A 57,671-nucleotide genomic window follows, 5' to 3' on the forward strand; every position below is an offset into this window, starting at 1 on the left:
TCACCCACTCTTTATCATCTTCGTGTATATAAATCGGTACATCAAATGTCTCTGCCCATTCTACTTGTGTTGAATAATAATGAGGATGAGACAAGGCAATTGCATCTAGTCCACCAAGCTCTTTTATTTTCGCAATTGTCGTTTCATCTAAATAAGTAATACAGTCCCATAGTAAACGATATGATTCTGTTTTCACTACATATGCCGTTTGACCAATCGCAAATCCTGGTTTTGTTGTAATACTAAAAAGCCCATTTTCCTCTTCGATTATTTCATTTTTATATGTATCACTTGTTTGTAAGCTTTCTAGCGTCGTCCAAGACTGCCCTTTCGGATTCACATATTGTCTCTCTTCATCACAAATATGACAACTCACTGGTTCTTCTACACCCGCTGCATACTGCACGCCACACGTTGTACAAACGAAATTTTTCATCATAATTTCCCCTATCCCTCTATTTTTATTAAGCTGATTTTTGTTGATAATGATCTGCTTTTTTATTTTCAATTAATAAACTGATAAAAGTAAGTAAATAAACACCTGTAACGGATAATGGAATGACAGTAAATCCTTTTTCTGCAAAAAGAATCCCGCAAACTGACGTTACGAATACAGTCCCTACGGATAATAAACCATAACTTTTGCTTTCATAAATCCATACGTACGGGATAAAATGAACACCTATTAACATCGCTACTACAAAAGGTAACCATTCTGGAAATTGAAAATAGGCAAGTAATACAAGCGGAATATTCAATACATTTATCCCACCAATTAATCCTGCCAAAATCCCTAACGGGTTTCCTTTCGCAAACATATCAATTTTCAATATAGCAGCTATCATTAATCCAAAAGGAAACACACATCCCATACCGATTAAATATACCCACACCACTTGTTTTTCAGAAAGAACAAAGCCCATTATACTCATAACTATCCAAAATAAAACACCAGCTAATATAATCGGTAATCCTCGCTTCGTTTTGATTGCTAAATCCTTTTTCGCTTCTGAAACATTCATTTCACCATCTCCCCAAACATATTTGTACTATAAAGTCACCTCAACCTCGTCCATCCAATAACGCCAAGCTACTAAATAATCTTCTAAATCTTTCGGGTGATGTCTTAAACACGTATCTATACGCAAATATAATCCTATAACTATTTCTTCATATAAATCACGTTCTTTTTTATGAAATACACATTGTTTCATCGCATAATCAATCGTTTCTTTCGTTACATCTTCCGGGGTTGAACAGAATGCATAAATTAAATCGTATATAGGATCTCCTAACACTGGTAGGGGATCAATTACACCATGTAGCATATTTCCTTGAAATATAAAATTATGAAATCCAAGATCACCATGTAATAAAAATGGCTGATTTATTCCAGCATCCCTATTCGCTAACTTAAGAACTTTTCTATACTCTTCATCACTCATGTACGGTCTTACATTTTTATGAGCTTCCACCACATTTGTCGTTAAAAATTCATTCCAAGATTGAACTGGACTTTCTTTCCGTCCCCAGACATCTACATCTGAAACTATTTCATACTTATTAATAACTTCTTTTACAAGTGTACGAAGCGTACTTCGTTTATGCCCTTGTTCGCAAGAAGTACTACCTTCAAGAAAAGAATACACAATATACGCATGGAAAGGTTCCTTATACAAAAGCTTTGAAAACAAAGTATTCCCCTCATAAAAAGAAAGAAAATGAGCTTCTTCCCGTATTACTTCCGCTTCATTCAGCTTTACAACATATTTTCCGTCCAACAAATATACTGTACTTGTCGTTCCTCCGTTCAACACTTTTATGCTATTTGGATAATGTGAAATCACGTTCTCCTTAACTAGTTGTGCAGCAATTATTGAAATGTCCATTCCCTCACCCTTCAATTCCCAAGATTCCCTCAATTCAAAAGACAACTTTACTATCATTTGACACACGAATAGGAAACCCCTTCCAAAATCATAATATAACAAAAATTCATTCATTTTTACATTTCAAAAATAAGGAAATACTAACAACAACGTTACATACATATAGGAGGACAATATGAAACCTGAATTTTTAAAAGCTGTACATGATGCCATCGGAAATGTCGAACACATTCATATAGAGGAAAGCGGTGCTGACAGCTTGCTTATCCATCATGATGATGCACAGCAGTTACAACAAGTCGCTAAAACGCTAGAAAATAACAATTTTCGCTCTGCTTTAAGAACAACTGGAGATGCTTCGTATATTGAAGTATTGAACAGATAATGAAAGTCCGGATGTATGCCGGGCTTTCTTTTTTATCCCGCATTAACGGGCAGTAAGACCCTCACCTCAAAATTCAACGGAAGCAAAGAAGTTAGGTGGGGGATCAACTGCCCGTAAAAGCCCGATTGGTTCAACTAATAATCAGTGGGGATGCCCCACCCACTGATTAAAGTTTCACTTTATATTGAAACTTCAAATTCTTTCACATACACCGCTGTTCCAGCAATATCAATTTGTAAATTCGCATTCCCTTCAACTTTCGTTACATACACCGTTACACGACCATCTTTATGTATTTCCTGTCCTTGTTCAACAATTAACTCCATTTCATGGTCAAAATCTTTTTCCAAATACATCGCATAATACGCCCCCATTACACCTGAAGCTGTTCCTGTCACTGGATCTTCTATCGTTCCAGCATAAGCCGATGAGAAATGACGCCCATGCATTTGTGCTAATTCATCATAAGTTTCTAGACAAATTGGGTGAATAGAAGCGTTAGGTATTTCTTTTAATACTGATGGAAACATCTCATTGTTAGGCTTCATTCTCTCACACGCATCTAGATTTTTAATCGGTACAATTACAGTCCAGTTCCCCGTACTTCCATATACAATCGGTAAACTTACATCTAAATCATTTACTTCTAAACCGATACTATGAGCTAATTCTTCTTTTGAACCTGTAAATTCTTTAAACTGAGGTGCTGCCTGCCTCATTTTAATAAAGGTTCCTTCCTTTTCATTTACATCTATTTGTATCGGTAAAATCCCTGCCTTCGTTTCAATCGTAATATTTGTTTTCTCTTCTAATAAACCTCTTTCACGTAAGGCGTATATAGTTCCAACTGTCCCATGACCACATAAATCCATTTCATAACCAGGTGTAAAATAACGCATTCTTATATCTGCTACTTCTGAGGAAAGAACAAAAGTTGTTTCGTTATATCCAACTTTTTCAGCAATACGCTGCATTTCCTCTTCTGTTAATCCATCTGCCTCTAATACAATACCTGCTGGATTACCCATATTCGGTTTATTCGTAAATGCGTCATAATGAAATACGTTTATAGTCTTCATTTTCTTTTCTCCTAACCTTCTTTAAAAATTTTATAATAAAGCTCTATCTCCGTTTTCAACGAACAATTATTTCTCCAAAATATGCTCTGCATCTTTTCATTTGAAGTATGTGTGCTTCCGATGTAATAAGTAGCCCCTATTTCCTTTAACATATGTAAAGATTGAAGATGCAGCCGGGAAGCAATTCCTTTCCCACGATAATAAGGCATTACCCCAAAATAAAATAATCGTCCTTCACTTTCTGTTCTAGTTTCTATATGCGGTATGGACATACCAATCGGCTGCTCATTTTTATCATAAAAAACAATACATGACTTTTCCCAACCCTTACCTAACTCTGTTTGTACAGAATAAAAATGTTCATCGATAGTTAAAATTGAAGTTTGATTCCCTGAACCCGACATACATTGTTCCCAAATATATTTAAAATCTTTTTCCGATAACGTTCCTTCTGCTATTGATCGATATGTATATTGTCTTTCAAGCTCTTCTACATTGTTCAATTCTCTACATACTTCTATCTTTGCGGCATACAAAGAAAAACCGGCATCAAGTAACACTTTTGCGCTTGAGTTATGACTACTAAACCTTTTGTTTAATACAATACTCGCTCTTTTTAACTCCCAATTAAAACAAACCTCTTCAAATCTACTTATCTTTTCTTTATATGTTTGTACGTTATACAAAACGTCTTCTTCTATTTCTTCAATTGTCACTGCATGTGGTAAGCCATTTAATACTTTTTTAGAAGGGCCAAACAGATTCTGAATGATTGCAAGATCGTATATCACCACTTTAATTCACCTACACCTGGCTCAATAAACTGCCCTGAAACATCCTCATTTGAATCTATTATCCAATCATATATATTTTTTGCTCCTTCAGCCGGAATCATATTCGCATCAAAAGCACCAATTTCAGTCTTTAATTTTCCAGGATGAATGGCAGTTACACTTATTCCTTTATTCTCAAACTCTTGTTGTAAGCAGAGTGTTAGCATATTTTGTGCAGCTTTAGCAATTCGATATGAATATGAGAAATGGCCTTGCGGAAACTCTTTATTCGCCATTTTATGCAATGAACCTAACCGAGAGGACACATTTATGATTCTCGGATGATCCGATTTAGCTAAAGCCACATATGTACCTTTTACAGCTCGAATTACACCTAAGCAATGAATATTAAATAAGTCCGTTAACTCTTCTGAATTTGTATGTAAAACCTCAGTCTCCTTTCCAGTAATTCCTGCGTTATTTATAACTAGATCAATATACTCTGTATATTCCTCAAGCTGGTTTTTCATTTGCTCCGTACTCTCATCAATCGATAAGTCTGCCAATATAGGAAAACATCTGCAACTAAACATTTTCTTCAATTGTGTTAACGCAACCTCAGTTCTAACTAACGGATAAACGATATGTCCATTTTCATGAAACACTTTTACTAACTGTAACCCTAATCCGCGATTTCCACCTGTAATTAGAACTCTCATATATTCATCTCCTTATTTTTAAAATAAATAAGAAAATCCATCCACTTACCATTCTCTAATGAAAACGCCTCTCTCTTGCATTCAAAAGAAAAACCGGCTCTTTCCGCAAGACGAACGGATGGTTCATTACCAACATGTATATGTAATTCGATTCTATGAAAATGAAGACGATTAAAAAATAACGATACTGCAGCTTTCACACTTTCCATGCCATATCCGTTTTTCCAGTATTGATTATGTATGGAATATCCCATCATCGCCCATTGATAGTCCATACGTAAAATTTTAATCAGCTCTAGCTTACCAATATTAGCTCCGTCTTCTTTACGAAAAATACCTAATACGTACATCTCATCTCGATGTGCTGCTTCATCAAAGCCTCTAATCCATTCCGTGAACCATTCTTTCGTTGATGATGCCATAACTTGATAACCATCGTCATATTTATACTGCGATGGTAACCTCTTATGAAATCCATCTAACCAACTTTCATAATCATCATTTTGGAACGGACGGATCATCAATCTCTCTGTCTCTACCTGTAATAGCGGTAGCTTCATTTACATCTCTTCCCTTAATTAATATTTGAATATTCTTTATTATCTTACACAAAATACAAAATCTAGTAAATTATTATGTTTTTGATAAACAATGACCTGTTAAACTACAATATTGATTTTTGAGAAATACAAAAGGAAACCCTGTTCTGAAGGGTTTCCTTTTGTCATCATACTCTCAATCTTATCTGTAATTTAAACCTTTGTATTCTGTCTTTAATATTCCATACACATCAACATCTTCATATGTATTTAATAAAAGTCTATTTTTTCTCAATGTGCCTTCTTTACGTAAGCCCGACTTCTCTAATACTTTAATTGATGATCGGTTTCTAGAAATGGCAGATGCCCAAATTCTATTTAAACCTAATTCGATAAAACCAAATTGAATTATTCTGTTTACAGCCTCAGTTGCAAAACCCTTTCCCCAATAATTCTTACCAATCCAATAACCAAGTTCACCTCTATTGTTACCCTTGTCAATTCTTAGTGTAATTGTACCTACAATTTCTCTTGATTCTTTAGAGACAATTCCTAAAGGGTATTCAATTCCTTTCCTTATAAGTTCTGGTTGCATATCAACCCAATCTTGCGCGAACTCTAATTTATATGGGTGTGGAAGCCCAAGAATATTAGCTAATTCCTTATCATTAGCTAACTCTTTAATTCTAAACACGTCATCATTAGTAAAAGGTTCTATACATAAATGCTCAGTTTCTAATTTTATAGCCATAGTTTCTCCCCCTAGTACTGAAATTAGTTAGCTCCCTTTATTTTCAATATTACACTAAAAAAACATAAAAGGTTTTAAATATTTACAATATCAACCAACAGAATCATAAACAAAAAATCCAGTTATGCTTTATACATAACTGGATTCCTCATTACCTAATCGTTTTTTATTTTACAAGTACATTTTCTCTTAATTCTCTCTTCAACACTTTCCCTAAAGCGTTTTTCGGTAATTCTTCTACGAATACCACTTCTGGAATTTTGTAACTTGCTAACTTCTCCTTACAATACTGAATAATACTTTCTTCTGTTACTGTTGTTTCGCCATCCTTCACAATGTAAGCTCTTGGAACCTCTCCCCAAAATTCATCTGGAACTCCAACTACTGCCACTTCTAAAACACCATGTATTTCATGAATAACATCTTCTACTTGGTCTGGATATACATTGTCACCACCGCGTATAATAACGTCTTTATATCTTCCCATAATATGCAAGAATCCGTCATCATCTATCATGCCAGCATCGCCCATGTTAAACCAATTATCTTTTACTACCTTCTTTGTCGCCTTTTCATTATTCCAATACCCTTTAAACATGTATGGACTTCTTACATGAATCTCTCCAACTTCATTTGCTTTAAGTTCATGTCCTGTTTCTGGATGAACAATTTTCACCTCTACATTTTTCAAGGCTTTTCCAACAGAAGACATCTTTTCTTTTCCCATCATTGGATGCCATGATGTTACAACCCAACCTTCTGTACTACCATAGCCTTGCACCATATAGATTCCTTTTTCCATATATTTTTGGATGAGTGTTTCTGGCACTTTTGTTCCACCGCTTTGTGCTACTTTAAAAGTAGAGATGTTACGTTCTTTTTTATTTAGTTCATCAAGCATATAGCTATAAACAGCTGGGAATGCAAGCATCGTAGTAATTTTCTCTTCTTCAATCTTATCCCAAATAAGAGTAGGATTCGAATCAGCTAAGAAGATCATCGTAACACCATGATAAATACAATTTAAAATAGAAAGCACGCCACTCATATGAAATAATGGATGCACGGATAAAAAGCGTTCACCTGCTGGAATTTCTCTTTGTCCTGCAATCTCATCAAAATAATGATGTAAGTTTTTATGACCAATTACACATGCTTTTGCCTGTCCAGTCGTTCCTGAAGTAAATAAATAAATGGCATCGTCTTCTTCATGAACTTCTACGTTCGGTTCTGTCATTGGCTGTTTTTGCAACTCTAATTCAAATGAACCAAAGCCTTCTTTTGTCGTTTGAATTACATAAGGAATTTCTTTAACAGCATCAACATTTAATAACACTTCACTAAATTCTTCATCAATAACTAACACTTTTAATTTCGCTTCTTTTACAATCGTTTCTAATTCATATACAGTAAGCTGATGATTTAGCGGAATACATACCGCTCCAATTTTTAAACTTGCCATCATAACGCTTGGAAATGGGTGATTATTTTTGCATAGTATTCCTATACGATCTCCTCTTTGCACACCATTATGTAATAAATAATGTGCAAGCTGATTTACTCGTTCATTATATTGCTGAAACGAATATCTTTTCCCTCCGCCTACAAGCGCTTCCAAATTTGGTGATTGCATTGCTCTTTTTTGTAATAATTTTTGCATCGTTCTCAAGTAAAACTCCCCTTTATATATGTTAGGTTTTTTATTTTACCAGATTAACTATTAATTTACTAAAGATTACACTTAGTGAATATAACAAGAATATAAAATAGCCATTTACTTCACAAGTAAATGGCTATTTCCTCTTATATATTAGAATACTTCTTGTTCATTACATATTGCACATACTCAGGTGCACTTTTATCAATCTCTTCATCACTTAATTTATATTCGGCACCATATAAATAAAATGAAGGTATAAATTTCATGTCTGTATATAAGCATGTAGCTTGGAATGGTTTCGTCAACTCATCCATCGTAATTCCGCTATTTTCATAATCTTTTTCTAATCCACCTATAGAAACTGCTACACCAAACTCTTTTCCCTTCACTTTATCCCCTTTTGATCCGTATGCAAATCCATATGTTAATACATCATCAAACCATTTTTTTAATAATGGCGGTGTGCTGTACCAGTAAAGCGGAAATTGGAATATATATCTGTCATGTTCTACTAATAACTTTTGCTCTTCTTCAATATTAAACTCCCAGTTTGGTGCCACTTTATATAATTCATGCACCGTAATTTCATCTGAATGTTTCTCAAGTTCTTCTATCCATCTTTTATTAATTTTTGATTTTTCAATATGAGGGTGTGCTACAATTACAAGTGTTCTCATCATTTTCCATCCCCTTTATAAATGAATCAATCCTTTACATATTAGTATGAATGCATTACATATAATTGAAAAGTACGTACTTTCAGGTGCTATAGGAACCTTGAGGTACCTTTGGAGGTGTTATATGCATCAAAATGATAACTGTCCAATTGCAACGACGCTCGATGTAATCGGTGGAAAATGGAAAGTTCATATTTTATGTGTTTTGATGGATGGAAAAATGCGAACAAATGAAATCCGACGAGAAATCCCAAACATTACGCAAAAAGTTCTGACTCAACAACTTCGGCAACTTGAAGCTGATGGGATTATCCATCGTACTGTATATCAAGAAGTACCACCAAAGGTTGAGTACACAATAAGCGAATACGGGAAATCTTTAATGCAAATTATGAATGAACTATTTGAATGGGGAAAAGATCATCAGCTCAAAAGATTACATGACTAAAAAGGCACTATATACTTTGTTTAATCCTCAATGTTTATATTTTGTGTTTTTATAAATTTTATTTTTATCGTTTTTGGGCTAACTTGTTTTCTTAGATTGATGGACGTGACCCCACATCCATCAATCTAAAAAGATATAATTAGAAAAATGAGATTTCTATACAATTTCGCATATAAACACTACTTCTACCTCATTAAACACTTGCCCGACTTTTTCTAATCTCAATTGTACGTAAACTATAAAGGAGCACACCTAAACCGAGAATTTTTTCGTTATTAGACGCATTAGAACCTAAGGTAATAGTAGGTACATTTAAACCCATAAACCTTTCACTCCATTCTATAGGCATATATCCCTGCTTACCAATTACTAATGTACGTCCATCTATTGTACGGAGAGTACTTTGAATAAAATCAAACTCAACTTCTACATCTGACAATTTTGTGGCTTTATCTGTCATCAAAGTACCTCGTATCATAGTAAATCCTTGTATCATTTTTTCTTTAAACATACCAATCTGATTATAATTTGAATCATAGACTACCCAATCATATCCGTCCACTTCAGTATGAAAATAAGCTAGAATTTCCCCGCTACTCGTTTCTAATCCGTAAACATCTTTATTATGTAAAAAGGGTATTACTGAAAAAAGAATATTTGATGAAACCATCTTTGTTCCTGCTATATACTTACCATCAGGATGATATAGACCAAATTGCTTGTTTCGTTTTGGTAATTCTAATACAACCAAAGTATCAACATCCCAAAATGTTGCATTACTTTTTATCATATTCTTTTGTATCAACTTTCCTTTTCTTAACTGCCAAAATCCAATCCCAAAAAAGATAGAAGCAGCGATAACAAAAAAGATAAACTGCCCCCAATTAATATGTCCCCAATCTTCATATACAGCGCATAAAGCAAGAATAAAAATACCCGTCCCAATTAACAGTTTCAACTTTCCTTTTCGTTTATAGTAATCAAATAATTCCATTTCTATATCTTCACCCCTTATTTGTGGTTCCTAACTATTAATATATCAAAAACATATAATTCCCTCTATTCAAAAATATAAGTTCTTCCACTGTCCACTGCATTGGAAACAAAGTGATAGTCGGCCTTTTGAGCTCAAACTCCTGAGAAAGAATAAAAGCGAAATCAATATTTTTTTATTTTAGAGATAATACCATATCACCATCAAGCTAATAAAAAGATACTCCTTAAAAATAAAAAACGCTATTCTCTCTGTAAAATCATAGAAAAGAATAGCGTTTCTTATTTTGAAATAGAAGTCAGCATTTAAACTAAACATGCTAATATTGATTTTGTGCGATTGTCAGTTACTTCATAATAAATTTCTAATCCTTTCCGAGTACCTGTAACCATTTTAGCAGCCTTTAGTTTAGATAAATGTTGACTAATTGTACTTTGAGGCATTTCCAAATCCCCATACATTGTTGTTACATTAGTAGGACCTTTTGCAAGCATTATTTTTACTAATGATAAACGAACAGGATGCGCCAATACCTTTAGTACTTCAGAGATTTCTTCAAACATTTCTTTTTGTTCTTTCATCTTATTGCTCCCCTTTTATATACATATTTATGTTATCCATATATATAATTCGAAGGTATATACAATTTTATGTCCGTCATTTTAAAAAAATATAAAAAAACTTTTTCTCGAAACTAAAGGAGTATCTTCACATAATGTCTCACTATTAGAACTCTTATAGATACAGATGTATGTACTCTACACTCAGCTCACTAAAATTAATAAAAAAGAGAGCAGATAACCTGCTCTCTTAAGATGCCTCCTTATGTTCCGTGGAATGTTTTACACTTCCTATTCTCTTTAGCTTATTCCAACCTACCGCTACTCCTCGAATCGATGAGAATATAGATTTAACGACAACATAAGTCATAAATTGACGATAAATAAAGCGTTGTAAAATTAACCATACTAATGGTTTCGGATTCTCTTCCTCTAATTTAAATGCAAATAGAGATGCGAGAAGATCCATTAAAAAGAATACAAAATAAAATCCTAAAACTTTTAGCGGATCACTACTAAATAACCCCATAATCATTAATATATCTGCAAAAGGAGCAATGAATTGCAAAACATATTGGAATAACCACATGTTAGGCAATGCAATAAATCCTAACGTTTTATGCTTTGAATTACATAACGCTTTTCGATGTTTCCAAAGACATTGGAGTGTACCATATGACCAACGATATCGCTGTTTAATGAGACTTTTCACATCTTCAGGTGACTCCGTAAAAGCATACGCTTTTTCTTCATATACAATTCTATGTCCTTGACGTAAAAATGTAATAGTAAGATCTGTATCTTCTGCTAATGTATCTTCGCTTAAATATCCCGATTCAACTACATTCTTCTTACGCCACGCCCCAATAGCCCCTGGAACTACTGTAATACAATTTAATTCATCAAAAGCTCTACGTTCTAAATTAAATCCTGTTATATATTCAACATGTTGCCAAGTAGTTAACAAGTTTCGTCTATTCCCCACTTTAACATTACCTGAAACTGCTGCTACATTTTGATCTTCAAAGTGTCTAACCATGAGAGAAATGGCGTCTTGCGCAATAATAGTATCCGCATCTAAAGTGACAATAATCTCTCCTCGCGATTGTTGAAACCCTAAGTTCATTGCCGATGATTTCCCGCCGTTTTCTTTCTGAATGAAACGAACTTTAGAGTGTTTATAAAATGTTTCTTGCATTACTTTTGACGTACCATCTGTCGATCCGTCATCCACAACAATAACTTCAAATTCTCCATACTTACTATCCAAAATTGAGCGAATCGTCTTAGCTATCACCTTTTCTTCATTATATGCTGCTATGACAACACTAACAAAAGGTTGATAGGACGAATGAATAGTGTGAGGTAGCGTTTTTCTTTTCTGCTTCCATGCAAAATAAATTAAGAATAAGAATCGAAAAATCCCTAATCCAATAGCGATATAAAAAATAGTTGTTAATATATGTTTAAAGTATCCCGCCCCTGAAAAGACAGCTTTATTGTAAAGTAAATATTGCTTCCCCTCAGAAGAAACAGGAGGCATAATTTCATCACGTTCTTTATTCATTAAATCTGAAATTGTTACAAAACTATATCCATGCTTTTTTAAGTCTTTAATAATGATCGGCAACGCCTCTACCGTATGGGTACGATTCCCTCCCGCATCATGGAGAAGAATAATATTTCCCTCTCCCTTATAAACGGGATTAAGAGCACGCTTTACTAATTCATTTGTTGATGGTGTTGCCCAGTCCTCAGGATCCACTTTTTCTGCTACCATTGTATAGTTCATATTTTGTGCCCGTAAAATAGGCAATATTTCATTTGAGGAATCCGGGTTAGCATCCGCTTCGTATGGTGGCCTAAACAAAACTGTAGAATGCCCAGTTATTTCCTGGATCAGACGTTGCGTCGTATTAAGTTCTACTTTTGTTCGTAGTAAAGACGTATCAGCTACGTTAGGATGCTTGAAAGTATGATTGCCAATTTCATGCCCTTCATCGTATATTCTTTTCACAATACTAGTATTTAGTTGTGCGTTTTCACCAAGTACAAAAAAAGCAGCTTTGATCTTATTCTCTTTTAATATATCTAAGATTTCCGGCGTATATTTCGGGTCTGGTCCATCATCAAATGTTAGTACTACTTGTTTCCCTTTCGGTTTTCCATATCGTTGCACTTCGTATGCAGATGGTAAGGATTGATATACTTCATCTGTAAGATAACCATCTTTACCTACTTTAAAATCTCTCAATCCATTTTGCTTTTCATTCTCAATCTGTAAAATTTCACCTTGTCCAGAATAATTCACTTCATCTAAACTAGTGATTTTATGTAATACATCAGGATTTTTTTGTGCCTCAATCGGATTTTTTAAAACTTTCCATATTGTAGGATCTTCTGCTCCTAATCTCCATAACGCAAACCCCTTTGCTTTGTTGTCCATTGCGATTTTCACTTGATTATAGAGAGTAACGCCGTCTAAGAACCAAGCAGTATGTTCTTTATCTCCTGTTTTATATCTAAAATAAGGACTTCCACTCATCTTATCCCATTGAATATTCATATCTGAATTATGAGCCATTACCATAACTTCTGAAAAAGTTAAAGATTTCGCCGGTTCCTTACTATTTACTTTCCAATCATATCCATAGTTACCGAAAGCAACTATAAGTTTATTAGACGGAATATTCAGTTCTTTCAATGTGTGTTGAAACCATTTATTTGAAGCAATTGGTCCTGGCTCTCCTGCTCCATAGTGCTCATCGTACATCATTACAATCATTCGATCTATTATTTTTGCTAACGCACTATAATCAAAAGCCTTATCATTAGCTGGAACATCTTGTGTAACGAGCAAATCATGTTTATGAAAGACCGTAGTAAGTTCTTTCATAAAATTTGTTAAGTTTTCTCTATCACTTTCAGGTACGGCCTCAAAGTCAATATTAATACCCGCAAATCGATTCTTTTCAACTTGCTTTACTAAATCATTTATAAACTTTGTCTTTACATCATTTGAGGAATTCAGCAACTTATGAATTAGCCCACTATCCGGACCAGAAGCTTCCTCAGTATAGTTAGTTAGTAAAGGCATAATTTTCACTTGATTTTTTTCTGCTAACTTTACTATCTCAGGTTTTATCTCACTTCTAATCGTTAAATCTGCTTTTAAATGATACCACTCTGGTACTAGCGTGGTTAATGAATCGATATTTTCTTTTAAAGAAGCGGTACTATTTTCATCCCAGTTTACATAAAAACCATACACTTCTTTACGTTGTTTACTATCCTTCGGCGAATTCACCAAATTTTTATTATCCTTCGTTTCGGTATTTGGTTTAAACTCTTCCTTCTTTAACTGCTGATCACTAAGTTTTTGATTAATTGGTACAAGTTTATTATCTTGTTGTACAGCGGTATTCATATTTGGAATTTCTGGTGTTGAAAAAATACTTTGAAAGAAAAAATAAAATACAATACTTACGCTAACTATTGAAATACATAGAAACGAAATAAAAGCTATGTTTCTTCTTCCTTTCGGATCATAAAAAACAGGTTTTACTTTATCTTTCTCTTGTTGAATGTTTTTCTCCATTATATTTTTCACATACTCCTTCTTAATAGAACGATAGAATAATAAAGTGCAACTTTAAGCAGCCCAACTCCCACCTAACTTCTTTACCCTAGCCAAATTTTGAGATGGGAGTTTTACTGCCCGCAATAGTGAGATAACTCCTTTTCACTTTAAAATGAATCTCCCACTTCTATATTTCTATTGATTCTTCTTTTCATTCCCTTGCTGGTGGCCTCTATTCTCTTGTTGAGATCCCCTACCATTATTTCCTTGCTCGTTCCCAACATTTTCTTTTTGGGATCCTCTTCCATTGTCACCTTGCTGGTTCCCATTATTTCCTTGTTGAGATCCCCTACCATTGTCACCTTGTTGATTCCCATTATTTCCTTGGGGTACTCTTCCGTTGTTTCCTTGCTGGTGCCCATTATTTCCTTGGGACCCTCTTCCGTTGTTTCCTTGCTGATTCCCATTATTTCCTTGGGACCCTCTCCCGTTATTTCCTTGCTGATTCCCATTATTCCCTTGCGATCCTCTTCCATTGTTCTCTTGCTGGTGCCCATTATTCCCTTGCGATCCTCTTCCGTTATTTCCTTGCTGATTTCCATTATTCCCTTGTTGGGATTCTCGACCGTTGTTTCCTTGCTGATTCCCATTATTTCCTTGTTGGGATTCCCTACCGTTATTCTCCTGCTTATTCCCTCTATTTTCTTGCTGAGATCCTCTACCATTGTTTTCTTTTATTTGCTTCGTTGGCTGTTCCTCTATTTTCTTTTGTTCTTTATGCTCTGGCTTCTCATATTTTTTGTCTTTTACAGAAGACAAATCTGGCGCTACATCAGGAGATGAATCCGGCTGCGATTGCCTCTCTTCTTCGTTTTCCACCGGATTAGACGGCGTGGCGGGCGGCGTAACCGATTTGTTCTTCTCATTCTCTTGCTTTATATAGACACCTGTGCCTATTCCAGCTTTTCTAGCATTCTCTCGTACTTGCATCGTGCTATTTTGATATTCGACTGTAATATGTTTTAGCTCATATTCTTTCTTTAATTCTTTCATTACCTTTTCCAACTTCGGTTCTAGCAACTTATCCTTTGCAATAGCGGTTAGCATAACTTGCTTATCATTCGTTAAATACTTATCCTCTTGACTCTGCTTTATAATTGTACGTATTACTTCTTGCAATTGTTTATTTTCCCATTGCTTTAATTCTTTTAAAATACGTCTTCCATCATCATTACAAGCTTGTAAATCTATAACGCGAAGATCCTTCGTTACGCTCACTTCTAAACTTGGATTTATATCAACTGAGACGTAAGCGAATACTTTTTCTTCCGGTTGGTTGTAGAAAAATAACAGCGCACATAGAAAACAAGCAACAAGTAAGGATGCCGGCTTTAAGAAATAAGGGATTGAAAAACGCGATGCTTTTTGTTCTTGCTCATCAAATGAAATTTCCTCTCCAATCATGCAAGAATCCCCTTTTCTTTTACACGTAATAAACTCTCCATTTGGCGTTAAAACAACTACGCTATGTTTTTTTATATCCATCACAATTCCTTTATTCATCATGCTTCCCTCCCCTTATATAATCAAGAATGTATGTATAGTTGTTTGCGAAGATAATACACATTGCAATGATATATTTTCTATGCCGTTCCAACGTTTTACGACTTACCCTAACACGCGGTTCAATATGTTTAAGCGGTAACTTTTTCTTCCGGAACAGCTCCTCCATCATTTCCTCTTCTTTTATAATCATCTTTACAATTTCTATTAAGTGTTCACGCGTATCACGATGCTTAGGAGATTCTTTAGCAAGCTCTGAAAATGTGATTTTAAACTCAGCTAACACACTTTGAAAATGGAGAATTTCTTCCTTACGGTTACCATTTTCTATTTCCTTCATATACTCCGTAAGCGATACTTGCATTTCTAACATTTCCTCTTGCTCATCTTCTTTTAAAAAGACAAGGTTATGCTTAGACTCCTTGCGTATATAGTCAATTACATCTCTTTTTATAAGAAGATCAGCAAACGCTAGAAAAGATTTCCCTTTTTTATAAGAATACTGTTCAATTGCTTCGTTAAACGCAAACAATCCAATACTATATTCATCATCCTGTTCTGTAATATATCGGCGGCAGACAGACGAGATTGATTTTCTAATAAACGGCTGATACTGTACGATAAAAGCTTCTTTATCTTCTTCATTATTTTGTATGTTACATACGATATCTTCTATTTTCGGTTTTCTTAAGATCTTCATTACTAAACTCAACACGGGTAATCTCTCTCCCTCCTTCTGCTTGAAATAGAAAAATGGTCACTAAACAAGTGACCATTCAACCACATTTTCTTTAGGCTTGTCTTCTTGTTGTTTATATTTTTCAAAACCAACTTTTCTATCGTTCTTACAGTTAGGCCTACATTTCACTCTACTTTCTTATTTTCTTCCGCTTGTTTTGCTTGCTCTGTTTCTATTTTATCTGCAATCCTTGCATAACTCTTCTCTATATCATTGGTAATTTCACCCTTTTATTTCGGATGCCCCACTTAATCTAGTAATTTTATTAACACGTCAATATTCTTTCATAATCAATTTTCTTCTATCTATTTTCTTCACTATACATATTCGGAGGAATACAAAGTTTTATGGGGGTCAAAAAATATTTTTTATAAAAAATACATATTTATTTCAAAAATAAAAACCATTGATTTGAAAAAGGGCTAATCAAATTGATGGTTTTCTTATCATATCTATTAAATTAAGTTAGGCTCTCATTATGTATAAAAAAATCTGCTGTTCTCCCTATTTCCTGCCGCTTTTCTCCATCGTTATCTTTCTTGATTATCATAATATGTCTTATCTGCATATTTTTGATCATTTCCTTTTAGATAAGCTAATATTACTTTTGGATTTTTAAGTAAAGCCCAGTCTCCATATGTATCAAATCTTCTGCATGAAGTTATCATGCCATTTTTAATGGTACCAAATTTCTTATTATTTCGTTTTCCCCATTCTTTTAAGCGTTTCGCGAAATCTGCATCCTCTGCCATAAGCATGTTTTCATTAAATCCGTTAATTGCCATAAAATCTTTTCTATAACACCAAAAAATCCCCACAGATATAGCTCCGTACTTAAAAAGTAAGGGAATTATAATTAGAATTGCAGAAAAGAATATTCCAAAAGACATTCTTTCGAACTTCCCATTCACCCCACCACCAATATATTTACCTGAAGATAAATATTTATCTACATTAGATAACAAAGACTCTGTCATTATCGTATCAGCATCTATAGTAACGATTATTTCTCCACTAGCTATTTCTGCCCCTGCATTTCGGATTTTAGATAAGTTTTTATCTTCATTTTTTAATGTAATACAATCATAAGATTTTGCTATTTCCTCTGTTTTATCTGTGCAACGATTTAAAACAACTATAACTTCCGTTTGCTCTTTATATGCCACTGATGCTTTTGCAATTGAATCCAAACATTTTCTAATGTACTTTTCTTCATTATGTGCAGGGATTATAATAGAAAACTTCACATCTTTTTGTAAATCGCTTCCTGAAGATTCGTTTATTTCAGTCATAATATTCCCCCTTATTTTAGATAAATATATGTTATACATAACATATATTAAAATTGATTAAGTTTTATTATAAAAAAGTACTTAAAACAATATAGACATATTATTTTAATTGTAATAGGGCTACTATTAAGCTAACAAAAATTGACGTTGCATAAGCTTAGCTTAATAGGGACGTGTTGGGGCCTCTATATAAAAAACCACAGTTTACACCCAAACTGTGGTTTTTTGACGTACAATGATTTATCAACTTCTGTTTTTAGTCTTAAAATCTGCAACAGAACCAGGATCCCTCCTGAAAGTATAAATTCCAAGGAGGGAATCCGTTTTTTTATTTACTTATATACGTACAGCTGTACCACTTACAGCAACCATTAACATTCCATCACGAACAACTTCGTAATCTACGTCAATACCAACGATAGCGTTCGCACCTTTTTGTTTTGCAAGTTCTTTCATTTCGTCCATTGCGATATCACGAGCTTCTTTTAGCTTACTTTCATAAGAACCAGCACGACCACCGACAACATCACGAACAGAAGCGAATAAATCGCGTACAATGTTGGCCCCCATAATAGCTTCACCATTTACAATATCAATATAGTCAATAATTTCTTTACCTTGAATTCCAGACGTTGTTGTTACAATCATGTTTGACACCCTCCTAATTTTTTATAATATTCAACTGCATGTGTCTCTCTATGACATATGCAATTAAATAAAAGGAATAAAATTGTTTAACATATGTATCGCTATAACATATGCAAGGGATCTATTAGAAATAAGATAAGCTGCAGTAAGCATCACCGCGCCAGGTAAATAGATAGCAATATCCGAAAGTTGATTTGAATGAAGACCTGCAAAAATTATAATCGAAACGATGGATGCAATAGCAGTACCAACATATTCCGAAAAACGATTTACTAATATATAACGAAATATAATTTCTTCAATTATTGGTCCTATAATCCCAAATACAAGTAATGTGAATATAATAGGCATCTCTGCGCCATTTGTAAGGATCTGTTCTTGGTTCTCTGGCTGACCTGTATTTAGAAAATGCATAATAGAATTTTCCACAATTATCATAAGTAAAACTACCATAGGAATGCTTACTATTTTCAAAATTGTTTTCTCTTTAAAATAAGTAAAACTTTCAATAATTTCTTTCCTAAAGAAAATGATTCCTACAATAGCAGGTACAGTCACACCGATGGCACTAAGAGCAAATTCTGATTCAACTAAATTACTGTTAGTTAAAAGGGATATGCCAAATAATATGAACAAGCCAATTTGAAGTAGTGCAAACAGTATATAAACTATTAGCATAATAAGTTCTTTTGTATTCGTTTTTATAAAGCTCACTTTATTACCCCCATAATGAAATTACTTAGAATCTTTGATTTTTCTTTCTGCATAACGTTCTCCTTCTAAATATACTTATATAAATTTCAGACCGGACGGTTCGGTCCGAAAACTAATGATACTATAAGTTTCTAGTTTTTTAAACCCCCTTTATAAATTATTTACAAAATCAAAACGGTAAAAAGCAAATAAATTTATATTTCAGCTTCTGATTTACAATCAAATTCCAGTACTCATTCATTATTAACAATTAATCTTTTATAGTATGAAGTGATACGACTTTTAACCGCAAGATCTCCTAATTAAACGAAGTGAAAATGAGAGTAGTTCAAACATTTTAGCTAAACATATTAATTAAAATTATATATAATACTCATATGTCGATACGGTAAAATTAGTTGCATGATATGACTGAATTAACCAACTGGTCATATTGTTTTTGACAGAAAATTCATTCGAATAGTATGGATAATACAGTTTGAGGTTTCCATCAGATAGGAATTGATAAGATATTTTTTGTTCCAAACTTATTTCTACTTACAAAAAAATCAAGAAAATAGAGGGTAAACATTACCTGGAATATTAAGCTCGTTTTTATTAGGAGGACTAGAAAGCATGACTAAAGTTGATACGGTAAAAGAAAAGATTATTGAAACATCTTTATATTTATTTAATACTAATGGGATAACTCGCACATCCATTCAGGATATAATGACAGCCACTGAACTACCGAAAGGATCTATTTATCGTAGATTCAAAAATAAAGAAGAAATTGTTCTTGCTGCCTACGACAAAAGTGGTGAGATTATGTGGAGTCATTTTCATAAAGCAATGGAAAATAAAAAGACAGCAATCGATAAAATCCTTGCAATTTTCCTTGTATATCAAGATGCAGCTAATAACCCCCCTATCGCTGGAGGCTGTCCATTGCTTAATAGCGCAATTGAAAGTACTGGAGTATTTCCAGAATTACAAAAAGCAGCAGCAAAAGGCTATGATGATACAGTAATGTTAATGGCTTCTCTCATAAAAGAAGGAATAGAGAAACAAGAACTTAAAGAAGAGATAAACATTATTTCGCTCGCTTCTTTCCTTGCCTCTTCAATGGAGGGCGCTATTATGGCAAGTCGTGTATCTAACGATAATATACACCATCATTATTTTATTGAACAAATAAAACATCATCTTTTCTCTTATTCTAAATAAGTGAGAACTTGCATTTCCTTTTTATAGACTTAAATTGAATACCCTTCCCATAAAAAGTATTTACTGTTTATGAGAAGGGTATTAGTTTTTTTGACGTTGTATATTATACATACTACCAATCTCTTTTTCACATACCTCTTCTTTTTACTTTAAAAAATATCCACTTTGGTTTCTCCATTTAAAGCATTACCTATCTCCTTTTCCCTATAGATGGACAAAATATTGGGCACTAAATGAACTTTCCCAGAAGTAAAGTTCTAAAAGTAACCTATCCATAAAGCTACTAAAACTACTACTAACAAAGCAAAACAAAATGTGATATTTCGAATCCACTTTTGTATATCATGAAAATACTTTTCTATAAATGCGGTATAAGTAGAAAGCATAAGAAATAGCACAATGAAAGTAAAGGATCCCAATTTATCGTTAAATTTTTCATTAGTAAATGTGCTTACATGGAGGAAAAGAAAAACAAATGTTACTATGGATAGCTCAAATAATCTTTTTTTATTCACTCCGCCACCACCTTACAATAATTACCTTTCATTCCAGTTTATCAGAACATAATGTGTAGTAGTATATGAATATTATACTCACGTCAAAAAGGCCAACAATTCAAGATTGTTAGCCTCCATATTCCATAATCGTGCATTTTAAAATACTACAAACGACTGGATTCTTCAACTTACACTATATTCTCTTTTAATTACAAAAAACGAACCCCGAATTGTTCCAGCTAATTTAGACTTCTGCCTAGCAAACTTAAATTTCTCTGCCAATTCTGTTGGTACCTCCATTCCATCAGAAAGCTTAAATCCAACAGCCCTCTTCTTCGGGTTATCCAATGTATACATGACGTTAATCACAAGACCATCTTCATAAAAGACGTATGCAAACTTAATATTTTCCACTTGAAAATACGATGTTTCTAAAGGTTTCGCCGCAAATTCAATATCACGTTCTTCCTTCAAAATGCGGTTCACATAATCAAGAGTCTTCTGGCTTGCACTAGCTGGTACAACTATAAATTCATGCTTGTATTTATTCATAAAGTAACGGGCTTCATGAGCACGTAAACCAGCTAGCGCTTCTACTATAGGTGAAGACTCTAAACCAACTGTAGTTACATTTTTAAAATCAACGATACAGGACAATTTCATCTCTCCTTTTAACTATTTACTTCCTAACAACCGGAATCCACATTTCACCAAACACTAAACCGTTTCTTTTCCCCATCTCAACCGTCGTATTTGGTCCACCAACATAAGCAAAATCTGTTGCTTCTCGTAAAGCCTGACCGAAGGCGATACCAGTAAGCTTATTACTTAGCTCTTCAGCTGTTTTGTCTTCCCCTTTTACTACTAAGTATTCTCCCTTAGGAAACTGAATCACTCTAGATTCTTCTTCTATTTGTGCTTCTGTCATGACGCCCGCATAATACATCATCTTGTTATTCACCGCTTCGCTCACAGAAAAAATGTAATCATTTGTAGCTAGAGCTTTTAAAGTATCCAACCTTCCATCTTCTTTAACAGCCGACCAAAAGTCTTCCTTTTCTTTTTTTATTCCAACAAAATCTGTATATTCACTCTTAATTTCAGTTCCAATACCTAACACAATAAAGCTATCTTTTTCTTCAATCGTATAATTTTTCATATTCAAAACCTTCCTTCTTTTAAAATGAATCAAATGATTTATCTTTTCATCTGATGAGTTTATAATAACTTTAAATCATGTCAAAAAATGATACTGTTTAGGAGAACCAAATGAAAAAAGTTGAACGGATTAATACAATTATGCGGTATATCAACAATCGCTCCCACTTTACAATTTCAGAAATCATACGAGAATTTAACATCTCTCGATCGACAGCTATTAGGGACATTAGAGAAATAGAAGCTATGGGCATGCCACTTGTTGCTGAAGTTGGGAGGACTGGGGGATATTTTGTTATGCATAACTCTATCCTGCCCGTTGTTCGCTTTACTGATAACGAAGTGAAAGCTCTTTTTATTGCCTTTATGGCTACAAGAAATCAACAACTTCCCTATTTAAAAAGTCGTCAATCTTTAGCCGAAAAACTGTTAGGACTCATCTCAGAAACCCAGCAAGATGATATCGTTCTTTTAAATCAACTCTTGCTGTTTGAAGGGACTAACCCATATAACCCTGATCTACTTGAGCTTTCTGACCTCCCTCACCCTATGTTAGAAAAACTCATCCAAATCCTTCTTTTGGATAGACATTTATTGATTTCCATTAAAGAAGAGAAAGAAATCAAGTCTTATTCCATTTATCTATTACACCTGTATCAAGAAAAAAGTCAATGGATCATTGAAGGTTTTGACTTAAAAGAAGAAAAGAAGAGAATGTTTCCTGTCGATCATCTCATCCATATCGAACCATACACGACGAAAAAAAAGCTAAATAAGAAAAAGATTTTAGAAAAACTAAGTAAGAAGGATGAAGTGATTAACCTTATACTTGAACTTGGTCCAAAAGCAATTGCCCAATTCAAAAAATACCACCCTTTCAAAATTTCAATATCTTATACAAATCCTTACCAATCCACAGCCATTTTAAAAACATTTATCAATGTTAACAATTCGGATGAAGTAACGGAAATAGTAAATTGGCTACTTTTCCTAGGGAAAGATATTACAATTAGGGAAATGCCTGAAGAAATACTAGAGAATTTACAAAAGCAATTGTGCTTTTACACTCCATAAGCAGTGAGCCATTGTCACTGGGTAGATATCCTTTTTTAATATCATTTTATTTACTACAGCGAGAGCACAACAAATAATAAAAGCACGGAAAATCTTTCCGTGCTTTTTCAAAGATATATATTATTTCGGACGATTTATTTCACTTACCCTAACTGACGTTTAAATGCTTTACTAGCGAAAAAGTAAGAGATGATCATGATCCCTACGCACCAAGCGAGCGCAATCCAAATATCGCTTCCAACAGATCCTTCATATAAAAGAGCACGAATCGCATTCACGATTGAAGTTACAGGCTGGTTTTCAGCAAATGCACGAACAATTTTCGGCATCGTTTCGGTAGGTACGAAGGCCGAACTAATAAATGGAAGAAAAACGAGTGGGTACGAATATGCTGTCGCCCCTTCCATAGACTTCGCTTTCAGCCCTGGAATGATAGCCAACCATGTTAGCGCTAACGTAAACATCCCTAGTATCCCAGCTACTCCAAGCCAATCTAGAATATTCGCACTGGAACGGAAACCCATTAAGAGCGCAACAAGAATAACAACTAAGATAGTAAGTACATTCGCAACAAGAGAGGTTAAAACGTGAGCCCACAATATCGATGAGCGCTTAATAGGCATCGTAATGAAACGTGCCATAAGCCCACTCTTTACATCCGTAAATAATCGTACAGAAGTGTAAGCGACACCAGATGCGATAGCCATTAGCAAAATTCCTGGCAATAAATAATTGACGTAGTTATCTGTTCCTGTTTGTATAGCCCCACCAAATACGTATACAAACAATAGCATCATCATAATCGGTGTAATCGCTACCGTAATAATTGTATCTGGACTACGCATAATATTGCGCATTAAGCGCCCAAGTAATACCCCTGTTTTGCTTTTCATTTACATCTCCTCCTTTTTGCCAATGATCGCAAGGAATATTTCTTCCAATGTAGGCTGCTTCTCGATATACTCCACTTTTGCTGGCGGGAACATCTCTTTCAGTTCAGTAAGAGTACCTGTCGTAATAATTTTTCCACCATGTAAAATAGCGATACGGTCAGCTAATTGTTCTGCTTCCTCTAAATACTGGGTTGTTAGTAAGATAGTTGTTCCTCCACCAGCAAGCTCTTTAACTGTATCCCACACTTCAATGCGCGCTTCAGGATCAAGCCCAGTCGTTGGTTCGTCAAGAAAAATAACTGCTGGCGCCCCGATCAAACTCATCGCGATATCAAGCCGGCGCTTCATCCCGCCTGAATACTGATCTGCCCTTTGATTGGCCGCATCTGTCAGGCTAAATCTATCAAGCAAATCGTCAGCCACTTGAGCAGGATTGGAAACACCACGTAACTTGGCAATCATGATTAAGTTTTCCCTCCCGGTAAGCATGCCGTCTAAAGCTGCAAATTGTCCTGTCAAACTGATACTTTGACGAACATGATCTGGTTGGCGCTTAATATCAAATCCGCAAATACTTCCTTCACCGCTATCTTGTTTCAGTAGCGTCGAAAGGATGTTAACCGTTGTCGTCTTTCCCGCTCCATTTGAGCCTAGCAGCGCGAAAATTTCTCCACGCTGCACCTCAAAATCCACTCCCTTTAAGACTTCTTTATCTCTAAAAGCTTTTTTTAACCCTTTTACAGAAATCGCTGCATTACTCATACTTTTTCCCCCTTATAAAATTAAATTACCTGCACCCTCTATTTAGTACCACTGATAATCTGTATTACTTAGTAGTGGTTTAAAAATATAACTGAATAGCGATGGCGTTAATTCACATTTATGACCAGCTAATCAGTCGGTATTACTTGTTGCATTTATTTTTTTCTCAATTTCTTCATAATACTTTCATTCAAATCTTCACGATACTTAGAAACATACGTTTTAGCGTTTGCCACTAGTTCGTCAGCAAAAGATGCCACATCTTCCCCAGTAATATCTAGCACTTGTCTGCCTTCCGCTGCACCAGCTTCAAACAAATCGATTAATTCGTACTGAATGTGCAGCATATCCATCCCGTTTCCGGTCGAAAAATTCCACATGTAGTTTTGAATTTTCTTAAACACAAACTGATAGTCCTCTGGCAGTGCTGCAACACGTGCCATCATCATTCTGTACTCTTTTTTATCACCAATTAATTTTTTGAATATTTCCAACATTTTATTTTCCTCCTTTTTTTATAAAGCAGAACCAGAAACTCTCCAAATATGAGCCGAAACATTTTATATTATGAGGCTAGTTTGACTTCAAGACGTTAATTTTTGACGATACAAAATCCCATTTTTTCCAAAACAATTCAAGTTCCTGACGTCCAGCTTCATTTAATGAATAAAACTTACGAGGCGGTCCCATATCTGATGGTTTCTTTTCAATATTCACAAGCTTTTTCTTCTCTAATCGTACGAGGATAGTATAGACTGTTCCTTCCACGACTTCTGTAAACCCAAGATCATTCAGGTGGCGAGTAATCTCATAACCATACGTTTCACGGCGACTAATGATTTCCAGCACACACCCTTCCAGTGAACCTTTCAACATTTCAGTTAAATTTTCCATGTTCTGATCCTCCTTTACCCCCTATTCTGTCTGACTTATATTCAGTATTACAGAGTACTAAGGCGAATTTTTACTGAATAGCTTTTGAGTAAAACTACACTATTCAGTATTACTTATTACAACTACATTGTATGACTAAGTAGCGGTACATGTCAACTGATTTTCAAATTTCTTCTAAAATCCGCTATTACCTATTACTTAGTGAAAATTTTTTTTAAGAAACAACACTACTCAGTATCACCTATTACAACTACATTGTATGACTGAGTAGTTGTAAATGTCAACTCGATTTTTATATTTTTCTAAAATCAACTATTACCCACCCCGATAAAAAAAGAAAATACCCCAAAACAATAATTCTATATTTTTGTTTTGGGGCGCTATAAGCTAGCTCTCCTTCTGAATAAGACCAATCATCCTCTTGTTACGATAACATCATATCCATATCTTCTGCTGCAGTTGTAATTAATTTCAAACCGAATGTTTCTTGTAATACATCGAGCACGCCAGCTGAAATAAATTCAGGCGCCTTTGGACCGATGCGAATATCTTGAATTCCAAGACTAAATAGCCCAAGCAAAATAGCAACCGCTTTTTGTTCAAACCAAGATAAGACAATGCTTATTGGCAATTCATTCACTTCGCATTGGAAAGCATCAGCTAAAGCAGCCGCTATTTTCACTGTAGAAATGGAATTATTACATTGTCCTAAGTCGATGTAGCGCGGAATCTCGGTACCAGGTACAACGCCGTAATCCACATCATTGAAGCGGAACTTTCCGCAAGAAGTCGTTAAAATCACTGTTTCAGGCGGAAGTGACGTTGCTAATTCACGATAATATTCTCCGCCTTTTCCTGGAGCATCACAACCTGCAATAACAAAGAAACGCTTAATCTTTCCTTCTTGTACTGCCTCAATAATTTCTGGGGCTAATGATAATACTGTATGATGATGGAACCCTGTTACTAACTGTTCATCCGATTCCATATGTACTTCTGGAAGTTCTAGCGCTTTTTGAATCAATGGTGCAAAATCATCATTTTCAATTTTTTCTACGCCCTCTAGGCCGGCAATATCATATGAATAAAATCGATCAGAGTATGATCCTTTAATTGGCATAACACAGTTCGTTGTCGCTAATATGGCACCTGTAAATTTTTCAAAAAGGCGTCTTTGATCATACCATGCCTTACCGATGTTTCCTTTTAAATGTTTATATTTTTTCAGCTGCGGATACCCGTGTGCTGGTAACATTTCCGAATGCGTATAAATATTAATTTCTTTTCCTTCTGTTTGTTTTAATAATTCTTCTAACGCAAATAAATTATGGCCTGTAACTACAATAGCTTTACCTTCTACACGGTTTTGTGTAATTTGAACAGGCTCTGGCACACCAAAATGATTCGTATGTGCCTCATCTAGCAACTCCATTACCCGTAAAGCTGATTTCCCAACTTTCATAGCCATATCAATATGTTCTTGTTCATTAAAATTAGAATTTGTTAATGTCATGTACAGTGCTTCTTGCGTCGTAGCATCTACAAAAGCATCCGTATACCCTAGCTGAGCAGCATGCGTACGATAAGCCGCAATTCCTTTTAACCCAAAAACAATCGTATCTTGTAAACTCGCAATCGTTTCATTCTTGCCACAAACACCCATTACTTTACATCCGCCTGTTGGGGTTTGCTCACATTGATAACAAAACATATCATCCCACCCTCTCCCAATCATTCATTACACCCTAAGCATAATATCCATTGAAAAAAAGTGATGTGATATCAATCACAATAATATATAAAGATTTGTGACAGTTCATATTGTTGACATAATATTTTTACTATATCCTGGCATTCATACTTGCACATGATTTATTTGCATCATATATCGGTACACTTTTAAGGAATACAAATATCCTATCCACCTAACATTTCACAAATTTTTCCTTACTAATGGTACAATTAAAGTTATGGAGGGACAATATGATGGTATATATGATGTTTTATTACGGAATACTGTTTCTTATACTTGGTATTGCAGTATTTCTGTTTATTATGGCTGGGGCACGAAAAATTAGGAATAAAAATCTTTCATTCGTATTGATCGGTTTAGGGATAAATATACTTGCAAGTCCAGTGGCACTTTTTATAGGGGGGATGGCAACAGATTCTCCATATAGTACTGCACTTGATTTTTGGAAAGGATTTTTCTTTATTCAAGGAATACCTCTTTTCTTACTACTTATAGCTTTCGTTTGGTGGTTTATTTGCCCGCCAAAAGTAACAGTTCAAACGAGTATTGAAAAAGAACTTGAACAAAATAGTAAAAGCACTCAGAAAAAAAGGACACGAGGTCGTCCAATTACTGCCTTACGTATTGTAATTCCAATTATTTTAGTAGTAGGCTGTTTGTCTTACATTTTGTATTTACAGGACATTACACTTAAAAAAAGTCATTCTCCAAATAATAAAAATACGATTAAAGTAGTGAAAATAGATTCAGACTCTTCTCATGGTTCCTCTCCTGTCAGAATTAAATACGGCTTATGGGAACATTTTGACATAAGTATTGCAAATGAGGGAGAACGCCTCGATTCCTCAAACGTTTTCGTAGATTGGAAAAACGATTATGAAGCAACAATAACACTACGAGGCAAAGAATCCGTACCTGAAGTTGTGGAATTTAATGTATCAAATAAATCTAATGGTCCTGTTTTTAAGAAGGTACAAAAAATGGTCAGTTCCTTTACCTTTCAAAAAAGTGAATCTCCAAATTTAATAAATATTATCGAGCTTAGAGAAACAATAAAATCAAAAGGACCAAGTCCCAGTTCAACTGTAAGAATCTATTATGGGAAAAGAGGTAGCATTTTAGAAAAATATAAAGAGGTCACTCTTAAGGAAATGTATACGACAGATAACTTTAATATCAATTGGAGAAACGATGAACAAGTACAGGTAGAAGTATTAGAGGAAAATGTAGTAACAGCTACCATCGTGATTGATTTGTCAAAATGAATTTATTTTTCACATGTTATAACTGTGTTCTATCCGGCACACGAGAGATACATAGCATTTATAAATGAATAGATTTACAGACATGATGAACCGCCCCTTTCTTTACAATACATTTACATTACCTTAACATTGTTTACATTATTTATATGATATATTTATATAGAATCTACTTAATAAATTTCATGTACATTGTTATCTTTATAATCTCTGATTTAATTGATAAGAGATTATGTTATATTTTTTATACCAGGGGTGAATGAGGATGACTGAAACTTTAAAAACACTTATTATGCTTGATGCTACTTACGTTGTTATCGCAATTATGACGGTACTGGTATTTGTATACTTGGAATTAAAATCTCAGTAACGTATGCGGACTTCGCATTTAAATATAGTTAGAAGAAAGCGAGGAGAAAATTGTTTCTCCTCGCTTTTTTTATTTCAACAAATCCAATGTATGTAAAAGTAATCCTCTATCCCCTACTTCTCCATGACCAGGCACTACTAAATTTATATTTCCATATCGCTTCAGCACATTTTCAATCGATGTGGACCATTCATTTACATACGCATCAGCAACGTTTCCTAAATCTTTCGAGGACGCAGATTTAACTAAACAGCCTCCAGCTAAAATTTGATATTGTGGCAACCAAACAACAATATTATCTTCTGTATGTCCCTTCCCTGGATAAAATGTTTCTACTTTCATATTTCCAAACTTCAAATTTGTAACGCTTTGTAAGTCTCCAAGTGGTTCTTCATATCCATTTTTCTTTGCTAATTCCGCAGTTAACGCTGTACTATGCGCTTTAATGCCCCTTTCTTTCAATGTTTTCATTCCACCAATTCGATCAGCGTGTGCATGTGTAATAATGACATCTGTTACGCGCTTCTTAAATTTCTTTTCTACCATCTCTATTAATTCCTTCGTTAACTTATCATCCCAAGAAGAATCGACAAGTACTAACCCTTTAGAAGTATTAAGGACTAAACCGTTCGAAGGAACTGCTTCTCCGCTAAAATAACCTAACTCCGTATGAACCCATACATTTTTGTTTAACTGAGAAATCGAAATAGTTCCTGTCTCATTTTTTATTACTTTATGCTCTACCGTTCGTTCTGCTTGTACAGAAGAAATTGTACTAACAAATGGAGTTATTCCTAGTAAACTAACACATACCCCTAATTTTAATAATGTATTTTTCATTTTCTCCACCCTTTCTTTCAAACGAAATAGTTATTACCTATAATAGACAATTCACCTTCAGTGTTTGTTCCATCTTTTCTTACATATTTTTTTCATACCATTAATAAAAAGCGCACAAAATTTTGTACGCTTTTTAACTTCCCTTTTACCATTCACGTTTTTTATTAATCATCATTTTTTCTTCAAATGCCTTCTCCAAATCAATTTCTAACTTGTTTGCTAAATCACATATATTCCAAATGACATCAAACATTTCTAAACCGATTTCTCTTTTTGCATCTTGTATTTTATCGCGCTTTAATATAACTTCCGCTAATTCCCCTAATTCCGCCATTGTATACATTGTACGCTCTTCAATTGTTGTATCTTGAAATCCTTTTTCTTCACTGAAATTTGATACATATCTCTGGAATTCCACAATATTCATACTTAATCCCCCTTCATGATACATACTCCATTTTCTATTACACTTATATTTTGTTAAATTATAACATTCATATTATAATTGATTTATAGCCCTTTAACGGAGGTGTTCTCAATGACTCTCTTCGCTTCCCCATCATTATTCATACTAGCAATCATTTCATTTGCACTAGCTTATTTCATCGGAGTAAAACAATACACTTGGCTCTTATCAGGATTCAATGAACGCCGCGTGCTTGATAAAGTGAAGTTATCAAAAATAGTTGGTCTTTATAATTTAACTGCTGGTGTTATTACCACAATTGGTAGCGTCTTCCTTACTCCTAATGTAAAAATCTTATTTCCTATCATTATAATTGGACACTTTATAATCGCTGCTTATGTAAATACACGCATGGTGCAGTGAAAAAAGATCACCCACACGGATGATCTTCTTATAATTTATCAACATATTGCTTCGCTTCTAGTAAAGAAAAACCAAAAGCTTCTCTTACTCTCTTAACTGCTGTAACTGTTTTTCCTTCTTCCATAAGCTGCCGCAACTCTTTATTAATTTCCGGTTCTCTATCTACAATTCCCATTTCTTTCGTAATTAGCTGTAACCTATCTTCCATTCGCTTTAAACGCGCATCCGTTTTCTTTTCAATTTTATTTAACTTTTCGACGATATAAATAAACCCAAAGATCGCTATCGGTATGATCATCCAAAATTCCATGACTATTCCTCCTCACTAGCTTTCATTTGTTTTATTTCACTAACTTATGTAAATTTTACCACGAAACACATTTAATGTATAATAGTAATATACAACACTATTGATAAACCTTTTATTTCAGGGGGACACTTTATGAAAAGATTTTTTAAGACGTTACTACAATTTGTAGTTCTTTCAATTACACTACATGTATTATTTGATATCGTTGGCTGGCTTGTTTTCAATGCTCCAATTCAAAACAAACAAAGTATTATTTCCTTACTAACAATCTCATGGCTAATGTACATGTACCGCGATAAATTTTTTAAAACATTCACTTCGAATTAACTAAAACACTTCATCTTTGATCGATGAAGTGTTTCTTTTTCTCTCATTCTCTCTATTTACTACTGTATAATAGAACTAACATTCTGTCTTTTTCGACGAAAGGAGTCACTATGAAATTAAAAAGTAACAATATATACGAGAAAATGAACCAATATTCCGTTGTAGGTTTAAGTCTTGCTGTTATACACGACGGCAAACTAAATGAAACAGCTGCTTTCGGAACACTTGAATCTGGAACAACTAGAACTGTTACTACAGATTCCATATTCAATTCTTGTTCTATTAGCAAATTTATCACCACAATTCTCGTACTAACATTATCCGATCAGAAAATCGTACATTTAGATGAAGACGTAAATGATAGACTCACATCTTGGAACATCCCTACTAATCTATTTACTTCACAGAAAAAAGTCACATTGCGAAACTTGTTAAGTCACCAATCCGGAATCATTGACCCACCTAATAGTTTTGAACATTATACACTTGCACATGGGCAACCAAGCATGTCTAAACTCCTTGCCGGTAAAACACCATATTGCTCCGTACCGATAGAAGTAACTTATAAACCAGAAAGCGAATTTCACTACTCGGATGCAAACTTTTGTATAATCGAAATACTACTTGAAGATATAACTGGAAAGCCATTCAACCTTTTACTAGAAGAATATATATTTCAACCACTGCAAATGGAGAATAGTACAATCTTCTCTCCTGAAGACATAGATAAAACCGATGCTTTTGCTTGCGGACATAATAAAGATGGCACCGTTACAAATGAGAAGTATCCATTTTATCCATTCGCAGCTTCTTCAGGTATTTGGACAACACCAACTGACTTATCAGCTTTAGTTATTGAAATCATTCATTCCTTACAAGGAAAGGGTAAACTAAAACTTTCTCAAAAAACAGTACAAGATATGATTTCTCCTCAAGGTTGCTCAAAATGGACGGGACTAGGTGTTTTTCTGGATGATTCAAATGAAGACTTACAAATATATTCACTCGGATGGGGCGTGGGATTTCAATGTATGCTAGTATGCTATCCATACCGAGGTAAGGGTACTATTATAATGACGAACGCAGACTTAGGTGTTCATCAAATGGAAGGGATTATTGGTGAGATTTTAAAAACGTTATCCTTATAATGAAAAAGAAAGAAGCTGTTCCTTTCAGCTTCTTTCTTATATAACATTTTTCGCAACAATTTTTATATGTTCTGGTGCAATAATCTCCGTTATACTTTCTTGGAAATCTTCCTGCAACATTTCTTCAATATGTTCTAGCTGCACTTCAACATGTGTGCATTCTAAATTATGTATATTTAAAAGTGCATAATGATCTTTTTTCTTTATTACTAAATATTGATTTTCTTCTGTTACAAGTACAGAACCTAATCGTACTCCTAGTAGGCGTTGATCATCAAACTTCACAGCCATCCCCCCTTACTTTATATGTAATAAAATAACATTTTATGTAATCTATTCTTTATAAACTATATCACAATTTATTAAAATATAAATATCATTTTGCTTTTTACTAAAAAACCCCTATTCTTTTATATATTTCGATACAAAAAACTTTCTCAACACGAAATTAGAATTTTCAGTTTTTATTCTTATGAAAATCAATTATAATAAAGTCAATAAATGTTTGACCTCTCCTAATTCATGTACATATGGATGATCAGTAGTCGCTGCTACTGATCTATTTTTTTGATTTCAGAAAGTAAATACGCCGCATCCTTTCCTACACCACAAATAAGTGCAGAACCTCTTTGAGACTGCCATGGCAAGCCGATATAATATAATCCTCTTACTGGACTTATTCCTTTTACATGATTAGGCAATCCATTCTCATCCACTGCCTTTTCTATTTCAATCCAGTTATAGTTCTGAATAAAGCCTGTTGACCATATAATGCTTTCTGCACTATATGTTTCACCGTTCTGAAACATAATGTTATTTTCTGATGCACTTACTACTTTTTCTTGTAGTTGTATTGATCCATTACGAATGAGTTCCTTACCTTCAAATCCAAAAATGGGATCCTTTCTCTTTTGAAACCATTTCCCCCTCTTTGTATTTACTTCGGCGTACAATAAACCCAATTTTTCTAACCAATTGAAAATACTTTTTCTAAAAAGATGTAACGGTAAATACGTTAAAGGATGACTAATAGACAGTGTAACTTCATGAGTTTTTGCCAGTTCTACTGCAATTTGCATTCCTGAATTCCCGCCACCTACTACGAGTACTTTCTCCTTAGGAATTTGTGATGGTGATTTATATTGTGATGAATGTATTTGAAAAACATGTGATGATAGATTTGCTGAAACTGAGGGAATAAACGGTTGCTGAAAACCACCTGTTGCGATAATAACTTTTTTCGTTTGTAAAATTTCTGTAGGGGTATGTAATTCAAATATATCTCTTTCTTTCTTTATTTTAAAAACTTTAGTTTGCAATTGGATCGGTAATTGAAAATGTCTTGCATATTCTTCTAAATACGTTGCAATTTCATCTTTATATGGAAATTCATTTTTTTCATCTATTAACGCCATACCTGGTAAACTACTGTAAGACCGCGGAGTAAAAAGCTGTAAAGAATCATATCGATTTCTCCATGAATCACCAACTCGGTTTCCTGCCTCAAGTAATAAAAAATTATACCCTTCTTGTTTCAAGTAATATCCCATTGTTAATCCAGCTTGACCCGCTCCAATAATAATTAGGTCTTTCATTCTAATCCCTCCTTTTCTCAAATATATGAATACTTGTTCATATATTCATACGTTTCCATAATCATAACATTTTATTTTTATATAATTCAATATGTACTCAAAATAAAAAAGAGCAGTTTACCATAAAGTAAGCTCCCCTTCATTCTATCTTCCCAGTCTTTATCGCCTGTGCCCAATCATGCCTTTCATGTTGAGTAGCTAACCGAGCAGCTTCTTCCCAATTATACGGAACTGAAATTTGTTCAATTATCCATTCTCCCAAAACCTCTTCTATCACTACATATTTTGCATGCGGAGTTCCTGATTCCATTTTATGCATAACAGGTAACTCATCTTTGTATGCTGGAAGTCCTACACTCCCCGGATTTATAACGATTTTTTCGTTTGCTAAATATACAACTCTAGGAATGTGCGTATGACCGCATACTATTATTTTTTGCTCAATATTTTGGAGTTGATCCATTATATTTTTTTCATTCTTTAATATCGCACCATTTTCATTCATCTCTTCTAACAAATACACTTCATCTGAAATTGGCGTACCATGACAACATAACATATCTTCTATAATAAATTGTGACGGATGTTGTTGTAACCAATCTATATGATTTTTTGTTAATTGATTTTGGACAAAAGTTAGTGTAGCCGACTGCTCTTGTATAGGTTCCCAAAGCATGCGATCACAGTTTCCCTTAATATGTACCATCTCGTTCTTCATTAATATTTCAATGGTTCCTAAAGGATCTAATGGCCCATACACGCTATCCCCTAAATTTATTATCATTTCGGCCTTACGACGTGCAATATCTTTTAATACTGCTTGTAAAGCGTGACTATTTCCGTGAACATCTGAAATGATTGCTATTTTCATCTAAATCCCCACTTTACTATATTATTTATAAACATCTGCCGCCAATTCTCTCAAAACATCCACATTCACTACTTCAAAGCATCCATTGTTTTTCTTTATAATCTCTTTATCACAAAAAACATTTAATGTGCGCAACAAATGCCGATAGCTCGTTCCTAACAATTCCGCTGTTTCCGTTAAATTCCCACTAAATACAATTCTATTTCCGTGCTGTACTGCCCGTTCTCCTGCTGCTAACATGTAACTCGCAAGTCTATTTTCAAGAGGATATAGTAAATTAATTGTACTATTTTTTGAAAGCCGATTTAACTTATGCGCTAACGATCCGCAAATACATCGTAAAAATTTCGCATCATGAAATAGTTGATTTCTCACTTTCCCTAAAGGCAAACCAACACAATATGAATCTGCCATCACTTGTACGTTTGAAGTTGTCTTTTGAGAATGAATTAACTCCACATCTCCTAACAGCTGCAAGCTATCATAAAAGCATAATAATACAGATTTCCCGTTACTTAATGTATTAAACGCTTTCGCTTTTCCTTCAACGAAGAAAAATAAATAATCTATCTCTTCATTTTCTCTACAAATAAACTCATTCTTCTTAAAAAATATAAGTTCCATATATGGTTTCATATCATTACTAAAAAATGAGTCAATATTATTTTGTTTCATATACTCTGCTAATTTAATAGAATTACATATTTTCTTCATAGTTCCCCCGCCTTTGCAACTACTCCCCATTGTAATCAAAATTTTCTCCTTCCACTATGACATATGTCATAGTAATACACAATTTCAGCATGATACAGTCATTACAAATATGAAATACAAAGGGGATATTACATTGTATAACTTTCTTTCTGTCTTTATTGGTGTGCTCATCGCCGTTATGCTCCCATTGAATGGGATTTTATCTGAGTTAATCGGCAAGTATACAGCAAGTATCGTCATTCACCTTGTCGGTTTAATTGCAGTTATTTTCGTTTTAATTATAAACAAACATAAAATCCATTTTGATAAAAGTATTTCACTTTTTTTATATAGCGCTGGAGCGATTGGAGTATTCACTGTTCTTTTTAACAATATAAGCTTCTCCGTCCTTGGTGCCTCTATTACGATCGCATTAAGTTTACTCGGTCAATCCATTGCTTCCATCGTTATTGATCATTTCGGTTTATTAGGAATGAAAGTTGCAAAGTTTGAAAAGAAAAAACTAATTGGATTATGTTTCATCTCTTCTGGAATTATAATCATGACAATTTATTAATGGAGGCAAGAAAATGTTATATATTACAATCGCTATTTTAGCTGGTGTTTCTATCGTTGTTGCTAGAATTATTAACGCGAATTTAGCAAAGAAAATTGGCAATTGGGAAGGCACGTTTTTTAATTATATTACTGGCTTATTTTTCTCTATGTTATTTTTAATGTTCAGTTCAGATTCATTTTACATTCCAATGCATACGTTACAGTCCATTCCTATCGCTGTATATTTAGGCGGATTAGTAGGCGTTATCGTTATTTCATTATCGAACTATATTACTCCTAAAATATCAGCATTTTATTTAACGTTACTCATCTTTATCGGACAATTATTTGCAGGAACTATCATTGATTTCTTCCTAACAAATGAACTCTCAACTGGAAAGATTATCGGAGGTGTTTTCGTATTAATTGGGCTTACTTACAATTTACTCGTTGATCGCCCAATAAAAACAGTGAAACATAACCACGTTCAACTATAATACTTTATGCTTACCTATCATATATTAATAGAAAAGCTCTTCATACGAAGTAATAGAGAGGAGAATATTCTATTAAGAAAATTATTTTACTGCTTTGTAGCACATTGATTATTTGCGGGATCATATGGTTTGTAAACTCTGGAAAATCTATTCAAGATTTGTATACAGCAAATAAGCCAAAGAAAAAAGCTACTATTATTTCAACGCAAAGGGATCCAAATGAGCCCCCTGTCTTCTTAGGAAAACAGGAAATAAAAGATATACATGTCGAATCCATTAAAACAAAAAAGGATATCTTCCTCACAAAAACAGATGAATTAAAAACGTTTATTAATAGTATGGATACCGCAAAAAAAGGAAAATTAACATTAGATGAAGAAGGATCAGATTTAATAGATTGTGATATGTGGATTACTTTTGAGGATGGAACTTATAAAAAATATTTCATATGGGTAGTTGATCATCACAGTAACGAAGTGATGATTGCTCAGCAAGATACTCCTGATGATGTAAACCTCAAGTACTATCAATTAAATGAAGATAGCTCAAAAAAGGTTTATAACTTATTCAAAAAAATTATTTAAACGAAAAAGTCATGAGCACGTAAGCTCATGACTTTTTGCACTATATATATTCCGGGAACACTTTACAACCCTTTTCCTGCTCTATATCATGACCAAAGAAAATAATTGGTTTCTCTTTCGCCACAACTTCTTTTAAACGTTTAATTGAAGATAAAGCTAATTCCGAATCAAATCCCGCAAACGGCACTTCATCTTCAAAATTTTCTTTCGTATAAGATGCATCAATCGTTAATAGTACAGGACCCGATTTTTCTGTCTCAATTAATAGCGACTGATGGCCTGGAGAATGGCCTGGCGTATACAATAACCGAACACCTGGTACCACTTCATAATCCCCTTCAATGATTTTGTAGTTCAAATGCGGTAATATACATTCTTTCATATATTCTTCTCTATGAAGTGCTGCCTCATATTCCGTTCGTTGCACAATAATCGGTGTATTTGTAAAAGCACCGTTTCCTCCTGCATGATCAAAATGTAAGTGAGAACTAATAATATATAAAAGGTCGTCCGGCTCATACCCTACACGTTTTAATATATTCTCGATTCTATCTTCTTCAGTCATTTTCGGTATAATCTGTCCTTCAACAAATGTACCGTTAAAAAGCCCTTCATTATTAACTGCACTTTCTGGCATACCTGTATCTACTAAAATAGGCCCCTCTTCTGTCTCAAAAAGATAACACCATACAGGTAAGTTCAATAAATTCCCCGGCGCGAGTGTACTATTAACAGAAGAATGATCTAACATACAACGACCTGCTGGGATGAAATAAAGCTTCTTTACTGTCATTATGTATCCACCTTTACATTTAGTTTGGGATAAAGTAATACAGTAAAAAATTCTTCTTTTTAGAAATAAACTCCTTCTAGACTATCAGTACAGCTTACATAAAAAAGAGGGTATTTTTTTACATAGCAGTATTTCACCATCTATAATATAGAAGTAAAGGATTCTTACTTTAATGGAGGGAATACAAATGAAAGCAATTGGTTTACATGAATACTTACCTATTGAAGAAGAAAACAGTTTAATTGATATGGAAGTTGAAAGACCTGTTGCTACAGGAAGAGATATACTCGTTAAAATTAACGCTATTTCCGTTAATCCAGTTGATACAAAAGTTCGCTCTCCGAAAGATAAAAAAGAAGAAGTAGCGAAAATACTTGGCTGGGATGCGAGTGGTGTTGTTGTACAAACTGGCGAAAGTTGTACGTTATTTAAAGAAGGCGATGAAGTGTTTTACGCTGGAAGCATTACGAGACAAGGTACATATAGTGAATACCACCTCGTTGATGAAAGAATCGTTGGTAAAAAACCAAAAACGTTAAGTGATGCTGAATCTGCAGCACTTCCGTTAACAGCTATTACAGCTTGGGAAGGTTTATTCGAACGTTTAGGTATTGATTATAATAAGAAAGATACGAACTCCTTTAAAAACATTTTAATTATAGGCGGTGCTGGTGGTGTAGGTTCAATTGCCATTCAACTTGCGAAATGGGCCGGACTAAATGTTATCACAACTGCATCCCGCAATGAAACGATACACTGGGTTGAAAAATTCGGTGCCGATTATATCATTAACCATCACCAACCTTTACAAGATCAAATATTAGAGTTCGGGCTAAAAGATGTAGATTATATTTTCTGCTTAAACAATACAGATCAACATTGGCAAGCAATATGTGACCTCATTAAACCACAAGGAAAAATTTGCTCTATCGTAGAAAATGAGCACCCTCTTGAGATGGGTATTTTAAAAAGCAAAAGTGCTACACTCGTTTGGGAGTTTATGTTTACAAAAGCGATGTATGAAACTGGCGATATGATTACGCAACACGAACTATTAAATAAAGTAAGCGAACTACTAGATGAAGGTATTTTAAAGACTACTTTAAATGAAACATTCACACCAATTAACGCTGAAAACGCAAAGAAAGCACATGCACTACTTGAAAGCGGAAGTACAATTGGGAAGATCGTTTTAGAAAAGTTTTAATAACAAAAAGTCCGATTTCCAAATGAGAAATCGGACTTTTTACTATCTTTATTTACTTGAAATCTCTTGATCATTTTGAACGTCTAACGGAGTTCGCTTTCCTATTCCGAAAGCATAGAAACTAATTGTAACGATAGCTAAGAAAATAATACCTACAACTAATGAAATGCGCGTATCATCGTTAAACCACATTCCGATTAATACCATAATTAAAAAGGCAATTGTTAAATAGTTTGTAACAGGAGCAAACGGCATTTTGAACGGATGATCTTTCATCTCTGCTCCCTTTTCTTTTCTAAAATTAATTTGGCTAATTAAAATGACAAACCATGGTACCATACCAGGAAGTACACTCGCACTATATACATATACGAATAAGTTTTTTGGTGCAATATAACTTAGAACTACACCGACCGCTAAACCGATAATTACGCCAACTGTACCGAATAAAGGTACACCATTTCCAGAAAGTTTCGTGAAATATTTCGGTGCTTGTCCATGTACACCTAACGTATATAGCATACGACCAGCACTATAAATACCACTATTACAACCAGACATTGCTGCTGTAATAACAACAAAGTTAATTAATCCCGCAGCAGCCGTAATACCAACTTTCGCAAAAGTTGCTACGAATGGACTTCCAATTGTACTTAATTGATCCCACGGATACACAGTTACAATAACGAAAATCGCACCGATGTAGAAAATTAAAATACGCCAAATTGTACTTTGAATCGCTCTTGTAAGTGTCTTCTTCGGATCCTTCGCTTCACCAGCAGTAATACCGATTAATTCTACACCTTGATACGCTCCTACTACAAGTGATAATGCAAAGAAGAATCCAGAAAAACCACCTGTAAAGAAACCACCATTTGACCAAAGATTCGATATGCCAATCGCTTCTCCACCGTTACCAATTCCAAAGAAAATAAGTCCAAATCCCGCAATAATCATTAATAGAATTGTAACGATTTTAATCATCGCAAACCAAAATTCAAATTCACCAAATGACTTAACAGAAATTAAGTTAGCTGCGCCAAGAATAACCATTGCGATTACACCTGGTATCCAAGCTGGTAAATCCGGGAACCAATATTGCATATACGCCCCCACCGCGATAATCTCTGACATCCCAACGATAACCCACTGGAACCAGTTACTCCACGCTGTCATGTAACCAGCTAACGGGTGAATATACTTATGACCGAACGTTGCAAATGATCCTGTACTTGGCTCCATATACAACATTTCTCCCATGGCACGCATGATGAAGAAGATAAAAATACCTGCAATTGCATACGCAAGCATAACTGACGGACCTGTCCATTTAATCGTGCTGGCTGAACCCATAAACAAACCAACACCAATTGTTCCGCCTAAAGCAATCATTTGAATATGACGTGCTTCTAAACCTCTTTTCAATTCTTTGTTTGCCACTTCACTTCCCCCTCTTAGATGATTCATAGCCGCATTTTAAAACAAGATGCTTTCCCCTAATTCCTTTCGGCCCTGAAAATGATGAAGCAAACGTCATTTTACACTAGCTTTAAAGCTATCCTAAAATCGTTTTGTGCTCCTAATAAAATTCTCAAAACCTTTCATCTTCCAATTTTCTATAAATCTTAAAATTACTTACCTTATATTAATTCATTAATCTGAAAAATTCAATTATTTTTTCAATAAAGTGAAACTTTAATCAGTGGAGGGGTATCCCACTAATTATTAGTTGAACCAATCGGAATTTTATGAGCAGTTGATCTGCCACCTAGCTTCTTTGACCATCCGAATTTTAAGGTGGGAGTCTTACTGCCCGTTAAAGCGGGATAAATTATTATACATAAGCCTCATTAATTTTTAAATAAATTAACAATAAAATACATCTATTCAATTTGATTCTAATATGAATATTATTACAATATATATAACTGAGGAAAGGATATCTTCCTCCAGTTTTAGAACCCATATACTTCAATATTTATGGCGAATAAGATTATTCAGTATTTTCAATTTTTTTATTCTTTAAACACTCTGTTCATACATGGATAGAGGGGAATTAATATATCAATAAAATTATCTAATATTACACGTCCAATAAGTTCTTCTCCGCTTAACAATTCAATTTTCACGTCTGAAAATTCCTATTTTTCATCTATTACTCTCTCAATAAGCCCATAGTATTTTTTCTTGTCCAATAGTCACATTTTAAAATAATGTATGATCGCTGCATATACATTTATTATAAACCTTACCATTCAAAAAACGCCTTAATTTAAAGTACAATTCATTTATGTTAATCACCCTTTTTGTATAGAATTACAATTTATTATCCCTCTTATGTTACCTATTAAAATACGATTTTCCACTTAAAGTTATCCACTTTAAATTGACCTAGATTATTATTTCCACAGTTCACATTATTTATTTTAAATATTATAATAAAACACATAACAGTGATGCATATATCACTTTATAAAGTAAAATGTTTGTTCATACTAACGGATATGTTGTAGAAGAATTATTTAAAAGGGGGAATATATATGGAAGAGAGAGAATATTGGCAAATAGCTGCTGGAGATGGTTCGATAGATCTGCCAAAAATTTTCACAGAATTAAACGTAGCCTTATTAGGACCTGGTCAATTTGGGGACTTCTTTGATAATAAAAAAACTTATGAAGAATATTCAGATGGACATCTCATACAAAAGTTTGCAGAAGAGATACAAATCGGTGATGTATTGGTCATGAAACACATTAAAGACTCGCATAAAAAAACTTGGGAAATTCAAGCTGTTGGAGTAGTAGAGGGTCCCTATAGGTATGAGTCTATATTCAGCTCTATAACGCCTAATAAGTGGAATGTACAGCACTGCAGAAGGGTTTCTTGGAAAGTTCCAAAAGAACCTCTAATTGTTCAACGTGGAGGTGCTCCTATTAGATTACAACGATTAAATGAAGAAAACCCTTTACGTGAAAAAGCTATCGAAATACTGAATGGGAAAATTGAATGTAAGTAATAACAACTTATAAATCGCACTATTGAATTAAGATATTTCTTTTGTCACATCACATCTAATTATTAATCTAGAAATTCATAGCGTAGCTAACGCCGAATGAAAGCAAAGAAGTCCAGCGATTCATTACTGGACTTCTTCTTTATTTCTCAACAAAATTTCCTTATCAAAACGAACAAATTTACTCTGTACTTCCATTCCAGCTGCTTCATATACGCGAGGTGCACCTGTAATATTTTCAGAATCTACATTTAGATGGACCTTTGAAATTCCTTCTTCGTATAGTTGACCGAATGCATGATGTAACAGCGCTAATCCCAATCCTTGTTTCCTCTTAGAACGCCTTACACCTAAGTGAGTAATTTCTGCTTTATTGTCAGCACCCTTTTTACTAAAGACAAAACCAACTACTTCATCCTCTATCATCGCCAGTGACCATAATGTAGGATGAAACCCCTCTCTTTTTGTACGCTGTAAAAACTCCTCTAACGTAGAAGGTTTCGAATTCCAGTGGTCTACGAAGGCTTCATTAAAAGCTTGATGTAAACTCTCATCATCTACACCAAGTATGTAATGTCGCACTGTAACACTATTTTGCCATATTGGTGATGGAATATCTTTCTTTAATTCAATCCCCATTCCCCACCAAATACGAGTTGGAATAAACCCAGCTTCCCCTAATAATTTTTCCTCATAGGAATTATTTGCTTGTGTTATAATCGTCCCCTGTAGACATGATGCATTACCTACAAGCTCTGTAGCACGACCTTCAAGCTTTGACCATATTACATGTTCAATACCTTGATTCATATAATTAGGATCAATAAGTACAGCAGATGGAAACTGCCCTTCATTCCCTGTCAAAATTCCGTATCCGATTATTTCTTCTCCATTCATAACAACATAAGAACTTTTACTAACATCAATACCTTTCCATGAATTAGTTATATCCTCTACCGTTGTATCAATTTCGCCATAAATAGCTTGATCATAAATCTTACATAAATTGAAAATTTGTAGTAAATCTTCTTGTGAAGTTGCTTTAACGTTTAGACCGGTTACTAAGTTCTGCATACAATTCACCTCATTATTAATTAAAAATTCAAATCTTATTGCAAAAACATTTCATAATACTACTATTTTATGAAAAATATTAATCCACCTAATACAATCAACAATACACCAGAAAACGGAAAACTTTTCTCTTCAGCTTTTACCTTTTCCTTAATAATATCTTTCATTTTTATCTTTATATCATCTGGGCATTTTCTAAATAAAATATTAGTTGTATGTAATGGTCTATTCAATATTCGAATTTTAACAGGAGATCCTGGTAAATATATATTATTTTTCTCCACAGTAAATTCTATATTCGCTTCAGTTAACCCTTCTGTCATCAATGTATTCACTCGGCTAGAATGTAGATTAAATACTGTGTAATCGTTAAAAGCTAGCCCTCTAATATCGAAATGTGAGTATACAAGAATAAAAGTTATAAACAACAAACATAGTATCAATATAGTTTTTGTCAATGAAAGTTGCTCTAATACATAGGAAGATGTTGTCATATAAGCACAAAAGAATGCCACCAAATTACAAAGATAGTGATTTACAATGAAAGTTTTTCGTATAACTATTGTAAGTCCGGAAATGATTAGTAGCGTGCATATTAGATTTATTAACATATTTTCACCCTCCAAAAACTATAACCATACAACTTTTCTATATTTTAACATTAATTACATATTCATACCTATAACTATTTTCATAAAATATAAAAGAGTCTCATTAAAAAATGAGACTCTTTTATAAATAAACTTACGGTTGTTGTAAAAGCAAACTATTTTTTCTATACTCAAGTGCCAAATCATGTACCCTTTCCATATTTTTAAAGTAGAATACATCTTCTTCATTAAGTCCCACTAATGTGTATGCAATTTTCAGTGAGTATGGTGCAATTTTTCTATTTAATTTACTCCCTACATATACCCCAGCTACTACACCTATCACTGTACCGATACCAGGTATTGCTATTGTACCTAGTGATGATCCCACAACACCTAAAATTGTATTGATGCCAAACCTTGAAAACAGAATTAAAGCTTTCACTGCTCCTAGACGTGCTTTGTCAGTAGCTTGTACTTGTTTAAAATCTCTATTCACCGAGGCTAAATCAAAGAGTAGTCTTATCCCTAAAACTATTTCTGTTGAATATGGTGCTAATGCAAAAACTTCATCTGGTAAATCAATTCCTAAGTTTTCCCTCAATGTTTCCAATCCATCTTGTACATCTTGTGTAAATTCATAACTTGAGATATCGATTGGAATAAATTGTTCCTGTAATTCCGGTTTTGCAGCAAGAATTTTTTCTCGTATTTCTGAACTAGTAGCATAATAAACATCTGGATTAGCTTGCATAACATTAGATAAATGATTCGCTTGATCAGGAGCCATCATCTTTACTTGAATTAGCATCTCTTCCCCATTTTCTTGATTTATCCCTTTTATATCCCATATAGGTTGATTTGCACTTTCAGCAATACTAAATTCATAATTTGGATATCTATCTGGTAATAAATCTTGAACATAATATTCAAACTGCTTACCCTTGACCCCATTTACCAAACCAGAAATAGAACCTTCTCCCTTTTCATATACTTCTACATATTTTTCATAAAGGGATACACCACTATTAGAAAGTTGTGGATACTGGGAAGCATATGCAGCAAACAACTCATCTGGAACATTTCTTGTTTCAAGTATTTGATAACCTATTATTGATGAATATATGCCTGCTTGTAGCACAACATCCCTATCTTTTAGTGTTTCTAAATGAGAAAACATCTCTTCTTTTGATAAATCACTTGATGTGGATGCTGATTTCGGTATCTTTTTTAATGACTCCAACATTTGATAAGATTTCATACGTACACCTCATAGAGTAATTGCAATAATAGATAGTATTATTGCAATTAAAACACCTATATTGACAGCTACATTCCCTTTATTATTCCCTGTAACTCCTAAACTTTTATTCACTTTTTCCAGAACTTTTTTTACTTCTCTAATCTCTTCCTCTTGATTCATCAACATACTTTTCATTTCACTAATATGTATATCTTGTTCTTCTATTTTAGCAGTTAATTTACTTATTTGTTCCATCCGTTTAGATGATTCGTTTTTTAACTTCTCATGTAAACTATCAATTCCCTCATTATTTTCATCTATGTTTTCTTGTAACAAAGACATAGATATTAAATTTTTATCAAATTGAGCTGCCAAGTCTGTAATCATTTCATGGTTTTTTACAACTCTCGGTATTAATTCTTTATTTATTTGATCTTGCTCTTCCCAAAATTTTAATTTCTCGGCTATTTTAATTTCTTTAGATACTTCACTCAAAAAACGTTCGCTCCTTCTAATATATATAAATTCTAATATATAAGTAATTATAATAAAAGAATATCCTCATCACAACTACATTACCCAAAAAATGTTAAACTTAGGAATCTATTTGAATGAAAAAACTATTTTAGATGTGCTAAAACAAAAATGCTCTCCAAAAAAAATTTGAGAGAGCATTTTTATCTTTATACTTAAGGGTTAATACCTTTACACAAAATAACGATTTGTCCCCATTTTATTTTCAAATCGTTTTTGAAGTTTGTTTACCTAAAATAAACACTTTAGTAAACACCATCATGATAACTACTATAGCCAGAAAATAAAGTGGCATCACTAGTAACGAGCCCGTATGCAGCTGACTCATTCCCCAAATTGTCATTGTTACAATTACATAGTACCCTAAGCTAAACAATGCTCCGGCTGTACCAATAACATCTTGAAAATCTACTAATGCTAAACTTAAACAGTTAGGTAGCGCTATCCCAATTCCTAATAGCAATATAAACATCGCTACTAAAAATCCAATCATATATATTATGTTTGGATTTGATCCAACAAACGTAATAACAGACAAAAGGATAGCTCCTCCTGTCATTACGAGACAACCGATATATATAATTTTCTCTGGTTTATACGTAGCAAGCAATCGTTTTGAAACTTTCGCTCCAATAATAGAAGCAGAAGCAACAACAATTCCTAAAAATCCATACATACTAGGCGATAACTGAAAGTATTCAATAAAGATAAATGGCGCTTCTGCATAATAGCTAAATAAAACACCATTTGCTCCTCCAATTAATAACCCGTATGTTACTACTTTCGGATTTGTAATTAACCTCTTCAATACTGAAAACACATTTATTTTATTCGTTACTGAGTCCGTCTTTGTTTCGGGAAGAGAAACAAACGTATACAGAAAAATCCCGACGCTCATTACTACTAAACTTAAAAATACGATTTTAAATCCAAACATTTGATCAAGAAAACCACCAATTAACGGTCCTATCGCCGGTGTAAAAGCAATAACTGCCGAAATTTGAGCAAACATAACATGGCGTTTTTGCCCTTCTACACTTTCACGTAGAATCGTTTGTGTCACAACTGATCCTGCACTTGCTCCAAACGCTTGAATAAAACGACTTACCAATAAAACTTCAATGGAATTTGCAATAAAGCATAAGAAACTCCCAACGCCATATACGACAATTCCAAATAACATCGCCGGGCGACGGCCAATTATATCTGATAACCATCCAATAAAAAATACACCTAAAGCAAATCCAGCAAAATACACACTAAGCGTTAACTGTACCTCATTATTACTTACATGTAACGCCTTTGAAATGTCCGGTAAAGACGGTGTGTAGATCGTTTCACTAATTTGCGGAAATGCGACAAGAATAATCATTAACAAAAGTGATGGTACTGAGACTTTTTTCATTTTTCATACCCTCCTATAACTTTGAAAATCTCAGAAATAAAAAGACTTTCCTTAGCTACGGAACAGGAGGGGCCATGATAGAAATTCGCTCATAAAACAACAAAGAAAACACCTCAATTACGTATGTTAATACTTATAGGAGGGTAATATTAACATTGATTTTTTAAATACACTTTTTCAATTATATTACATATTGCGTTTCTTTTTCTATTATTCGGCCTTGGCAGATTTATTAAAGAGATGCCTTGAATCAACAACCTTTTTATGGAATAATTAGAAATAGTTTGAATCAATAGATTTAATTATTAAACGATAGACTAGCATATTTCTAATTTCGCCAAGCTTACAAACAGGAGGACTTTCGTAATGATTGAAATTTTAAGGACACTATTAAACTTCCTAATTTCTCTATTCTCAGGAGAATTACCAATTGTATATTATGTATGGATTATTAGCCTATTCCTAATTCAAATAACCCAATCTACTCTGAACTATAAGCTTTTTAACAAGAAAGATAATTTCAGCACTTATATATTGGAAGGATTACTCGCTTTTATTATTTTATTGTTTGGAGGCATGTTAGTATCTAAGTTACTTGCTTACATAATAGACGACCCTACTATTAGTATGACGAATGTAACACATTATTTTGTTTCTCTTATCATATTAACTATATTTGTCTTAATAACCTGCGTTAAAGACTTTATAGAGACATCTATAAAGAATAAAAATATATCTCTTTTTAGCTTCTTAGTAATTTCCTTACTAACAAGTATACTTTCGTTCAAGTTTTTATCACCTTTAATTGAAGGTTCATTTTCTCTTTCTAAATCTTTTATAACTACTTTAATCATTCTAGTAACTGTATCCATCCCTCTATTAATTTCCTTAGAGGATAAGTATGCAGATGAAAAAGAAACGGAAAATGTATAGTTTCTCATTTATATAAAAGAAAGAGGGAGCTCCCCTCTTTCTTTTAAATCATCCCTTTTAATATCAATCCTAAAACTGACATTATTATCGTACTAATAATAATTCGCAAAATCCAAGTTGTGTTTGTACTTATTTTTTCTAATTGCTTATTGATTGTTGCTATGTCTTTCTCATTAATAGTAGTACGCGTTTCTAAAGCACGAATGTCTCTCATAATTTCTTTTTGGTCGGCCTTGAGACTGTCAATTTTAGCATAAACATCTTCCATATATTCACACCCTCTGTTCATCTTAATAGAAAAATCTATATATATTATGAGACAACCCTCTTACCGGTGAATACATTCCATATATGTGCGCACCAAATTATTTGCACAATCTAATTATGTTTCCATTCTTCTATATTAAAATTAGCGTTAGGATAAATTAAATATAGAAAAGGAATCCCTTGTTTATGTAACAGCAAACAAGGTGCTCTCCAGCATACGAGAGCACCTAAGATAATTTCTATTGTTTTCATCACCATTTTCATGTTTACTAACTCGATATAGTCAGTATGATTTTATGAAGAGTCTACTTTGTTAGCTGCTTAATGTATACTAATAGTAATACGAAATAGTTCCATTGATAAACTCTCTAGAACAATAAATATACTGGCGGAAACAGACCTATACCCAATATTTTTTCCAGTAACATGAATGGTTATTTCTGATAGATGTGTTTGTATATCATTGTTTTCAAAAATTCCATCCTCAACCTTTACAATATCTGCTTCACAATCTACTTCTTTAAAAGTTTTCAGTAATTTTGTTTTTAATAAACTACAGTCAAAGTTTTCATCTTTTATTACAGCAAATTTAACCTTCATATCGATTTCCCCATTTTTAGCAAACTAAAATCATTAAATCTATATAAATATATATTATTCTATTAAACAATTCAAAATATATGTTTCTTATAAACCATTACTAAATTCCAGTTCTAAGGCTTTATATAAAAAAGAAAACAAAAAAAGTGAAATTCTAATCATTAAGAGGGGTATCTATCCCCCACTAATTGTTTAGTTGAACTAACCAGACATTTACAAGATTAAAAAATTACTCTTTCAATCGCTAAACTAATTAATATATAATCCCCCTGTTTTCAGTGGCTCAAATTTTTTCATTTTTAATTCATGAATTCTGAGAACTTTTTGCTTTAATATTAATTAGTCGCTTCTTAAATTCTGGAATATTGGAAATAACTATATAGTGAAACAAATTAACTATTAGGAGTGCTATTGATGTTTGATATACTTCGTCTCTTAATTTTTTTTCTCATTGCTATCTTTTTATTTTTCTCCATAATAATGGAATTTAAAAAACCTCAAAAAAGTGTATTTTGGTTTTCGATTGAAGTCTTATCTCTTCTAGGAATTGTAATGCTTTTTAAAGATTTTTTATCAAAAATATAACTTAACCCACGAATAATCACATGTTTCAAATACGATATCTTTATCTGTTGAACGACCTTATCTCTCGTTAAAAAATCTTGTTTTCACCCTATTTCTTAACAAGGGCTCTAGCCTTAAGTTGTCTTTTCTTTATAAAAAATAGCCTGCCTATTTCTGTAGGCGGGCTATATCTTTATTACACCATACAAAAAGTATACTCTCTTCTCCACTTGAACTTTATGTAATAATACAGATTCCAAATAATGATAAAAGCAACAAACTTTCTTATAACATCCTCATTCTAGTAAGAAAGTAGCTAAAGCTGTCCTATCTTTAGAAAGGGATGATGCTAATATTGTTAATAGCACAAAAAAGCACCGTCACAAGTGACGGCGCTTTTTCTATGTAAGAGCTACTAGAAGGTTCCCTTCTAGTCTACTCCCATTTATAAGTCCAAAATTGTTCAAGTTGCAGCCATTTTAATGTTGCTGCATCTTGATTTTTGATTTTTACATGCGTTTCTTCAAGCATCGCTTCTGTTTGCGAACGGTGCGCACCTAGTGCAGCTAATTTATGCTCGAATACTTCACTAATATTATTTACAACATCCGGCTCACCTAGTACAGCTTCGCGATTTTTCGTAATCGCAACCGCATGAATAACTGGACGTTCTTCTTTTGACATACGTGATACAGCGCGAACTACAGCGCGGCCAAATGCATCATGATCTGGATGTACGCCGTGCTCTGGATAAAATGTAATAATTCGAGATGGATTTACTTCTTGAATGATCGCTTCAATTTTATCTGCTACGAAATCAACATCTTCAAATTCTAACGTTTTATCATGGAAACCAAGCATTCTTAAGTCTTGAATCCCCATCGCTTCACATGCATCTTTCAATTCTTTTTTACGGATATTTGGAATCGTTTCACGGTTAGCGAACACGTTTTTCCCCATGTTACGTCCCATTTGTCCTAAAGTACCACACGCATACGTTACAGGTACTCCTCGATCTGTTAATAAGCGAATTGTTCCTCCCGCAGCAAATGCTTCATCATCTGGATGCGGAAATACAACAAGTACATGTCTCTCCATAAGTTTCCCTCCTTCTTACTTAAATGGCGTTAAGCTTAACTCAAGCGCTACTGCTAAACGACCTTGATTATCATGCCCTGCTAGTAATAAACGATCTTTATCGTCTACTTCCCAGTGCGTAATACCTTCAGCATATACCCAGCCGTGATCCATCTTTAAACCAACTCGGTATGGGTTTGTTCCAGTTATTTTCCCGCGCTCAAAGCGAATAATTGCATTTCGAATGAATGCTCCAACTGTCATCATCTTTTCATTAAAGTGTGACGCGTACGCTCCATTCGTCGTTTCTAAATGAATATATACATCTTTATTTACAAAACGTTCAATTTCATTTTGAATAAGAGAACTATCTTTTACTATTTCCATCGGAATTCACCTCTTTAAACCATTTTACGCAAAAATAATGTAAATTGCTATCTCTATATTAGAGGACAACGCCCACTTTTCCTAATAATTTGCACTGTGTTTCTTCATTTTTTTATATCATATTTGACACTCCCACGGCTAAAGCCGCAAGCTGACTAACGTCAATGGGATTCTTGCTACCAAAGGCGACGTCTATTTCTAGTATCGCTGACGTGCAAGATTGCGGTGTGCCATCACCACTCTGTATCCAGTGCATCTAGCAGATACGGCACTCGTTCTATTACCAAACGAGTCAGATTGTGAGTTCTCAAATGTGTTTTAGCGTCTTGTACTTGACGACTCAATACATTTTACGGAGTAGAAGAATTTGTTACTCCAACCTCATATGTATTCTGTTTTCAGAGAACAAGATTGTTTTAGAGACTTTTACTTGTCTGTTATGAAAATTATACCATTTCAAATACTTGATGTACAGAACATACTTTCGGTATTTTATCTGTACATCGCATTTGACCTCACTATCATCCACCCCTAAAGGGGGTACTATCGCACCGTAGTGGGCTTTCCTATTCGGAAAATCTGTAAAATCATCATTTTTTCCTTCACTTTGTTAAATAGTTTTCTTTCTTTTTTGAATTTGCTACAATATATTTTATCCCGTATGAATACAGCGAGATACATTTTGACAATTAAATACATACTTTAAAGAAGGTGACATGATTGGAACAATCAGCACATGAAGTAGCAAATTGGCAATATTATTTTGCAATTGCCGTATTTTTAGTCACGTACGGATTTATTATTTCTGAGAAATTGAATCGTGCTGTAATTGCACTATTCGGTGCTGCTATTATGATTATTTTTGGAGTTGTTGAATTACATACTGCTTTCACATCTCATATTCAATGGGAAACGATTACCCTTTTAATTGGGATGATGATTCTCGTACATATTACGAGTCAATCAGGCGTTTTTGAATTTGTTGCCATTAAAGCGGCAAAAGCAGCTGGCGGAAAACCAATCCGTATTTTATTATTGCTATCCCTATTAACTGCTGTCGGATCAGCATTTTTGGACAACGTAACAACCGTATTATTAATCGTACCTGTTACGCTATCCATTACACGTATTTTAAAAGTTAATCCTGTTCCTTATTTGATTTCAGAAGTATTATTTTCAAATATAGGCGGAACAGCAACATTAATCGGTGATCCACCTAATATTATGATCGGATCAGCAAATAAGCATTTAGACTTCAATGCCTTTTTACTTAACTTAGCTCCTATTGTAATTATTATTTCTATCGTGACACTTGGCATTATTTACTTTATGTATCGCAATAAACTAAAAACAACAACTGAGCAAATCGAAAAACTTATGGTATTAAACGAGAAAGATTATATTAAAGATCAAAGCCTCCTTTTAAAATCGATCACGATTTTGGGACTAACTATTTTAGGGTTTATCCTTCATTCTGTTATTCATGTAGACGCTGCGGTTGTCGCGATGACAGGCGCTACACTTCTTATGCTAATCGGCGTGAAAGAACATGATATTGAAGATGTATTTGCCCACGTTGAATGGGTAACTATTTTCTTCTTCACTGGACTATTCGTTCTCGTTGGCGGGTTAATTGATATCGGACTTATTTCTTCACTCGCAAAAGAAGTAATCGGCGTCACAAATGGCGATATCGGTTTCGCCGCTATACTTATTTTATGGGTATCAGGTATCGCATCTGCGACCATTGACAATATCCCATTTGTCGCAACAATGATCCCGCTTATTCAAGATTTAGCTACAGGACTCGGACTATCTGTCGATTCCCCGCAAATCGAAGTATTATGGTGGGCTTTATCACTTGGAGCTTGCTTAGGAGGAAACGGAACATTAATCGGAGCATCCGCAAACGTAGTCGTTGCTGGTATTGCTAAACGTGAAGGACATGCTTTCTCTTATATGGACTTCTTAAAAATTGGTTTACCGTTAACAATCATTGCATTACTATTATCACATGCTTATATATATTTACGTTATTTAATGTAAAAGTTGTATTGCATGAAATTATATCGACGATTTTTAAAATATATCAACGATTTTCTAAGTATATCGACGATTCGACAGACAATATCGACTTACCGACAAATAACGACAACGAAAAAGGTATGTAGCACTAAACTGCATACCTTTTTTCATCACCAAAATATACCTATAATTGCTAACCCACCTAAAATCATACCACCAATTTGTCCAACGATTGTTGGCGATAATTGAACACCTTTTCTCACTTCAACAACCGGTCTTTCGTGCCTTAGTTGCTGCACTTCGCTTTGAAGTTGATGTACACTTCCGTGCAATTCTTTAATTAACTCCTTTAATTCAGCGACCTCTTCATTTACTGGTTTTGCTTTTTCTAAATTCATTTTGCATGACTCCTTATAAATTCAATCCGTACACTGTAAATTTTCGCCAATTCTCATTATATCTCCTGCATACTACATATATAATTTCGAATATACTTTCTAACCTTGTAGCTCTATCCATTCATCCCGCAATATCCCCATAATCATGCGATCAAAACACTTCCCATCTCTTTGCACTGCTTCTCTAATAGCTGATAATTTAATCGTTTTATTTTGAAAAAGATTCATCATCATTTCAAACTCCCCCTAAATAACAGGGATAATTATTCGAGCCTATTTACCCCCTCGTTTCATAAACTGTTTCATAAACGGGATACTTACAATAAGCGCTGACATTGGCACATCTCCTCTACGTTAAATTAAATTCATTGTATAATTTTTCATTTATTCTAACAATAAAAAAAAGACCCTCTAAATTTAGAGGATCTTCCTAACGACGAATCGATATTATTTCGTAAACATTTTCTCTGCTTCATCCATTGCCATTTTGTTTCCTAAAGCAGAATAGTCAAGCCACGGTTGGTCATTGATAATGTATACGTGCTTGCCTTTAACTGCTTTTAAGTCTTTCCAGATTGGTGTTTCTTGAAGTTGTTTAAATGCAGCTTTTGCTTTATCGTCTCTGTTTACAACAACGAAAATAGCATCTGCATCAAAGTCAGGTAATACTTCTTGTGAAATGACTTCGAAAGGACGGTTTCCATCGATTTTCTCTACACCATTTGCAGGTTGTAATCCTAAGTCTTGGAATAAAATTGGTCCCATCGGTCTTTTCGTACTAAATACACGTAATTCTTTTGCAGTAACGCGAATTGCCATTACTTTTTCGTTATTACCTAGCTCTTTATCTATTAAACCTTTTACTCGTTTTGATTGCTCTTCGTAATCTTGAATATATTGATCCGCTTCTTTCTCACGGTTTACAAGTTTACCAACTTGTTTTAAATGGTCTCTCCACGTACCTTCATCTAAATTGAAAGTATGCGTTTTTGCAATTTTTTCGTATTTCGCTACATCTTTACCCGCGTATTTTTCATCCACATAAATGTCAGTAGGCTTTAATTGAAGTAATGCTTCCATATTCGGATCAGTTACAACACCCAATTTCTTCGTATCTTTCAGTTGTTCTTTTGCGTGTGGTAAGAAATCTTTTAAATCTCCACCAATTACAGAACCTACTGGTGTAATTCCTAATGCAAGTAAATTATTCGTTAAATGAATAGACATTGAAGCAATTTTTGGGTCATTACTTTTTTCTGTTTTTTTCGTTTCCTCTTCATTAGCTTTCGTTTGACCACATGCTGCTAATACTAAAATACACATGATGCTAAATAAAATAGTAAGTTTCTTTTTCATATGTTCTCCTCTTTGAAGTATTTATTTTGTTTTTGTAAGTAAATATAGAAAATACGGCGCTCCTAAAGCTGCCACTACTACACCAGCTGGAATAGAATTTGGCTCAAATATAGAACGACCTATCGTATCTGCTAGCACTAAAATAATCATTCCGATAATGCCAGCTAAAGGAAGGAAGTGTTGATATGTAGTACCTACTAACTCCCTTGCGATATGCGGAGCAACTAAACCGATAAAACCAATCCCTCCTGCCATCGCTACACTCCCGCAAGATAATCCAACCGCTGTAGCTAAAAGTAGTAACCGTTCTTTTTGAACAGAAACACCTAGTCCTGCTGCTACACTATCACCTAGTGACAATGCATTTAACGTTTTAGATTTTAGCCATGCATACGGGGTTAGTATGAAAATCCAAGGTAATAATGCTAGGACATGAATCCAATCCCTCCCCCACACGTTACCAACTAGCCATCTAGAAGCGAATGTATATGTCTCATCATTTAACTTGAGAGAGAAAAATAACGAAATTGCACTAAAGCCAGCTGAAACCGCAATACCAACGAGAATAAGTCTAATGGGAAGTAAGCCTTTCGAACGATCACTCGCAAGTAAAATAATAAGAAATGCAGCTAATACACCTCCGCCAAATGTAAATAACGGTATTAATATCGATGCATTCTCATTAATAGAGTGAAAGAAAGTAACGAATATAATTAGCCCGAAAGATGCACCTGAATGCAATCCAAGAATACCAGGATCGGCCAACGCATTCCTTGATAACCCTTGCAAAATCGCACCGGAAATCCCAAGGCCAATACCAGCTAACATTGTGATTATAATTCTTGGCATACGATAATCGTATAGCACGGTTGCACTCTCAAAATCACCATGACCGAAAAGCGTTTGAATTACTTTGAGCGGTGCAATGCTAAGTGTCCCCGTATTTAAGCTAAGCAAAATGACAGCGATACCAATACAACCGAATATTGTAGTTACAGTAACGGCTCTCGTTTTATCTGTGTTTAAAATCTTCTTCACTTACAACTCCCTCCCAACTTTACGTGCTATATAGAGGAAGAACGGAACTCCAACAAGAGCCACCATAATTCCTATTGCAAGTTCTTTAGGAGGATTTACTGTTCTTGCCCCTAAGTCAGCTACAACTAATAACATGGCTCCTAAAAATGCTGACATAGGAATAATGAGTCGATAATTAACACCAACTAATTTTCTAGCAATATGCGGGATAACTAGTCCTACAAATCCAATAGAGCCAACAGCTGAAACAGATACACCTGCAAGAATGACTACTATAATCATCCCTAGTATTCTCGTTCGGTTCGTTTTTACTCCTAAATTCGTAGCGACATCATCACCCATTGATATGAGTGAAATAGACCGCCCTAAAATTGTCGCAAAAACAATGGTTATGAGAATAATAGGAACCAAAAATTTCAAGTGTTCCCACTTAACCCCTGCAACACCACCAGCGTACCAAAAAGCTAAATCTTGACTTAAGTCATAATAAATCGCGACACCTGAACTTAACGAATGTAAAAGCGCAGCCATAACTGCCCCAGCGATCGTTAATCTCATCGGTGTTAATCCGCCTGATGTTGCTGATCCAATAATAAAAATGAGCACTGTACTTAAGACCGCTCCAATAAAGGAGACAATCATTAAATAGGAATACGGCATATGCGGGAAAAAGGCAAAACTAAGTGCTACTACAAACATCGCACCTGCATTTATGCCAAGCACACCTGCATCCGCTAAAGGATTTCGTGTTACTCCTTGCATAACAGCGCCAGCCACTGCAAAAGCAGCTCCTACAATTGCTGCACCAATTACCCTGGGGAGCCTTAATTCATAAATAATTTGGTGCTGCGTTAATTTCGGGTTATAATCAAAAACCGCTGTCCATACGGTTTGCAAATGGATATCCTTTGCACCAAATGCAACAGCTAAAAATATAGAGCCAATTAAACATACAATTGTTAAGCTCATGAAACATATGAACTTAATATGTATCCAGCGGTTATTGCCAGCACGTATAGTAGACTTATGTAACATGTTTCATTTCATCCTTTATATTCAGTTGTTTTTTATAATTATTTTTTATTTATAATTAATATTGATAATAATTATCATTTTCATTTAGATATTATATCCCCACTTTTTTTAAATAGCAAACTATTTTTTGCTTTGTTACATATTAAAATACTTATTACAATTCCCCTATAAAACTTACAAATACATGCAAAATAGACTACTGGTTTATTTTTTAAATTGTAGTATACTTAGTCATTATTTTGAGTTTTCTAACAAAAAATAAAGGAGACATAATGTTCTATATAAAACAACTACTACATTTTACTTACGAGCAAGCATTATCCTGCTTATTCCCAGTCGTTATTTTCTTAACACTAGCCCTTTCAAAAATCGTTTCGATCCCAGGGTTATACCGCTACGATTTCATACTCATCGTATGCCTTCTTATGCAGTGGGTTATGTATAAGACTGGCCTTGAGACGAAAGACGAATTAAAAGTAATTACTGTCTTCCACCTCATCGGCCTTTTACTAGAAATATATAAAGTTCATTTCGGTTCATGGAGTTATCCGGAAGAGGCATATTCAAAGGTTTTTGGAGTTCCACTTTACAGCGGCTTTATGTATGCAAGTGTTGCAAGTTACATATGCCAAGCGTGGAGAAGACTACATTTACAAATGTATCATTGGCCGAAAGCTATTTTTGTAATACCTCTAGGAGCAATGATTTACTTCAATTTTTTCACACATCATTTTCTATACGATTTTAGATGGTTCTTAACGTTACTTCTATTCATCGTTTTCTTTCGAACATTTGTGGAATTTTCATTACGAGGCGTTACATATAAAATGCCGCTCGTTCTCTCCTTTTTTCTTATCGGATTCTTTATTTGGATTGCAGAAAACATCGCAACATTTTTCGGTGCATGGCAATATCCAAACCAACGGGAAGCTTGGAATCTCGTTCACTTAAGTAAAATCAGCTCATGGTTTTTACTCGTTGTTATTAGCATTATGATTGT

The 57,671-nt window shown here is 34.1% G+C and carries 64 protein-coding genes and 1 pseudogene (2 of these 65 cut by a window edge); 16 read left to right on the forward strand and 49 right to left on the reverse strand.

Translation table 11 applies throughout. The features are described from left to right. The 3 genes in view from NLJ82_RS16110 to NLJ82_RS16120 are tightly spaced (at most 27 nt apart) and all read right to left on the reverse strand, a layout consistent with a single transcriptional unit that may run on beyond the window. Positions 1-439, reverse strand: partial view of an MBL fold metallo-hydrolase gene (locus NLJ82_RS16110; RefSeq protein ID WP_001997879.1) — the 5' portion only. 389 nt of this gene lie to the left of the window's left edge; 439 of the gene's 828 nt are visible here — the first part of the coding sequence; it begins with the start codon at positions 437-439; its stop codon lies off the left edge, out of view. 25 nt (positions 440-464) lie between these two features. Continuing rightward, positions 465-1,022: a DUF7010 family protein gene (locus NLJ82_RS16115; protein WP_001102934.1), complete on the reverse strand. Its 558-nt coding sequence runs from the start codon at positions 1,020-1,022 to the stop codon at positions 465-467. 27 nt (positions 1,023-1,049) lie between these two features. Next, positions 1,050-1,889 (reverse strand): aminoglycoside phosphotransferase family protein, encoded by an 840-nt coding sequence (locus NLJ82_RS16120; protein ID WP_041185226.1) that lies wholly within the window; start codon positions 1,887-1,889, stop codon positions 1,050-1,052. A 175-nt stretch (positions 1,890-2,064) separates the two neighbouring features. On the opposite strand from NLJ82_RS16120, the gene NLJ82_RS16125 reads away from it, so the two are divergent. Next, positions 2,065-2,274, forward strand: a complete 210-nt coding sequence (locus tag NLJ82_RS16125; protein ID WP_000801653.1) for a hypothetical protein — start codon at positions 2,065-2,067, stop codon at positions 2,272-2,274. 179 nt (positions 2,275-2,453) lie between these two features. On the opposite strand, the gene NLJ82_RS16130 is transcribed toward NLJ82_RS16125, so the two are convergent. The 7 genes from NLJ82_RS16130 to NLJ82_RS16160 form a co-directional block, all read right to left on the reverse strand. Continuing rightward, the gene (locus tag NLJ82_RS16130) at positions 2,454-3,353 is read right to left on the reverse strand and encodes a PhzF family phenazine biosynthesis isomerase (protein ID WP_000849362.1); all 900 of its coding nucleotides are present in this window, start codon (positions 3,351-3,353) and stop codon (positions 2,454-2,456) included. Positions 3,354-3,364: 11 nt separating this feature from the next. Beyond that, complete coding sequence (locus NLJ82_RS16135; protein WP_000638671.1) at positions 3,365-4,144, reverse strand: GNAT family N-acetyltransferase; 780 nt, start codon at positions 4,142-4,144, stop codon at positions 3,365-3,367. Beyond that, a complete protein-coding gene (locus NLJ82_RS16140; RefSeq protein WP_001264498.1) occupies positions 4,141-4,845 on the reverse strand; it encodes an SDR family NAD(P)-dependent oxidoreductase in 705 nt (234 codons plus the stop codon). The genes NLJ82_RS16135 and NLJ82_RS16140 overlap by 4 nt, the downstream gene beginning before the upstream one ends. After that, a complete protein-coding gene (locus NLJ82_RS16145) occupies positions 4,842-5,405 on the reverse strand; it encodes a GNAT family N-acetyltransferase (RefSeq protein ID WP_000775369.1) in 564 nt (187 codons plus the stop codon). Before NLJ82_RS16145 ends, NLJ82_RS16140 begins: the two co-directional genes overlap by 4 nt. 181 nt (positions 5,406-5,586) lie before the next feature. Then, a complete protein-coding gene (locus tag NLJ82_RS16150) occupies positions 5,587-6,135 on the reverse strand; it encodes a GNAT family N-acetyltransferase (protein WP_000985516.1) in 549 nt (182 codons plus the stop codon). A 166-nt stretch (positions 6,136-6,301) separates the two neighbouring features. Then, positions 6,302-7,795, reverse strand: coding sequence for a class I adenylate-forming enzyme family protein (locus NLJ82_RS16155; protein WP_079994074.1), 1,494 nt, complete (start codon positions 7,793-7,795; stop codon positions 6,302-6,304). 143 nt (positions 7,796-7,938) lie between these two features. Next, entirely contained in the window at positions 7,939-8,472 is a 534-nt protein-coding gene (locus NLJ82_RS16160; protein ID WP_002170196.1) for an NAD(P)H-dependent oxidoreductase, read from the reverse strand. Between the two features lie 124 nt (positions 8,473-8,596). On the opposite strand from NLJ82_RS16160, the gene NLJ82_RS16165 reads away from it, so the two are divergent. Further along, complete coding sequence (locus tag NLJ82_RS16165) at positions 8,597-8,920, forward strand: winged helix-turn-helix transcriptional regulator (protein ID WP_000554057.1); 324 nt, start codon at positions 8,597-8,599, stop codon at positions 8,918-8,920. 193 nt (positions 8,921-9,113) lie between these two features. Here the strand turns inward: NLJ82_RS16165 and NLJ82_RS16170 are convergent, their stop codons facing one another. The 8 genes from NLJ82_RS16170 to NLJ82_RS16205 all read right to left on the reverse strand — a co-directional run bounded on the left by NLJ82_RS16170 (position 9,114) and on the right by NLJ82_RS16205 (position 19,010). Then, on the reverse strand, positions 9,114-9,914 hold the full coding sequence (locus tag NLJ82_RS16170; RefSeq protein WP_000418468.1) for a hypothetical protein: 801 nt from the start codon (positions 9,912-9,914) through the stop codon (positions 9,114-9,116). Positions 9,915-10,219: 305 nt separating this feature from the next. Beyond that, positions 10,220-10,495 carry an ArsR/SmtB family transcription factor gene (locus NLJ82_RS16175; protein ID WP_000662957.1) on the reverse strand — a complete coding sequence of 92 codons (276 nt, stop codon included), beginning with the start codon at positions 10,493-10,495 and terminating at the stop codon, positions 10,220-10,222. 229 nt (positions 10,496-10,724) lie between these two features. Continuing rightward, the gene (locus tag NLJ82_RS16180; protein WP_000414326.1) at positions 10,725-14,072 is read right to left on the reverse strand and encodes a trifunctional glycoside hydrolase family 18/polysaccharide deacetylase/glycosyltransferase family 2 protein; all 3,348 of its coding nucleotides are present in this window, start codon (positions 14,070-14,072) and stop codon (positions 10,725-10,727) included. A 177-nt stretch (positions 14,073-14,249) separates the two neighbouring features. Further along, positions 14,250-15,620 (reverse strand): anti-sigma-I factor RsgI, encoded by a 1,371-nt coding sequence (gene rsgI, locus NLJ82_RS16185; RefSeq protein ID WP_254754519.1) that lies wholly within the window; start codon positions 15,618-15,620, stop codon positions 14,250-14,252. After that, entirely contained in the window at positions 15,610-16,332 is a 723-nt protein-coding gene (gene sigI, locus NLJ82_RS16190; protein ID WP_013246469.1) for an RNA polymerase sigma factor SigI, read from the reverse strand. Before sigI ends, rsgI begins: the two co-directional genes overlap by 11 nt. Before the next feature lie 554 nt (positions 16,333-16,886). Then, entirely contained in the window at positions 16,887-17,648 is a 762-nt protein-coding gene (locus tag NLJ82_RS16195; RefSeq protein WP_000136100.1) for a glycosyltransferase family 2 protein, read from the reverse strand. A gap of 336 nt (positions 17,649-17,984) precedes the next feature. Next, entirely contained in the window at positions 17,985-18,296 is a 312-nt protein-coding gene (locus tag NLJ82_RS16200; RefSeq protein WP_000637502.1) for a YbjQ family protein, read from the reverse strand. Positions 18,297-18,359: 63 nt separating this feature from the next. Then, on the reverse strand, positions 18,360-19,010 hold the full coding sequence (locus tag NLJ82_RS16205; protein ID WP_000008259.1) for a CPBP family glutamic-type intramembrane protease: 651 nt from the start codon (positions 19,008-19,010) through the stop codon (positions 18,360-18,362). A gap of 615 nt (positions 19,011-19,625) precedes the next feature. Here NLJ82_RS16205 and NLJ82_RS16210 point away from each other — a divergent pair. Then, positions 19,626-20,216 carry a TetR/AcrR family transcriptional regulator gene (locus tag NLJ82_RS16210; RefSeq protein ID WP_000169674.1) on the forward strand — a complete coding sequence of 197 codons (591 nt, stop codon included), beginning with the start codon at positions 19,626-19,628 and terminating at the stop codon, positions 20,214-20,216. 257 nt (positions 20,217-20,473) lie between these two features. Here the strand turns inward: NLJ82_RS16210 and NLJ82_RS16215 are convergent, their stop codons facing one another. From NLJ82_RS16215 to NLJ82_RS16225, 3 genes are all read right to left on the reverse strand, one after another. Next, on the reverse strand, positions 20,474-20,731 hold the full coding sequence (locus NLJ82_RS16215) for a DUF3963 domain-containing protein (RefSeq protein ID WP_001036219.1): 258 nt from the start codon (positions 20,729-20,731) through the stop codon (positions 20,474-20,476). A 165-nt stretch (positions 20,732-20,896) separates the two neighbouring features. After that, the gene (locus tag NLJ82_RS16220; RefSeq protein ID WP_001277655.1) at positions 20,897-21,370 is read right to left on the reverse strand and encodes a DUF8821 family protein; all 474 of its coding nucleotides are present in this window, start codon (positions 21,368-21,370) and stop codon (positions 20,897-20,899) included. A 22-nt stretch (positions 21,371-21,392) separates the two neighbouring features. Further along, positions 21,393-21,872: a GyrI-like domain-containing protein gene (locus NLJ82_RS16225; RefSeq protein ID WP_000801047.1), complete on the reverse strand. Its 480-nt coding sequence runs from the start codon at positions 21,870-21,872 to the stop codon at positions 21,393-21,395. A 110-nt stretch (positions 21,873-21,982) separates the two neighbouring features. Between NLJ82_RS16225 and NLJ82_RS16230 the strand changes: the two genes are divergently transcribed. Continuing rightward, the gene (locus NLJ82_RS16230; protein ID WP_000755048.1) at positions 21,983-22,945 is read left to right on the forward strand and encodes a helix-turn-helix transcriptional regulator; all 963 of its coding nucleotides are present in this window, start codon (positions 21,983-21,985) and stop codon (positions 22,943-22,945) included. 143 nt (positions 22,946-23,088) lie between these two features. On the opposite strand, the gene NLJ82_RS16235 is transcribed toward NLJ82_RS16230, so the two are convergent. From NLJ82_RS16235 to hcp, 5 genes are all read right to left on the reverse strand, one after another. Further along, complete coding sequence (locus tag NLJ82_RS16235) at positions 23,089-23,838, reverse strand: ABC transporter permease (RefSeq protein WP_000837823.1); 750 nt, start codon at positions 23,836-23,838, stop codon at positions 23,089-23,091. Beyond that, positions 23,839-24,600, reverse strand: a complete 762-nt coding sequence (locus tag NLJ82_RS16240; RefSeq protein WP_000063321.1) for an ABC transporter ATP-binding protein — start codon at positions 24,598-24,600, stop codon at positions 23,839-23,841. 155 nt (positions 24,601-24,755) lie between these two features. Beyond that, positions 24,756-25,097, reverse strand: coding sequence for a DUF1048 domain-containing protein (locus NLJ82_RS16245; protein ID WP_000889650.1), 342 nt, complete (start codon positions 25,095-25,097; stop codon positions 24,756-24,758). Positions 25,098-25,173: 76 nt separating this feature from the next. Next, the gene (locus NLJ82_RS16250) at positions 25,174-25,494 is read right to left on the reverse strand and encodes a PadR family transcriptional regulator (RefSeq protein ID WP_000429483.1); all 321 of its coding nucleotides are present in this window, start codon (positions 25,492-25,494) and stop codon (positions 25,174-25,176) included. Between the two features lie 424 nt (positions 25,495-25,918). Beyond that, positions 25,919-27,205, reverse strand: a complete 1,287-nt coding sequence (gene hcp, locus NLJ82_RS16255) for a hydroxylamine reductase (RefSeq protein ID WP_012644507.1) — start codon at positions 27,203-27,205, stop codon at positions 25,919-25,921. Between the two features lie 275 nt (positions 27,206-27,480). Between hcp and NLJ82_RS16260 the strand changes: the two genes are divergently transcribed. Beyond that, positions 27,481-28,512 (forward strand): hypothetical protein, encoded by a 1,032-nt coding sequence (locus NLJ82_RS16260; RefSeq protein ID WP_041185228.1) that lies wholly within the window; start codon positions 27,481-27,483, stop codon positions 28,510-28,512. 436 nt (positions 28,513-28,948) lie between these two features. Here NLJ82_RS16260 and bla2 read toward each other — a convergent pair whose 3' ends face one another. Next, the gene (gene bla2 / locus NLJ82_RS16265; protein WP_000799232.1) at positions 28,949-29,719 is read right to left on the reverse strand and encodes a BcII family subclass B1 metallo-beta-lactamase; all 771 of its coding nucleotides are present in this window, start codon (positions 29,717-29,719) and stop codon (positions 28,949-28,951) included. A 145-nt stretch (positions 29,720-29,864) separates the two neighbouring features. Beyond that, positions 29,865-30,146: a MazG nucleotide pyrophosphohydrolase domain-containing protein gene (locus tag NLJ82_RS16270; protein ID WP_001028126.1), complete on the reverse strand. Its 282-nt coding sequence runs from the start codon at positions 30,144-30,146 to the stop codon at positions 29,865-29,867. Between the two features lie 111 nt (positions 30,147-30,257). Between NLJ82_RS16270 and NLJ82_RS16275 the strand changes: the two genes are divergently transcribed. Further along, on the forward strand, positions 30,258-30,548 hold the full coding sequence (locus tag NLJ82_RS16275) for a DUF3784 domain-containing protein (protein ID WP_000171753.1): 291 nt from the start codon (positions 30,258-30,260) through the stop codon (positions 30,546-30,548). A 28-nt stretch (positions 30,549-30,576) separates the two neighbouring features. Here the strand turns inward: NLJ82_RS16275 and NLJ82_RS16280 are convergent, their stop codons facing one another. After that, a complete protein-coding gene (locus NLJ82_RS16280; protein ID WP_000397700.1) occupies positions 30,577-30,858 on the reverse strand; it encodes a hypothetical protein in 282 nt (93 codons plus the stop codon). A gap of 132 nt (positions 30,859-30,990) precedes the next feature. On the opposite strand from NLJ82_RS16280, the gene NLJ82_RS16285 reads away from it, so the two are divergent. Continuing rightward, positions 30,991-31,185: a hypothetical protein gene (locus NLJ82_RS16285; protein ID WP_000819251.1), complete on the forward strand. Its 195-nt coding sequence runs from the start codon at positions 30,991-30,993 to the stop codon at positions 31,183-31,185. Between the two features lie 110 nt (positions 31,186-31,295). Then, complete coding sequence (locus NLJ82_RS16290) at positions 31,296-32,333, forward strand: serine hydrolase domain-containing protein (RefSeq protein ID WP_000769752.1); 1,038 nt, start codon at positions 31,296-31,298, stop codon at positions 32,331-32,333. A 36-nt stretch (positions 32,334-32,369) separates the two neighbouring features. On the opposite strand, the gene NLJ82_RS16295 is transcribed toward NLJ82_RS16290, so the two are convergent. The 4 genes from NLJ82_RS16295 to yeiL all read right to left on the reverse strand — a co-directional run bounded on the left by NLJ82_RS16295 (position 32,370) and on the right by yeiL (position 35,513). After that, entirely contained in the window at positions 32,370-32,618 is a 249-nt protein-coding gene (locus tag NLJ82_RS16295; protein WP_000666946.1) for a hypothetical protein, read from the reverse strand. 266 nt (positions 32,619-32,884) lie between these two features. After that, the gene (locus tag NLJ82_RS16300) at positions 32,885-33,928 is read right to left on the reverse strand and encodes a flavin-containing monooxygenase (protein WP_000653889.1); all 1,044 of its coding nucleotides are present in this window, start codon (positions 33,926-33,928) and stop codon (positions 32,885-32,887) included. Between the two features lie 139 nt (positions 33,929-34,067). After that, a complete protein-coding gene (locus NLJ82_RS16305; protein WP_000684261.1) occupies positions 34,068-34,799 on the reverse strand; it encodes a metallophosphoesterase family protein in 732 nt (243 codons plus the stop codon). Between the two features lie 21 nt (positions 34,800-34,820). Beyond that, positions 34,821-35,513 carry a transcriptional regulator YeiL gene (yeiL, locus tag NLJ82_RS16310; RefSeq protein WP_012644508.1) on the reverse strand — a complete coding sequence of 231 codons (693 nt, stop codon included), beginning with the start codon at positions 35,511-35,513 and terminating at the stop codon, positions 34,821-34,823. 109 nt (positions 35,514-35,622) lie between these two features. On the opposite strand from yeiL, the gene NLJ82_RS16315 reads away from it, so the two are divergent. From NLJ82_RS16315 to NLJ82_RS16325, 3 genes are all read left to right on the forward strand, one after another. Continuing rightward, on the forward strand, positions 35,623-36,069 hold the full coding sequence (locus NLJ82_RS16315; RefSeq protein ID WP_041185184.1) for a DMT family transporter: 447 nt from the start codon (positions 35,623-35,625) through the stop codon (positions 36,067-36,069). A gap of 13 nt (positions 36,070-36,082) precedes the next feature. Next, positions 36,083-36,547 carry a DMT family transporter gene (locus NLJ82_RS16320; RefSeq protein WP_000965819.1) on the forward strand — a complete coding sequence of 155 codons (465 nt, stop codon included), beginning with the start codon at positions 36,083-36,085 and terminating at the stop codon, positions 36,545-36,547. Positions 36,548-36,636: 89 nt separating this feature from the next. Beyond that, complete coding sequence (locus NLJ82_RS16325) at positions 36,637-37,131, forward strand: hypothetical protein (RefSeq protein ID WP_033674952.1); 495 nt, start codon at positions 36,637-36,639, stop codon at positions 37,129-37,131. A 40-nt stretch (positions 37,132-37,171) separates the two neighbouring features. Here the strand turns inward: NLJ82_RS16325 and aiiA are convergent, their stop codons facing one another. Next, positions 37,172-37,924 (reverse strand): quorum-quenching N-acyl homoserine lactonase AiiA, encoded by a 753-nt coding sequence (gene aiiA / locus NLJ82_RS16330; protein ID WP_000216588.1) that lies wholly within the window; start codon positions 37,922-37,924, stop codon positions 37,172-37,174. Between the two features lie 187 nt (positions 37,925-38,111). On the opposite strand from aiiA, the gene NLJ82_RS16335 reads away from it, so the two are divergent. Next, positions 38,112-39,131, forward strand: a complete 1,020-nt coding sequence (locus NLJ82_RS16335) for a zinc-binding alcohol dehydrogenase family protein (RefSeq protein ID WP_000643775.1) — start codon at positions 38,112-38,114, stop codon at positions 39,129-39,131. A gap of 48 nt (positions 39,132-39,179) precedes the next feature. Here NLJ82_RS16335 and NLJ82_RS16340 read toward each other — a convergent pair whose 3' ends face one another. After that, complete coding sequence (locus tag NLJ82_RS16340; protein WP_001284414.1) at positions 39,180-40,571, reverse strand: amino acid permease; 1,392 nt, start codon at positions 40,569-40,571, stop codon at positions 39,180-39,182. Between the two features lie 1,100 nt (positions 40,572-41,671). Between NLJ82_RS16340 and NLJ82_RS16345 the strand changes: the two genes are divergently transcribed. Next, complete coding sequence (locus NLJ82_RS16345) at positions 41,672-42,148, forward strand: DUF8426 domain-containing protein (protein WP_000392605.1); 477 nt, start codon at positions 41,672-41,674, stop codon at positions 42,146-42,148. 123 nt (positions 42,149-42,271) lie between these two features. Here NLJ82_RS16345 and NLJ82_RS16350 read toward each other — a convergent pair whose 3' ends face one another. From NLJ82_RS16350 to NLJ82_RS16370, 5 genes are all read right to left on the reverse strand, one after another. Then, positions 42,272-43,219: a GNAT family N-acetyltransferase gene (locus NLJ82_RS16350; protein WP_001180594.1), complete on the reverse strand. Its 948-nt coding sequence runs from the start codon at positions 43,217-43,219 to the stop codon at positions 42,272-42,274. A gap of 62 nt (positions 43,220-43,281) precedes the next feature. Next, on the reverse strand, positions 43,282-43,830 hold the full coding sequence (locus NLJ82_RS16355) for a hypothetical protein (RefSeq protein WP_012644511.1): 549 nt from the start codon (positions 43,828-43,830) through the stop codon (positions 43,282-43,284). 133 nt (positions 43,831-43,963) lie between these two features. Continuing rightward, positions 43,964-45,070 (reverse strand): DUF456 domain-containing protein, encoded by a 1,107-nt coding sequence (locus NLJ82_RS16360; protein WP_000844526.1) that lies wholly within the window; start codon positions 45,068-45,070, stop codon positions 43,964-43,966. Positions 45,071-45,079: 9 nt separating this feature from the next. Further along, the gene (locus NLJ82_RS16365; RefSeq protein ID WP_000005772.1) at positions 45,080-45,547 is read right to left on the reverse strand and encodes a hypothetical protein; all 468 of its coding nucleotides are present in this window, start codon (positions 45,545-45,547) and stop codon (positions 45,080-45,082) included. A gap of 244 nt (positions 45,548-45,791) precedes the next feature. Next, on the reverse strand, positions 45,792-46,991 hold the full coding sequence (locus NLJ82_RS16370) for a multidrug effflux MFS transporter (protein WP_000757986.1): 1,200 nt from the start codon (positions 46,989-46,991) through the stop codon (positions 45,792-45,794). 366 nt (positions 46,992-47,357) lie between these two features. Here NLJ82_RS16370 and NLJ82_RS16375 point away from each other — a divergent pair, with 366 nt between their 5' ends. Beyond that, on the forward strand, positions 47,358-47,924 hold the full coding sequence (locus tag NLJ82_RS16375; RefSeq protein ID WP_000570016.1) for a DUF5823 family protein: 567 nt from the start codon (positions 47,358-47,360) through the stop codon (positions 47,922-47,924). Between the two features lie 43 nt (positions 47,925-47,967). Here NLJ82_RS16375 and NLJ82_RS16380 read toward each other — a convergent pair whose 3' ends face one another. The 4 genes from NLJ82_RS16380 to NLJ82_RS16395 form a co-directional block, all read right to left on the reverse strand. After that, positions 47,968-48,192: a hemolysin XhlA family protein gene (locus tag NLJ82_RS16380; RefSeq protein WP_000390460.1), complete on the reverse strand. Its 225-nt coding sequence runs from the start codon at positions 48,190-48,192 to the stop codon at positions 47,968-47,970. A gap of 320 nt (positions 48,193-48,512) precedes the next feature. Beyond that, positions 48,513-48,791, reverse strand: a complete 279-nt coding sequence (locus tag NLJ82_RS16385; protein WP_000865011.1) for a hypothetical protein — start codon at positions 48,789-48,791, stop codon at positions 48,513-48,515. A gap of 999 nt (positions 48,792-49,790) precedes the next feature. Beyond that, a complete protein-coding gene (gene bshB2, locus NLJ82_RS16390) occupies positions 49,791-50,453 on the reverse strand; it encodes a bacillithiol biosynthesis deacetylase BshB2 (RefSeq protein ID WP_000439479.1) in 663 nt (220 codons plus the stop codon). 15 nt (positions 50,454-50,468) lie between these two features. Beyond that, positions 50,469-50,819, reverse strand: a complete 351-nt coding sequence (locus NLJ82_RS16395) for a YojF family protein (protein ID WP_000407038.1) — start codon at positions 50,817-50,819, stop codon at positions 50,469-50,471. Positions 50,820-51,539: 720 nt separating this feature from the next. On the opposite strand from NLJ82_RS16395, the gene NLJ82_RS16400 reads away from it, so the two are divergent. After that, entirely contained in the window at positions 51,540-52,865 is a 1,326-nt protein-coding gene (locus NLJ82_RS16400; protein WP_000438026.1) for an ArsB/NhaD family transporter, read from the forward strand. 149 nt (positions 52,866-53,014) lie between these two features. Here the strand turns inward: NLJ82_RS16400 and NLJ82_RS16405 are convergent, their stop codons facing one another. The 5 genes and pseudogenes from NLJ82_RS16405 to NLJ82_RS16425 form a co-directional block, all read right to left on the reverse strand. Then, on the reverse strand, positions 53,015-53,242 hold the full coding sequence (locus tag NLJ82_RS16405) for a coiled-coil domain-containing protein (protein WP_001047304.1): 228 nt from the start codon (positions 53,240-53,242) through the stop codon (positions 53,015-53,017). Between the two features lie 99 nt (positions 53,243-53,341). Next, positions 53,342-53,431 (reverse strand): annotated as a pseudogene (locus NLJ82_RS16410) (GNAT family acetyltransferase); the annotation flags it as partial. 258 nt (positions 53,432-53,689) lie between these two features. Then, positions 53,690-54,598, reverse strand: a complete 909-nt coding sequence (locus NLJ82_RS16415; protein ID WP_000728191.1) for an iron-hydroxamate ABC transporter substrate-binding protein — start codon at positions 54,596-54,598, stop codon at positions 53,690-53,692. 21 nt (positions 54,599-54,619) lie between these two features. Further along, positions 54,620-55,636, reverse strand: coding sequence for a FecCD family ABC transporter permease (locus tag NLJ82_RS16420; protein WP_000722678.1), 1,017 nt, complete (start codon positions 55,634-55,636; stop codon positions 54,620-54,622). Next, entirely contained in the window at positions 55,637-56,671 is a 1,035-nt protein-coding gene (locus NLJ82_RS16425) for a FecCD family ABC transporter permease (protein ID WP_000902711.1), read from the reverse strand. A 272-nt stretch (positions 56,672-56,943) separates the two neighbouring features. Between NLJ82_RS16425 and NLJ82_RS16430 the strand changes: the two genes are divergently transcribed. Further along, a protein-coding gene (locus tag NLJ82_RS16430; RefSeq protein WP_012644513.1) for a DUF817 domain-containing protein crosses the window boundary here: on the forward strand, positions 56,944-57,671 show its 5' portion. Its footprint extends 37 nt past the window's final position; only the first 728 of its 765 coding nucleotides appear in the window; it begins with the start codon at positions 56,944-56,946; its stop codon lies beyond the right edge, outside the window.

Source organism: Bacillus paranthracis (assembly GCF_024296885.1).
Classification (GTDB): Bacteria; Bacillota; Bacilli; order Bacillales; family Bacillaceae_G; genus Bacillus_A; species Bacillus_A paranthracis.

Bases quoted from the DNA above. Each gene is read 5' to 3' on its own strand.
- NLJ82_RS16130 (WP_000849362.1), bottom strand. From the start codon at position 3,353: ATGAAGACTATAAACGTATTTCATTATGACGCATTTACGAATAAACCG.
- NLJ82_RS16270 (WP_001028126.1), bottom strand. From the start codon at position 30,146: ATGAATATTGTGGAATTCCAGAGATATGTATCAAATTTCAGTGAAGAA.
- NLJ82_RS16260 (WP_041185228.1), top strand. From the start codon at position 27,481: ATGGTATATATGATGTTTTATTACGGAATACTGTTTCTTATACTTGGT.
- aiiA (WP_000216588.1), bottom strand. From the start codon at position 37,924: ATGACAGTAAAGAAGCTTTATTTCATCCCAGCAGGTCGTTGTATGTTA.
- NLJ82_RS16350 (WP_001180594.1), bottom strand. From the start codon at position 43,219: ATGCAGAACTTAGTAACCGGTCTAAACGTTAAAGCAACTTCACAAGAA.
- NLJ82_RS16375 (WP_000570016.1), top strand. From the start codon at position 47,358: ATGATTGAAATTTTAAGGACACTATTAAACTTCCTAATTTCTCTATTC.
- NLJ82_RS16115 (WP_001102934.1), bottom strand. From the start codon at position 1,022: ATGAATGTTTCAGAAGCGAAAAAGGATTTAGCAATCAAAACGAAGCGA.
- NLJ82_RS16345 (WP_000392605.1), top strand. From the start codon at position 41,672: ATGGAAGAGAGAGAATATTGGCAAATAGCTGCTGGAGATGGTTCGATA.
- NLJ82_RS16245 (WP_000889650.1), bottom strand. From the start codon at position 25,097: ATGTTGGAAATATTCAAAAAATTAATTGGTGATAAAAAAGAGTACAGA.
- NLJ82_RS16225 (WP_000801047.1), bottom strand. From the start codon at position 21,872: ATGAAAAATTATACGATTGAAGAAAAAGATAGCTTTATTGTGTTAGGT.
- NLJ82_RS16120 (WP_041185226.1), bottom strand. From the start codon at position 1,889: ATGGACATTTCAATAATTGCTGCACAACTAGTTAAGGAGAACGTGATT.
- NLJ82_RS16140 (WP_001264498.1), bottom strand. From the start codon at position 4,845: ATGAGAGTTCTAATTACAGGTGGAAATCGCGGATTAGGGTTACAGTTA.
- NLJ82_RS16305 (WP_000684261.1), bottom strand. From the start codon at position 34,799: ATGAAAATAGCAATCATTTCAGATGTTCACGGAAATAGTCACGCTTTA.
- NLJ82_RS16425 (WP_000902711.1), bottom strand. From the start codon at position 56,671: ATGTTACATAAGTCTACTATACGTGCTGGCAATAACCGCTGGATACAT.
- NLJ82_RS16355 (WP_012644511.1), bottom strand. From the start codon at position 43,830: ATGTTAATAAATCTAATATGCACGCTACTAATCATTTCCGGACTTACA.
- NLJ82_RS16285 (WP_000819251.1), top strand. From the start codon at position 30,991: ATGAAAAGATTTTTTAAGACGTTACTACAATTTGTAGTTCTTTCAATT.
- NLJ82_RS16300 (WP_000653889.1), bottom strand. From the start codon at position 33,928: ATGAAAGACCTAATTATTATTGGAGCGGGTCAAGCTGGATTAACAATG.
- NLJ82_RS16180 (WP_000414326.1), bottom strand. From the start codon at position 14,072: ATGGAGAAAAACATTCAACAAGAGAAAGATAAAGTAAAACCTGTTTTT.
- NLJ82_RS16320 (WP_000965819.1), top strand. From the start codon at position 36,083: ATGTTATATATTACAATCGCTATTTTAGCTGGTGTTTCTATCGTTGTT.
- NLJ82_RS16415 (WP_000728191.1), bottom strand. From the start codon at position 54,598: ATGAAAAAGAAACTTACTATTTTATTTAGCATCATGTGTATTTTAGTA.
- NLJ82_RS16235 (WP_000837823.1), bottom strand. From the start codon at position 23,838: ATGAAAAGCAAAACAGGGGTATTACTTGGGCGCTTAATGCGCAATATT.
- NLJ82_RS16195 (WP_000136100.1), bottom strand. From the start codon at position 17,648: ATGACTGAAATAAACGAATCTTCAGGAAGCGATTTACAAAAAGATGTG.
- NLJ82_RS16280 (WP_000397700.1), bottom strand. From the start codon at position 30,858: ATGGAATTTTGGATGATCATACCGATAGCGATCTTTGGGTTTATTTAT.
- bshB2 (WP_000439479.1), bottom strand. From the start codon at position 50,453: ATGGAGAGACATGTACTTGTTGTATTTCCGCATCCAGATGATGAAGCA.
- NLJ82_RS16385 (WP_000865011.1), bottom strand. From the start codon at position 48,791: ATGAAGGTTAAATTTGCTGTAATAAAAGATGAAAACTTTGACTGTAGT.
- NLJ82_RS16160 (WP_002170196.1), bottom strand. From the start codon at position 8,472: ATGAGAACACTTGTAATTGTAGCACACCCTCATATTGAAAAATCAAAA.
- NLJ82_RS16230 (WP_000755048.1), top strand. From the start codon at position 21,983: ATGAAAAAAGTTGAACGGATTAATACAATTATGCGGTATATCAACAAT.
- NLJ82_RS16165 (WP_000554057.1), top strand. From the start codon at position 8,597: ATGCATCAAAATGATAACTGTCCAATTGCAACGACGCTCGATGTAATC.
- NLJ82_RS16150 (WP_000985516.1), bottom strand. From the start codon at position 6,135: ATGGCTATAAAATTAGAAACTGAGCATTTATGTATAGAACCTTTTACT.
- NLJ82_RS16145 (WP_000775369.1), bottom strand. From the start codon at position 5,405: ATGAAGCTACCGCTATTACAGGTAGAGACAGAGAGATTGATGATCCGT.
- NLJ82_RS16405 (WP_001047304.1), bottom strand. From the start codon at position 53,242: ATGAATTTAGAAAAAGCAAAACCAGTAAATGAAGAGGTCGCTGAATTA.
- NLJ82_RS16380 (WP_000390460.1), bottom strand. From the start codon at position 48,192: ATGGAAGATGTTTATGCTAAAATTGACAGTCTCAAGGCCGACCAAAAA.
- NLJ82_RS16240 (WP_000063321.1), bottom strand. From the start codon at position 24,600: ATGAGTAATGCAGCGATTTCTGTAAAAGGGTTAAAAAAAGCTTTTAGA.
- rsgI (WP_254754519.1), bottom strand. From the start codon at position 15,620: ATGATGAATAAAGGAATTGTGATGGATATAAAAAAACATAGCGTAGTT.
- NLJ82_RS16395 (WP_000407038.1), bottom strand. From the start codon at position 50,819: ATGGAAATAGTAAAAGATAGTTCTCTTATTCAAAATGAAATTGAACGT.
- NLJ82_RS16200 (WP_000637502.1), bottom strand. From the start codon at position 18,296: ATGATTGTAACAACAACGTCTGGAATTCAAGGTAAAGAAATTATTGAC.
- NLJ82_RS16250 (WP_000429483.1), bottom strand. From the start codon at position 25,494: ATGGAAAATTTAACTGAAATGTTGAAAGGTTCACTGGAAGGGTGTGTG.
- NLJ82_RS16315 (WP_041185184.1), top strand. From the start codon at position 35,623: ATGAAATACAAAGGGGATATTACATTGTATAACTTTCTTTCTGTCTTT.
- NLJ82_RS16290 (WP_000769752.1), top strand. From the start codon at position 31,296: ATGAAATTAAAAAGTAACAATATATACGAGAAAATGAACCAATATTCC.
- NLJ82_RS16370 (WP_000757986.1), bottom strand. From the start codon at position 46,991: ATGAAAAAAGTCTCAGTACCATCACTTTTGTTAATGATTATTCTTGTC.
- NLJ82_RS16360 (WP_000844526.1), bottom strand. From the start codon at position 45,070: ATGAAATCTTATCAAATGTTGGAGTCATTAAAAAAGATACCGAAATCA.
- NLJ82_RS16175 (WP_000662957.1), bottom strand. From the start codon at position 10,495: ATGAAAGAACAAAAAGAAATGTTTGAAGAAATCTCTGAAGTACTAAAG.
- NLJ82_RS16275 (WP_000171753.1), top strand. From the start codon at position 30,258: ATGACTCTCTTCGCTTCCCCATCATTATTCATACTAGCAATCATTTCA.
- bla2 (WP_000799232.1), bottom strand. From the start codon at position 29,719: ATGAAAAATACATTATTAAAATTAGGGGTATGTGTTAGTTTACTAGGA.
- NLJ82_RS16125 (WP_000801653.1), top strand. From the start codon at position 2,065: ATGAAACCTGAATTTTTAAAAGCTGTACATGATGCCATCGGAAATGTC.
- NLJ82_RS16170 (WP_000418468.1), bottom strand. From the start codon at position 9,914: ATGGAATTATTTGATTACTATAAACGAAAAGGAAAGTTGAAACTGTTA.
- NLJ82_RS16210 (WP_000169674.1), top strand. From the start codon at position 19,626: ATGACTAAAGTTGATACGGTAAAAGAAAAGATTATTGAAACATCTTTA.
- NLJ82_RS16335 (WP_000643775.1), top strand. From the start codon at position 38,112: ATGAAAGCAATTGGTTTACATGAATACTTACCTATTGAAGAAGAAAAC.
- yeiL (WP_012644508.1), bottom strand. From the start codon at position 35,513: ATGAAGAAAATATGTAATTCTATTAAATTAGCAGAGTATATGAAACAA.
- NLJ82_RS16155 (WP_079994074.1), bottom strand. From the start codon at position 7,795: ATGCAAAAATTATTACAAAAAAGAGCAATGCAATCACCAAATTTGGAA.
- hcp (WP_012644507.1), bottom strand. From the start codon at position 27,205: ATGTTTTGTTATCAATGTGAGCAAACCCCAACAGGCGGATGTAAAGTA.